The sequence below is a fragment of the Pseudomonas sp. GW821-FHT07B01 genome, assembly GCF_059419065.1.
The window spans coordinates 1-45276 of the sequence record NZ_JBWKRA010000033.1; the positions used below are offsets into that span (position 1 = coordinate 1).

The following is a 45276-nucleotide window of genomic DNA, read 5'->3' on the forward strand; positions in this document are numbered from 1 at the left end:
AGCCCGGCTCCCACAGGGGAATGCATTCCCAGGTGGGAGCCGGGCTTGCCCGCGATAGCGATCACAAGGGCAACGACTATCGAGCCTGAATGATGCTCAACCGCTCCCCCACCACCATCTCGGTAATCCAGTCCACCAGGATCGAGGTGTAGGCCTGTTGCGACACCGGGTCGCTCAAGGAATGGTCGGCGCCGTCGATGATGCGGTGGGTCAGGGAGTGGGTTTGCTGGCACGCCGCGCGGTAACTCATGATGGTGGCGTGGGGTACATGGTCGTCGGTTTCCGATTCGACAATCAGCACATCGCCGGTAAATTGCGCGCAGGCATGCAGGGCACGGTTGGTTTCGGCGTGCACGAGGGTGCCGCGGTAATCCATCAGGTCGGCTTTATCCAAGTCGCGCTTGGGCTTGAGCCATTCCTGGTCGCGGTACAGCGCCGGCACTCGCAGCGCCAGCCAACGTACCGGGCGCAATGAGGTGAGGATCGCTGCCAGGTAGCCGCCATAACTGGTGCCCACCACTGCCACCGCCGAGGTGTCGATAGCCGGGTGGGACAGCAGGCGGTCGTAGGCGGCCAGCAGGTCGCGCAGGTTGTCTTCGCGGGTGACGCGCGACAAAGGGATGCCGGTGCCAGCATGGCCACGCAGGTCGAAGGTCAGGCACACACACCCAAGGCCTGCGATACCTTTGGCCCGCTCCAGGTCGCGCTCCTGGCTACCGCCCCAGCCGTGCACGAACAACACACCGGGTACTTTGGACTTGGGACTGAGGAAGGTCCCGCTCATCTGCTCGTCGTCTATGTCGATGGTGATGCTCTCGCTTCTAGCCGTCATAAGTCTTGACCGTCACATATTTGAGTAGAAAGTCGCTGTTCTCGGCCGGGCCTCGGTATACCTCGATGGCATCCGCCGGCAGCGCTTGGTCTACATAGGTTTCTACCGAGGACACACGGATGGCCTTCAGGCCCGGGTGGTTGATAAAGCTCTGCAGCGCCGCGACCTCCGCGCTGCTGGCTCCGCCCATGCGCCACGATTGTTCGAGCACGCCACTACGGCGCTGGCCTGTGCTGTCCAGGCCTTGGGCGATGTCGTAGTTGCGGCGCGAGGCGAAGAAGCTTGGGTAGGCTTCGTCCGCAGCACGGTCGAAAACCAGCGCCTGTTCGATGGCCTCACGCACGTCTTCACGCAGATCCAGTTTGAGCAGGGCAGCATAATCACCGGGGACGACCAGCAGATCGGAACCGCCGTAGACCTCTTCCCCCTGCCCGTCTTGGGTCAGGTGCTGCTCGCCGCAGTAGCTAATGAGGTGATCGCCAATAAAACTCTGGCCCACACTGTGGGTGACCACTGCGTGCAGGTCTTGTTCCAGCACCACGCCTTCATTGAACATTCGGGCCGCTTCCGGGCGCGCCACTATGGCGTCGAACTCATCCAGGCTGTGGATAACTTCCTGCCCGCGCCCTGCACAGGCGTTCACGGGTTTCAGACGAATCGGGCCGCTGTAGAGCAAGCGGGTGGCGGCAGACCGCGCGTCCTCAAGGGCGAACACACTCACGCCGTCCAACACCACGTCACGCACGCGCTCGCAGAATGTCGGCGACCAGCCTTCGGGCGCCTTGGCCTCGGGACTCAACAGGCCATGCGTGATGGCCTTGGTGCAGATAAAAGCGTGATCGACATAGCCGCCCCACAGATCGCCAGGCCCCTTGATATTGAGCTGGCGCGCTTGGGCTGGCCCGACCAGGGTTTGCGTGGGCAGCAGATACAATTCCCGACCCGCATGCAGGGCCGGGTCGTAACTGCCACCGAACTTGAGCCCCAAGATCTGCGCCAGCCAGCGTGCGAGGGCGCGGTTGGTTTCGATTTCATGCAGGGGCGCCCCCTCTCGCATGGAGTGGGCGACCACCAACTTCTTGCGACTTATGGGGGTCATGCGGTCCCCTTTTCCATCAACCTTTGTGTAGCAATGAGGTTGCATGGATCAGGCCAACGCTATGATTGAGCGGATAGTTGTTAAATCAATCAGTTGCGCAAAAAGTGATGGCCGTTAGCCTGTTTTATTCTGCACGACCCGGGGCGAACCCTGCGGCGTTCTGCACGATTCAAACCCCGAAGCGGTTGCGGTAATCGCTGGGGGACAGGCCGGTGATTTTCTTGAAAATGGTACGAAAGGCACCGGGGTCTTGATAGCCCACGGTCCAGGCAATGTGATCGATGGTGCCGTTGGTGAACTCCAGCATCTGCCGCGCCTTGCCGACTCGCAGATGCTGACAGTACTCGGTGGGTTTCAGCCCGGTGGCGTTGCGAAAGCGGCGCAAGAACGTGCGCTCCTCCAGGTTCGCCTCCTGCGCCATCGCCGCCACGGACACATCCACCGCGCCACTGGCCTGCAGCCAATGCTGGACCTTGAGGACCGCACCATCACCATGCCTGAGAATCGGCGCAAAGTTGCTACCGCACTGGCTGGCACTGGCGCTGTGCTCGATCACCAGAAAGCGCGCAGTGTCAGCTGCAATGCTCGGCCCCATAAGCCGATCGACCAGGCGCAGGCCCAATTCCGACCAGGCCATAAGCCCAGCGGAGGTGATCAGGTCGCCGTCATCGACAATAGGTTTATCCGCTTCCAGTCGCACCGCCGGGTAACAGGCCGCAAAAGACTTCGCGGAGGACCAGTGGGTGGTGGCACTGCGGCCATCCAACAGGCCGCTGCGCGCCAGCATGATCGAGCCGATGCACACGCCGCCCAGCACGGTGCCGCCCGCATGTTGCAGGCGCAGCCATTCCAGCAGCGCAGGCGGCGCCTGGTCTTCGGTGAACTCTGCAATCGAGGGTGGCACCAACACGGCCATCATCGGTTGCTCGGGGCCTGGGTGGCTGTCGAACGTGCGCGCGGGCGTGCCGTGGGCATCTACCTGCCAGTGGCTGACCCGCAGCAGCGGTAATTGCGCAGATTCACGCTCGGCGGCGATGCGGTTAGCGACCCCGAACAGGTCGGTCAGCCCGTGGACTGCGGCGAGTTGCGCGCCCTGGTAGATCAACACACCCAGCTCGACAGTGCTGCGTTGCGCGGCCATTGTCAGTTTTCCCCCTGTTATTGTCGGTGCAGCCAATTCTCGGTGTGATCGCCAGCTAAGATACTAGGCCCATCAACCCATCACGAGGCAACACACATGGCCAAGCAGGCGCTCATCCTAATCGATATCCAGAACGACTACTTCCCCCAGGGCAAGTGGCCGCTCGACGGCGTGGAAGCCGCAGCGGACAAGGCGGCGCAGGTGCTCCAGGCGTTTCGACAAGCAGGCGATGCGGTGATTCATGTACGGCATGAGTTCGCTGGCGACGACGCACCGTTCTTCACACCGGGCTCCGAAGGCGCGCACTTGCATGCCAAGGTGCTCAACGAGGGCGAGGAACCGGTGGTGCTCAAACACTTCGTGAATGCGTTTCGCCAAACCAACCTGCGCGAACTGCTGGAACAGCGCAGCATCACCGACGTGGTGGTGGTAGGCAGCATGAGCCATATGTGCATTGACGCCGTGGTACGGGCGGCGGCGGACCTGGGCTACAAGGTTACGGTGATCCATGATGCCTGCGCGACCCGCGACCAGGAATTCAACGGGCAGGTGATTCCGGCGGCGCAGGTGCACGGGGCGTACATGGCCTCCCTGGCATTTGGCTATGCGGGTGTAGTGTCGGCAGAGGAATATCTGCAGGCCCAAGCAGCGGCTGCGTGACCGCCACCCGGGGCTGATCGCTTTAGCGTGTGGCGATGATGAACAGGCGCGGAAAGGGCAACAACACCGTGCCATCGGCCAGGGCTGGATAAGCCTGGGTAATTCGCGCCTGGTATTGCTGCAGGAAGGCGGCTTTTTCATCGTCGGTCAACGGTGCGAGAAAAGGCCGCAATGCCGAGGCCTTGAACCACTCCACCACCGCCGAGTGGTCCGCCAACGGGTGGTGATAGGTGGTGCGCCACACATCCACGGTGCTGCAATGCTTGGTCAGCAGCTCGTAGTAGTAACTGGCGGTGTGCCGCTCATTGTGTTTGACCGCCCCTATCTTCGCCGACCACGGGCCATCGGCCGCAACTTCACGGGCCAGGCGATGGGCGGGCTCGTCAAGGTTGTCCGGGGTTTGCACCGCCAGCGTACCGCCTGGGTTCAGTTGGTGGACCAAGTGCGGGTAGAGCGTGGCGTGGTCCGGCAGCCATTGCAGCGAGGCATTGGCCAGGATCACATCCAAGCGTTGCGCAGGGTGCCAGGCGCCGATATCTGCCAGCTCGAAGTTCAACCTGGGCAGGCGCTTGCGGGCCTCTACCAACATGTCATCGGAGCTGTCCATGCCCGTGATCTGTGCTTGGGGGAAACGCTCGGCCAGTACCTCGGTGGAGTTCCCCGGCCCGCACCCCAGGTCGACTGCGGTGCCCACGTCGGCGTTGGGAACTGCCGCAATCAAGTCACGGACAGGGCGAGTGCGCTGCTGTTCGAACATCGTGTACTGCTTGGCGGACCAGGTCATCACAGCCTTCCTTCTTTCTTAGAGGTGGCGACAGCCTAAATCTTGTGAACCATGAGAACAAATGCTGGGGTTGGTGTGCTGCCTGTACAAAGGCACCGTGCGCGCGACGCCTGGACGTCGACCATAAAAAAACCCCGATGCTTTCGCTATCGGGGGTTTTGTTTGTTCAGGGTCGGTCTTGGACCTTAGAACGGGATATCGTCATCAAAGCTGTCGAAATCCGGAGCCGGTTGCGGAGCAGCCTGCTGTGGTGCTGGGCGCGACTCACGCTGTGGCTGCTGGCTTGGCTGCGGACGCGACTGCTGTGGGCGCGGTGCCGAGTTGGACATGCCGCCCTGGCCCTGTTGGTCGCCCTGTGGACGGCCACCCAGCAGTTGCATGGTGCCTTGCATGTCGACCACGATTTCGGTGGTGTAGCGCTTGATGCCGTCTTTTTCCCACTCACGGGTTTGCAGTTTGCCTTCGATGTAGACCTGCGAACCTTTGCGCAGGTATTCACCGGCGATCTCTGCGACCTTGCCGAACATCGACACGCGGTGCCATTCGGTCTTCTCGACCTTCTGGCCGGTCTGCTTGTCGGTCCACTGTTCGCTGGTCGCCAGGCTCAGGTTGGTCACGGCGTTACCGTTAGGCAAGTAGCGAACTTCGGGATCCTGGCCGCAAGTACCGACCAATATGACTTTGTTAACCCCACGGGCCATAACGTTCTCCTAGGCTGGGCGCGCTGTCGGCACTGGGTTGACCAGTTGCTCGAGCGTCGCGCGATCCAATAATTCGGTGTCCAATTTGATGTAAATGGCCGCCTCTTCAGCGACCACGACTGCATCCGTTACCCCTACGACAGCCTTCAGGCGCTCTACCAGGCCGGCTTCGCGGATCGCCTCGGGCGATAGCGGCAAACGCAGACTGGTGACGTAGGGAGGTTCGCGCATGGTAACAGCAAAGACCAGCCAAAGTGCAGCCAGCCCGGCGCATCCGAGGAACACAACCGACAAACCGCCATGCTGGAACATCCAGCCGCCCATGATGCCGCCCAACGCGGAACCCAGGAACTGGCTGGTGGAATACACCCCCATGGCCGTGCCCTTGCCGCCTGCCGGTGAAACTTTACTGATCAGTGACGGCAACGACGCTTCGAGCAGGTTGAAGGCGGTGAAAAACACCACCGTACCAATCACCAATGCTCGCAGGCTGTCGCCGAACTGCCAGAAGAATAGTTCAGTGAGCATCAATGTCGCGACGGCGCCGAGTAAAACTCGTTTCATTTTGCGTTTCTTCTCGCCATAGATGATGAACGGGATCATGGCGAAGAACGAAATCAACAGCGCAGTGAGGTAGACCCACCAGTGCTGTTCCTTGGGCAGGCCGGCTTTTTCCACCAGGGCCAGGGGCAAGGCGACGAAGCTGCACATCAGCATGGCGTGTAATACGAAGATACCTAAATCCAGGCGCAGCAGGTCCGGGTGCTTGAGCGTCGGCAGCAACGCCTTGCGTGCGACGCCCGATTCACGATGCAGCAGGGTGCCGGTGGAGCGCGGCACCATAAAAGCCACGATCAGGATGCCGAACAACGCCATGCCGCCCGTGGCCAGGAACAGCCCATGCAAGCCGAACGCGCGCGTGAGCAAGGGGCCGACCACCATTGCCACGGCAAACGACAGGCCGATGGTCATGCCGATCATCGCCATGGCCTTGGTGCGGTGTTGTTCGCGGGTCAGGTCCGACAGCAGCGCCATCACGGCGGCGGAAATCGCACCGGCGCCCTGCAGGATGCGGCCGGCGATGACGCCCCAGATCGAATCGGATTGGGCCGCTAGCACACTGCCAAGGGCGAATACGATCAGCCCGAGATAGATCACCGGGCGACGGCCAATGCGGTCGGAAATAATCCCGAACGGGATCTGGAAAATCGCCTGGGTCAGGCCATAGGCACCAATCGCCAGGCCGATCAAGGCGGGGGTCGCACCTGCGAGATCCATCCCATAGGTGGCCAGCACTGGCAACACCATAAACATGCCCAGCATACGGAAGGCGAACACCAGGGCCAGCCCGCTTGCCGCTCGGGTCTCGCCGCTACTCATGCGTTCGCTGTGGGGATCGTGCATGGAAAAACCTCGTGTGAACCGGCGGCGATTCTACCAGTCCCATCGATTGAGAGGGTATATGCGGCGCTTTGCCGCGCAGCTTTCATGTAAGGCTGCAGGCGGCGTTTTGACAGTGTATATTCATCCAGTCTTTAGCCGTATACTCCGGCATCATTTACGCCCGCCGTGCGAGGCCATCTTGGACAAGATCCTGATTCGTGGGGCTAGAACCCACAACCTGAAGAACATCGACCTGACCCTGCCCCGGGACAAACTGATCGTCATCACCGGCTTGTCCGGCTCCGGCAAATCGTCCCTGGCGTTCGACACGCTGTATGCCGAAGGTCAGCGTCGCTATGTGGAATCGCTGTCGGCCTACGCCCGGCAGTTCCTGTCGATGATGGAAAAGCCCGATGTCGACACCATTGAAGGCCTGTCGCCGGCTATTTCCATCGAGCAGAAATCCACGTCCCACAACCCGCGCTCCACCGTGGGTACCATTACCGAAATCTACGACTATCTGCGCCTGCTGTATGCGCGCGTGGGCATTCCGCGCTGCCCGGACCACGATATTCCCCTGGAAGCCCAGACCGTCAGCCAGATGGTCGACCTGGTACTGGCCCAGCCAGAGGGCGCCAAGCTGATGCTGCTGGCGCCCGTCATTCGCGAGCGCAAGGGTGAACACCTGTCGGTCTTCGAAGAACTGCGTGCCCAGGGCTTCGTGCGGGCGCGCATCAACGGCAAGCTCTATGAGCTGGACGAAGCGCCGAAGCTGGACAAGCAGAAAAAGCACTCCATTGATGTGGTGGTCGACCGATTCAAGGTGCGCGCCGACTTGCAGCAGCGTTTGGCGGAATCGTTCGAAACCGCGCTGAAGCTGGCCGATGGCATTGCCCTCGTAGCGCCGATGGATGACGAGCCGGGCGAAGAGATCATCTTCTCCGCGCGCTTTGCGTGCCCCATCTGTGGCCATGCCATCAGTGAGCTGGAACCCAAGCTGTTTTCCTTCAACAACCCGGCCGGCGCCTGCCCGACTTGCGACGGCCTGGGTGTGAAGCAGTTTTTCGATATCAAGCGCCTGGTCAATGGTGACCTGACCCTGGCCGAGGGGGCGATACGCGGATGGGACAGGCGTAACGTCTACTATTTCCAGATGCTCGGATCATTGGCCTCGCACTACAAGTTCAGCCTGGAAGTGCCGTTCAACCAGCTGCCGGCAGACCAGCAGAAGGTCATTTTGCATGGCAGCGGTTCGCAGAATGTCGACTTCAAGTACCTGAACGACCGTGGCGATATCGTCAAGCGCTCGCACCCGTTCGAAGGCATCGTGCCGAACCTGGAGCGTCGCTACCGCGAGACCGAATCGGCAAGCGTGCGTGAAGAACTGGCAAAATTCCTCAGTACTCAGCCTTGCCCTGATTGCCGTGGCACCCGCCTGCGCCGTGAGGCACGTCACGTGTGGGTGGGCGAGAAGACCCTGCCAGCAGTGACCAACCTGCCGATCGGCGATGCGTGTGAATACTTTGGCGTACTCAAGCTCACCGGGCGACGCGGGGAAATTGCCGACAAGATCCTCAAGGAAATTCGCGAGCGTCTGCAGTTCCTGGTCAACGTTGGCCTGGACTACCTGTCGCTGGACCGCAGCGCCGATACCCTGTCTGGTGGTGAGGCACAACGTATTCGCCTGGCCAGCCAGATTGGCGCGGGCCTTGTGGGCGTGCTGTATATCCTCGATGAGCCGTCGATTGGCTTGCACCAACGGGATAACGACCGCCTGCTGGGCACGCTGAAACACCTGCGCGATATCGGCAATACCGTGATCGTGGTCGAGCATGATGAAGACGCTATCCGCCTGGCGGACTACGTGGTCGATATCGGCCCGGGCGCGGGTGTGCATGGTGGCCATATCGTTGCCGAGGGCACGCCTGCCGAAGTGATGGCACATCCGGACTCGTTGACCGGCAAATACTTGTCTGGCCGTGTGAAGATTGAAGTACCCGCCAAGCGAACGCCGCGTAACAAGAAGATGGCGCTGCATCTCAAGGGCGCGCGCGGGAACAACCTGCGCAATGTCGACCTGGAGATTCCGCTGGGCCTGCTGACCTGCGTGACCGGTGTTTCCGGTTCGGGCAAGTCGACGCTGATCAACAACACCTTGTTCCCACTGAGTGCCACCGCCCTGAACGGCGCGACCACTCTGGAAGCTGCGGCCCACGACAGCATCAAAGGCCTGGAGCATCTGGACAAGGTCGTCGACATCGACCAGAGCCCGATTGGACGCACACCGCGTTCCAACCCAGCCACCTACACCGGGCTGTTTACCCCTATCCGCGAGCTGTTCGCTGGCGTACCCGAGTCGCGCTCACGGGGTTATGGGCCGGGCCGGTTCTCGTTTAACGTCAAGGGTGGGCGCTGCGAAGCCTGCCAGGGCGACGGCCTGATCAAGGTTGAGATGCACTTCCTGCCCGACATCTACGTGCCGTGCGATGTGTGCAAGAGCAAGCGCTACAACCGCGAGACCCTGGAGATCAAGTACAAGGGCAAGAGCATCCATGAAACCCTGGAGATGACAATCGAGGAAGCTCGCGAGTTCTTCGACGCGGTGCCGGCGTTGGCGCGCAAGCTGCAGACGCTGATGGATGTAGGCCTGTCGTACATCAAGCTGGGGCAATCAGCGACCACGCTGTCGGGTGGTGAAGCGCAGCGGGTCAAGCTGTCTCGCGAGCTGTCCAAGCGTGATACCGGCAAAACCTTGTACATCCTCGATGAGCCGACCACTGGCCTGCACTTCGCGGATATCCAGCAGTTGCTGGACGTACTGCACCGCTTGCGGGACCACGGCAATACCGTGGTGGTGATTGAGCACAACCTTGATGTGATCAAGACGGCCGACTGGCTGGTAGACCTGGGGCCGGAAGGTGGTTCTAAGGGTGGCCAGATCATCGCAGTGGGCACTCCGGAGCAGGTTTCCGAAATGTCTCAATCGCACACCGGTTACTACTTGAAACCGTTGCTGGAACGCGACAGGGCCTGATTTTTTCATCGCCCAATAAAAAGCCCCTGCCACTTTGCGGTGACAGGGGCTTTTTTATAGCCGGGAATCAGAACTGCGATTGCAGGTAATTCTCCAGGCCGATCAGCTTGATCAGGCCCAACTGCTTTTCCAGCCAGTAGGTGTGATCTTCTTCGGTGTCATTCAACTGCACCCGCAATATTTCCCGGGTGACATAGTCGTTGTGCTGTTCGCAAAGCTCAATGCCCTTGCAGAGTGCGGCACGGACCTTGTACTCAAGGCGAAGATCGGCGGCGAGCATGTCCGGCACTGTGGTACCCACGTCCAGATCATCAGGACGCATACGCGGCGTGCCTTCGAGCATCAGAATGCGGCGCATCAGGGCGTCAGCGTGCTGTGCCTCTTCTTCCATTTCGTGGTTGATACGCTCATAGAGCTCGGTAAAGCCCCAGTCTTCGTACATACGCGAATGGATGAAATATTGGTCACGAGCTGCCAGTTCGCCCGTCAGCAACGTGTTGAGGTAATCGATTACGTCGGGGTGACCTTGCATCGCCCTACATCTCCCTGCTTGAAAGACTGTAGTTTGAACCATGCTGACTTGAAGGTCACGGGACAAACGGCAGAAAAGTGAAGATTTCCGGAGAAAAGTAGCTGAAATAACGCAAAAACCGCCCAAATGAGGGCGGTTCTGCTTATCGTTTAGAGTCAGTTAAGCGATACACCCAATGCCTTTGCAATTGCTTCTCCATAAGCCGGGTCGGCCTTATAGAAGTGCTGCAGTTGACGCTGGACCACATCGCTGGAAACGCCACCCATAGCACCGGCGATGTTATTGGTGAGCAGGGCTTTCTGCTCATCATTCATCAGACGGAACAGCGCACCGGCGTGGCTGTAGTAGTCCGTATCTTCGCGGTGATCGTAACGATCGGCGGCGCCGCTCAGGGCCAGTGCTGGCTCTGCATATTGCGGGGCTTGTTTCGGTGCGTCGGCATAGCTGTTTGGCTCGTAGTTCGGAGCCGCCCCACCATTGCTGCCAAAAGCCATGGAACCGTCACGCTGGTAGCTGTTAACCGGGCTACGTGGTGCGTTCACCGGCAGTTGCTGGTGGTTGGTGCCCACACGGTAGCGGTGCGCATCGGCGTAGGCAAAAACCCGACCTTGCAGCATACGGTCCGGCGACAGGCCAACGCCTGGGACCATGTTGCTTGGGCCAAATGCGGCCTGCTCGACTTCGGCGAAGTAGTTCTGCGGATTACGATTGAGCTCCAGCTCACCCACTTCAATCAACGGGAATTCTTTTTGCGACCAGGTCTTGGTCACGTCAAACGGGTTCTCGTAATGGGCGTTCGCCTGTGCCTCGGTCATGATCTGGATGCACACGCGCCACTTGGGGAAGTCACCGCGCTCGATTGCACCAAACAGATCACGCTGGGCGTAATCAGGATCGGTTCCCGCCAAGCGGGCGGCCTCGGCCGGCGCCAGGTTCTTGATGCCTTGCTTAGTCTTGTAGTGCCACTTCACCCAATGACGCTCACCCTTGGCATTGATCAGACTGTAAGTGTGGCTGCCGAAACCATGCATGTGGCGATAGCCGTCTGGAATCCCGCGGTCCGAAAACAGAATAGTGACCTGGTGCAACGCCTCAGGGGAGTGCGACCAGAAATCCCACATCATCTGCGCGCTTTTCAGGTTGCTCTGCGGCAGGCGTTTCTGGGTGTGGATAAAATCCGGGAACTTCAGCGGATCACGGATAAAGAACACAGGGGTGTTGTTACCGACGATGTCCCAGTTGCCTTCCTCGGTGTAGAACTTCAAGGCGAAACCACGTGGATCGCGCTCAGTGTCGGCCGAACCGCGCTCCCCACCCACCGTGGAGAAACGCAAGAACGTAGGCGTCTGCTTGCCAACGGACTCGAACAATTTGGCGCTGGTGTATTCGGTAATGTCTTTTGTCACCGTGAAGGTACCGAAGGCACCCGAACCTTTGGCGTGCACGCGACGCTCAGGGATGTTTTCACGGTTGAAGTGAGCGAGCTTCTCGATCAGGTGAAAATCGTCGAGCAGCAAGGGGCCACGAGGGCCGGCGGAACGTGAGTTCTGATTGTCCGCAACGGGCGCGCCGCTGGCGGTGGTAAGGACTTTATTCTGGCTCATGCGCATCTTCCTCAGGTCGGGCTTGAAACTGCCGGCTAATCGGCTTGGAGGGAGTATTGACCATCCACATGACACCTACAAATTCATTAAATTGTAGGCTTCAATAGAAAATAACTACCAACATGCCCGACGCTCATAGTGAAGCGTGTCGCCTGAAGATTCTTGTACGCAACGCGCTTTTGTTACGCGCACAAAAAACCGGGCACTAGGCCCGGTTCTTCGTTGCAGCTTGTCGTATTACTCGGCGCTTACAGCTTCGCCGGCAGTAGCACGATCAACCAACTCGACGTACGCCATAGGCGCGTTGTCGCCAGCGCGGAAACCGCACTTGAGGATGCGCAGGTAGCCGCCCTCACGGGTAGCGTAACGCTTGCCCAGGTCGTTGAAGAGCTTACCAACGATAGCTTTCGAACGAGTACGGTCGAAAGCCAGACGGCGGTTAGCCAGGCTGTCTGTCTTGGCCAAAGTGATCAGCGGCTCAGCAACGCGACGCAGTTCTTTAGCTTTCGGCAGTGTAGTTTTGATCAGCTCGTGCTCGAACAGCGACACCGCCATGTTTTGGAACATGGCCTTGCGGTGCGAGCTGGTACGGCTCAGGTGACGACCACTTTTACGATGACGCATGGTTCATTCCTTACCAAACTCACGTTCGGTGATTACGACGATCAGGCAGTCGCCTTGTCGTCCTTCTTAAGACTTGCAGGCGGCCAGTTGTCGAGGCGCATGCCGAGGGACAGACCGCGGGAGGCCAGAACGTCCTTGATTTCAGTCAAGGATTTCTTGCCCAGGTTCGGAGTCTTCAACAGTTCTACTTCGGTGCGCTGGATCAGGTCACCGATGTAGTAAATGTTTTCCGCCTTAAGGCAGTTAGCCGAACGTACAGTCAGTTCCAGATCGTCAACCGGGCGAAGCAGGATCGGATCGATCTCGTCTTCCTGCTCGATTACCACTGGTTCGCTGTCACCTTTGAGGTCGACGAACGCAGCCAACTGCTGTTGCAGAATGGTTGCAGCGCGGCGGATAGCCTCTTCAGGATCCAGGGTACCGTTGGTTTCCAGATCAATAACCAGCTTGTCCAGGTTAGTACGCTGCTCGACACGGGCGTTTTCCACCACGTATGCGATACGGCGAACCGGGCTGAACGAAGAGTCAAGCTGCAAGCGACCAATGCTGCGGCTTTCGTCTTCATCGCTCTGACGCGAGTCGGCCGGTTCATAACCACGACCACGAGCTACAGTGAGCTTCATGTTCAGGGCGCCGTTAGACGCCAGGTTAGCGATTACGTGATCGGGGTTAACGATCTCGACATCATGATCCAGCTGAATATCGGCAGCGGTAACCACCCCCGAACCCTTCTTCGACAAGGTCAGCGTAACTTCGTCACGGCCGTGCAGCTTGATAGCCAGACCTTTAAGGTTCAACAGGATTTCAATTACGTCTTCCTGTACACCTTCGATGGCGCTGTACTCGTGGAGCACACCGTCAATCTCGGCCTCGACTACTGCACAGCCGGGCATTGAGGACAACAGGATGCGGCGCAGCGCGTTGCCCAGGGTGTGGCCAAAACCACGCTCGAGAGGCTCGAGAGTAATTTTGGCGCGGGTTGGACTGACAACCTGCACATCAATGTGGCGGGGTGTCAGGAACTCATTTACCGAAATCTGCATGGATGCACCTATTTTCTAGCCCTTACTTGGAGTAGAGCTCGACAATCAGGCTTTCGTTGATGTCGGCGGACAGATCACTGCGAGCAGGAACGTTCTTGAAAACGCCCGACTTCTTCTCAGTGTCTACTTCTACCCATTCTACGCGGCCACGTTGGGCACACAGATCGAGAGCTTGGACAATGCGAAGTTGGTTTTTTGCTTTCTCGCGAACTGCGACCACGTCACCAGCACGAACCTGGTAGGACGGAACGTTTACGGTCTGACCGTTAACGCTGATCGACTTGTGCGATACCAGCTGACGGGATTCGGCACGAGTCGAACCAAAGCCCATACGGTATACAACGTTGTCCAGACGGCATTCGAGCAGTTGCAGCAGGTTTTCACCGGTTGCACCTTTCTTGCCAGCAGCTTCTTTGTAGTAGCCGCTGAACTGACGCTCGAGAACGCCGTAGATACGACGGACCTTCTGCTTTTCACGCAGTTGGGTGCCGTAGTCGGACTGGCGACCGCGGCGTTGGCCGTGGATACCAGGTGCTGCTTCAATGTTGCACTTCGATTCGATCGCGCGCACGCCGCTCTTCAGGAAGAGATCGGTGCCTTCGCGACGAGCGAGTTTGCATTTTGGACCAATGTAACGAGCCATTCTTTACAATCTCCTGGATTACACGCGGCGCTTCTTCGGCGGACGGCACCCGTTGTGCGGGATTGGCGTCACGTCGGTGATGCTGGCGATCTTATAGCCACAGCCGTTCAAAGCACGGACAGCAGACTCACGACCTGGACCTGGACCTTTGACGTTAACGTCGAGGTTTTTCAGGCCATATTCCAGCGCAGCTTGACCAGCACGTTCAGCAGCTACTTGAGCAGCGAACGGGGTGGACTTGCGGGAACCGCGGAAACCCGAACCACCGGAGGTAGCCCAAGAAAGCGCGTTACCTTGACGGTCGGTGATGGTCACGATGGTGTTGTTAAAAGATGCATGGATGTGGGCGATGCCATCAACCACTGTCTTTTTAACTTTTTTACGAGGACGAGCAGCAGGTTTTGCCATGATAATTTTCCTGTCGATTCGCTGGGGCGATTACTTGCGGATCGGCTTACGCGGACCTTTACGGGTACGCGCGTTAGTCTTGGTACGCTGACCGCGTACTGGAAGACCACGACGATGACGCAGACCGCGATAGCAACCGAGGTCCATCAAACGCTTGATTTTCATGTTGATTTCGCGACGCAGGTCACCTTCAGTGGTGAACTTCGCCACTTCGCCACGCAGCTGTTCAATCTGCTCGTCGCTCAGATCCTTGATCTTAGCGGCTGGGTTTACCCCAGCAACTGCGCAAATTTTCTGCGCAGTAGTGCGACCAACACCATAGATGTAGGTCAGCGAGATAACAGTGTGCTTGTTATCTGGAATGTTAACGCCTGCAATACGGGCCATTCAGTGGGACTCCAATTGACAGCTACCTACGCCCCGGAAGCCAAGAAATAGGGCGCGAGATAATATCGCTGTAATAACAAATAATCAACCCGGCAGCGCACTAGCTGCCGGGCTTCAAGCGGATCACACTCAGCCTTGGCGCTGTTTGTGACGCGGTTCCGCGCTGCAAATTACTCGAACAACACCTTCGCGGCGAATAATCTTGCAGTTACGGCACAGCTTTTTCACCGATGCACGAACTTTCATCACCAACTCCTCGAACCTTATGGGGTACTCAGCGCAACATGCCGCTGCCGTAGCCCTTCAGGTTGGCTTTCTTCATCAGGGATTCGTACTGGTGCGAAACGAGGTGCGATTGTACTTGGGACATGAAGTCCATCACAACCACGACCACGATCAGCAACGAGGTCCCGCCAAGGTAGAACGGAACGTTTGCTGCAACCACCAGGAACTGGGGCAACAAGCACACGGCCGTCATATATAGAGCACCGAACAGGGTCAAACGAGTCAGAACGCCATCAATGTAGCGTGCCGACTGCTCACCTGGACGGATGCCCGGAATAAAGGCACCGGACTTCTTCAGGTTTTCCGCTACGTCTTTCGGATTGAACATCAACGCCGTATAGAAGAAGCAGAAGAAAATAATCCCTGCACTAAACAGCAGAATATTCAACGGCTGACCAGGAGCGATCGACTGAGAGAGGTCCTGCAGCCAGCCCATATTTTCAGACTGACCAAACCAGGTACCCAACGAAGCCGGAAACAGCAAGATGCTGCTCGCGAAAATTGCCGGAATAACACCGGCCATATTCACTTTCAGCGGCAAGTGGCTGGTCTGCGCAGCGAAGACCTTACGGCCCTGCTGACGCTTGGCGTAGTGAACAGCAATACGACGCTGGCCACGCTCAATGAACACCACAAAACCGATAATCGCTACTGCCAGCAAACCGATGGCAACCAAGGCGAAGATATTGATATCACCCTGACGCGCAGACTCGAAAGACTGCCCGATTGCTCTCGGAAGACCGGCGACGATACCTGCGAAAATCAACATCGAGATACCGTTGCCAACACCACGCTCAGTAATCTGCTCACCCAGCCACATCATGAACATCGCACCAGCCACAAACGTGGATACCGCGACGAAATGGAAGCCAAAGTCACCAGTGAACGCAACGCCCTGCCCCGCCAGGCCAACGGACATGCCGATAGCTTGAACCAGGGCGAGGACGACAGTGCCGTAGCGGGTGTACTGGCTAATCTTGCGACGGCCAGCTTCACCTTCCTTCTTCAACTGCTCCAGCTGCGGGCTGACGGCTGTCATCAGCTGCATGATGATCGATGCCGAGATATACGGCATGATCCCCAGTGCAAAGATGCTCATCCGCTCCAGCGCGCCGCCGGAAAACATGTTGAACAAGCTAAGAATGGTCCCCTCATTCTGTCGAAACAGGTCTGCGAGTCGGTCCGGGTTGATACCTGGAACCGGGATGTGTGCGCCTATTCGGTAGACGATAATCGCCAGGAACAGAAAACGCAGACGAGCCCAAAGTTCAGACATACCGCCTTTGCCGAGCGCTGAGAGAGCACCTTGCTTAGCCATTTATTCCTCGAACTTGCCGCCAGCTGCTTCGATAGCCGAACGCGCACCTTTGGTGGCGCCGATTCCCTTGCCGATAGTGACAGCGCGAGTCACTTCACCGGACAGCATGATTTTCACACGCTGTACGTTGACGTTGATCACGTTGGCATCTTTCAGGGTCTGCACAGTAACGATGTCGCCTTCCACTTTAGCCAGCTCGGACAGACGCACTTCTGCGCGATCCATGGCTTTCAGGGATACGAAACCGAACTTGGGCAGGCGACGATGCAGCGGCTGTTGACCGCCTTCAAAGCCTGGAGCAATGGTGCCACCGGAGCGGGAGGTTTGACCCTTGTGGCCACGGCCACCGGTCTTACCCAAACCACTACCGATACCACGGCCCGGACGATGCTTTTCGCGACGGGAACCCGGCGCTGGACTCAGATCATTGAGTTTCATCGATTAACCCTCTACACGCAGCATGTAGTAAGCCTTGTTGATCATCCCGCGATTCTCGGGAGTATCCTGGACTTCTACAGTGTGACCGATGCGACGCAGACCCAAACCTTTAACGCACAATTTGTGGTTAGGGATGCGGCCGGTCATGCTTTTGATCAGCGTTACTTTAACGGTAGCCATGATCAGAAGATCTCCTTGACAGTCAGACCACGCTTGGCAGCGATGGACTCAGGAGATTGCATAGCCTTCAGACCCTTGAAAGTGGCGTGAACCACGTTTACCGGGTTAGTCGAGCCGTAGCACTTGGCCAGAACGTTCTGAACGCCAGCAACTTCGAGGACAGCACGCATAGCGCCGCCAGCGATGATACCGGTACCTTCAGAAGCAGGCTGCATGTACACCTTCGAAGCGCCGTGAGCAGACTTCATTGCGTACTGCAGAGTGGTGCCGTTCAGATCAACCTGGATCATGTTGCGACGAGCAGCTTCCATCGCCTTCTGGATCGCGGCAGGCACTTCACGTGACTTGCCACGGCCGAAGCCAACACGCCCTTTACCATCACCCACCACGGTCAACGCGGTGAAAGTGAAGATACGGCCGCCTTTAACGGTTTTGGCTACGCGGTTAACTTGAACCAGCTTCTCAATGTAGCCTTCGTCGCGCTTTTGGTCGTTATTTGACATAACTTAGAACTCCAGCCCAGCTTCACGAGCAGCATCAGCCAGCGCTTTCACGCGGCCATGGTACTTGAAGCCAGAGCGGTCGAAAGCCACTTGCGAGACGCCAGCGGCCTTAGCACGCGTAGCGACCAGCTGGCCAACCTTTGTGGCCGCGTCGATGTTGCCAGTGGCACCATCACGCAGTTCTTTATCCAAAGTCGAGGCGCTTGCCAGGACTTTGTTGCCGTCGGCCGAGATGACCTGGGCGTAGATGTGCTGCGACGAGCGGAACACGCAGAGACGCACGACTTCGAGTTCGTGCATTTTCAGGCGTGCTTTGCGAGCGCGACGCAGTCGAGTAACTTTTTTGTCGGTCATTTGCTATGCCCTACTTCTTCTTGGCTTCTTTACGACGGACGACTTCGTCCGCGTAGCGCACACCTTTGCCTTTGTACGGCTCTGGTGGACGGAAGTCGCGGATCTCAGCGGCCACTTGACCTACCAGCTGCTTGTCGATGCCCTTGATCAGGATATCGGTCTGGCTAGGAGTCTCAGCAGTGATGCCCGCTGGCAGTTCGTAATCCACTGGGTGCGAGAAGCCAAGGGCAAGGTTCAAAACCGTGCCTTTTGCTTGCGCTTTGTAACCAACACCGACCAGCTGGAGCTTACGCTCGAAGCCTTGGCTTACGCCTTGGACCATGTTGTTTACCAACGCACGCGTGGTACCGGCCATTGCGCGAGTTTGTTGATCGCCATTGCGAGCAGCGAAACGCAGCTCACCAGCTTCTTCAACGATCTCAACGGACGAATGGATGTTCAGTTCAAGAGTACCCTTGGCACCCTTCACCGAAAGCTGTTGGCCTGCGAATTTGACTTCGACACCGGCTGGCAGCTTAACGGGGTTCTTAGCGACGCGAGACATGCTTATCCCCCCTTAGAACACAGTGCAAAGAACTTCGCCGCCGACACCGGCAGCGCGCGCAGCACGATCCGTCATCACACCTTTGTTGGTGGAGACGATAGACACGCCCAGACCGCCACGAACTTTCGGCAGATCTTCAGCGGACTTGTACTGACGCAGGCCTGGACGGCTAACGCGCTTCACTTCCTCGATGACCGAACGGCCTTCGAAGTACTTCAGCTCGATGGACAGCAGTGGTTTGATTTCGCTGCTGATCTGATAACCCGCAATGTAGCCTTCGTCTTTCAGGACTTTGGCAACAGCTACCTTCAACTTGGAAGATGGCATGCTTACGACGGACTTTTCAGCCATCTGGGCATTACGGATACGAGTTAGCATGTCCGCTAACGGGTCCTGCATACTCATGGGCTAGACGCTCCTAATACAAAAAAATTAGCCTTGCGGCTACATATGTCGCCGAGAATCTCCGAGCACAAAAAACACGGGCTCAGGCGAGCCGCGTATTTTAGACATACTCCAGAAATGAAACAAGCCCCAAAAGGGGCTTGATCCAGATTCAAGGTCACCGGCGGTCAGTATCTTGCGATTCCGACCACCTGGACGTTGAAAGTACTTACCAGCTGGCTTTAACCAGACCTGGTACGTCACCACGCATTGCCGCTTCACGCAGTTTGTTACGGCCGAGGCCGAACTTGCGGTAAACGCCGTGTGGACGACCGGTCAGGCGGCAGCGGTTACGCATGCGCGAAGCGCTTGCGTCACGTGGCTGCTTCTGCAGAGCAACTGTAGCTTCCCAACGCGCTTCTGGACTTGCGTTCAGATCGACGATGATTGCTTTCAGTGCTGCACGCTTCTTGGCGTACTTGGCAACCGTGAGCTGACGCTTCAGCTCGCGGTTTTTCATGCTCATCTTGGCCATGGTCCTACTCCAATCAGTTGCGGAACGGGAATTTGAACGCACGCAGCAGAGCGCGGCCTTCATCATCGTTCTTGGCAGTGGTGGTCAGGGTGATGTCCAGACCGCGGAGAGCATCGATCTTGTCGTAGTCGATTTCCGGGAAGATGATCTGCTCTTTCACGCCCATGCTGTAGTTACCACGACCATCGAAGGACTTGGCATTCAGGCCGCGGAAGTCGCGGACCCGAGGCAGGGAGATCGACAGCAGACGATCCAGGAATTCGTACATACGCTCACGGCGCAGAGTCACTTTGACGCCGATCGGCCAACCTTCACGGACTTTAAAGCCAGCGATGGATTTCCGAGCGTAAGTCACAACGACTTTTTGACCGGTGATCTTTTCCAGGTCAGCAACAGCGTGCTCGATGACTTTTTTGTCGCCGATCGCTTCGCCCAGACCCATGTTCAGGGTGATTTTGGTGACGCGCGGAACTTCCATCACGTTCCCGAGCTTAAGTTCTTCCTTAAGCTTAGGGGCGATTTCCTTCCGGTAAATCTCTTGTAGTCGTGCCATGGTCTAATCTACCTAGCAGTGTTCAAGCATCAACCGCTTTTTGGGTCGACTTGAAGACACGAATTTTCTTACCGTCTTCTACTTTGAAACCAACGCGGTCAGCCTTGTTGGTTTCGCCGTTGAAGATGGCGACGTTAGAAGCATCCAGCGGAGCTTCTTTCTCGACGATACCGCCCTGCACGCCCGACATCGGGTTAGGCTTGGTATGACGCTTGACCAGGTTCAGACCACCGATAACCAGACGGTTATTAGCGAGAACCTTAAGCACCTTACCGCGCTTACCTTTGTCTTTGCCGGCGATCACGATGATCTCGTCGTCACGACGAATCTTTTGCATGTCGGATCTCCTTACAGCACTTCTGGGGCGAGCGAGACGATCTTCATGAACTTCTCAGTACGAAGTTCACGGGTCACTGGCCCAAAGATACGGGTGCCGATCGGCTCTTGCTTGTTGTTCAGAAGAACAGCAGCGTTGCCATCAAAGCGGATAATGGAGCCATCAGCACGACGTACGCCGTGACGAGTGCGGACTACAACAGCAGTCATCACTTGGCCTTTTTTCACCTTACCGCGAGGAATTGCTTCCTTCACGGTAACCTTGATGATGTCACCGATACCAGCGTAACGACGATGGGAGCCACCCAGCACCTTGATGCACATAACACGGCGAGCGCCGCTGTTATCGGCCACATCGAGCATGGATTGAGTCTGAATCATATAATTTCTCCGACCCCTAGTCCTTAGACTTCCACAGCGCGTTCGAGAACATCAACCAGTGCCCAAGACTTGGTCTTGGCCATCGGACGAGTTTCACGAATAGTGACTTTGTCGCCGATGTGGCACTGATTGGTTTCGTCGTGCGCGTGCAGCTTAGTCGAACGCTTAACATATTTACCGTAGATCGGGTGCTTAACGCGACGCTCGATCAAAACGGTGATGGTTTTGTCCATCTTGTCGCTGACAACACGGCCAGTCAGCGTACGGACAGTCTTTTCGGCTTCAGCCATGATCACTTACCTGCCTGCTGGTTGAGCACAGTCTTCACGCGAGCGATGTCACGCTTAACTTGCGAGAGCAGATGAGACTGCCCCAACTGGCCAGTTGCTTTCTGCATACGCAGATTGAACTGGTCGCGCAGCAGGCCGAGCAGTTGCTCGTTCAGCTGCTGTGCGGATTTTTCACGAAGTTCATTCGCTTTCATCACATCACCGTCCGTTTAACAAAGGAGGTGGCGAGCGGCAGCTTTGCAGCAGCCAGGGCGAAAGCCTCACGCGCCAGCTCTTCAGAAACACCCTCGATTTCATACAGGACTTTGCCTGGCTGAATCTGGGCTACCCAGTATTCCACGTTACCCTTACCTTTACCCATCCGAACCTCGAGAGGTTTTTTGGAGATCGGCTTGTCCGGGAATACACGGATCCAGATCTTGCCGCCACGTTTTACGTGACGGGTCAGAGCACGACGCGCTGACTCGATCTGACGAGCGGTGAGACGACCACGAGCTACAGACTTCAGCGCGAACTCGCCGAAGCTGACTTTGCTACCGCGCTGAGCCAGACCACGGTTGTGGCCTGTCATCTGCTTGCGGAACTTCGTACGCTTAGGTTGCAACATTTGGCGTACCCCTTACTTAGCAGCTTTTTTACGAGGCGCTGGTGCTTGTGGTTTCAGTTCTTCTTGGCGACCACCAATTACTTCGCCTTTGAAGATCCAAACCTTTACACCGATCACACCGTAAGTGGTGTGAGCTTCGTAGTTGGCATAGTCGATGTCGGCACGCAGGGTGTGCAGTGGCACACGACCTTCGCGATACCATTCAGTACGTGCGATTTCAGCACCGCCGAGACGACCGCTCACTTGGATTTTGATGCCTTTGGCACCAATGCGCATGGCGTTCTGTACGGCGCGCTTCATAGCGCGACGGAACATTACGCGACGCTCCAGCTGCTGAGCTACGCTCTGCGCAACCAGCATACCGTCGAGCTCCGGCTTGCGGATCTCTTCGATATTGATGTGCACAGGCACACCCATTTGCTTGGTCAGGTCCTGACGCAGTTTCTCAACATCTTCACCTTTCTTCCCGATAACGATACCTGGACGAGCGGTGTGGATGGTGATACGTGCAGTTTGCGCCGGACGATGGATATCGATACGGCTTACGGACGCGCTTTTTAGTTTGTCTTGGAGATACTCACGCACCTTCAGATCAGCGAACAAGTAGTCCGCATAAGTCCGACCGTCTGCGTACCAGACGGAGGTGTGCTCCTTGACGATTCCCAGGCGAATGCCAATGGGATGTACTTTCTGACCCATCTCTTCGACTCCGTTACTTGTCAGCAACCTTGACAGTGATATGGCAAGACCGCTTGACGATGCGATCAGCACGGCCTTTGGCACGTGGCATGATGCGCTTCAGCGAACGCCCTTCGTTGACGAAAACGGTGCTGACCTTCAGGTCATCAACGTCTGCGCCTTCGTTATGCTCGGCGTTGGCTACGGCCGACTCCAGCACTTTCTTCATGATCTCGGCGGCTTTCTTACTGCTGAAAGCCAACAGGTTGAGCGCTTCGCCCACCTTCTTCCCGCGGATCTGGTCGGCGACCAAGCGGGCTTTCTGGGCGGAGATTCGAGCGCCCGACAACTTAGCGGCTACTTCCATTTCCTAACCCCTTAACGCTTGGCTTTCTTGTCTGCCACGTGCCCACGATAAGTGCGGGTACCGGCAAACTCGCCCAGTTTGTGGCCGACCATGTCTTCGTTAACGAGAACTGGGACGTGTTGACGACCGTTGTGTACAGCGATGGTCAAACCGACCATTTGTGGCAGGATCATCGAACGACGCGACCAGGTCTTAACTGGTTTGCGATCGTTCTTTTCCGCCGCCACTTCGATCTTCTTCAGTAGGTGAAGATCAATAAAAGGACCTTTTTTCAGAGAACGTGGCACTGTCGTATCCCTCTATTTACTTGCGACGACGGACGATCATTTTGTCGGTACGCTTATTACCACGAGTCTTCGCGCCCTTAGTCGGGAAGCCCCATGGCGATACCGGATGACGACCACCAGAGGTACGACCTTCACCACCACCGTGTGGGTGGTCAACCGGGTTCATGGCAACACCACGAACGGTTGGGCGAACGCCACGCCAGCGTTTGGCACCAGCTTTACCCAACGAACGCAGGCTGTGCTCGGAGTTCGAGACTTCACCCAAGGTCGCACGGCATTCAGCCAGTACTTTACGCATCTCACCAGAACGCAGACGCAGGGTCACGTAGACACCTTCACGAGCGATCAGCTGAGCCGAAGCACCAGCGGAACGAGCGATCTGTGCGCCTTTACCTGGCTTCAATTCGATGCCGTGTACGGTGCTACCAACTGGAATGTTACGCAGTTGCAGAGCGTTGCCCGGCTTGATCGGTGCCAGAGCACCTGCGATCAGCTGGTCGCCAGCACTCACGCCTTTAGGGGCGATGATGTAGCGACGCTCGCCATCTGCGTACAGCAGCAGAGCGATGTGAGCAGTACGGTTTGGATCGTATTCGATACGCTCGACAGTGGCAGCGATGCCATCTTTGTCGTTGCGACGGAAATCGACCAGACGATAATGCTGCTTATGGCCACCACCGATGTGACGAGTGGTAATGCGACCATTGTTGTTACGACCACCAGACTTCGATTTTTTCTCGAGCAGCGGTGCGTGAGGAGCGCCTTTATGCAGCTCCTGGTTGACCACCTTGACCACAAAACGGCGGCCAGGGGAAGTCGGTTTGCATTTAACGATTGCCATGATGCACCCCTTCCTTACTCAGCACTGCTGCTGAAATCGAGATCTTGGCCTGGCTGAAGGGAGATAACTGCCTTCTTCCAGTCATTACGCTTGCCCAGACCGCGAGCAGTGCGCTTGCTCTTACCCAGAACATTCAGGGTAGTAACACGCTCTACTTTCACGCTGAACAGGCTTTCGACGGCCTTCTTGATTTCCAGCTTGGTTGCGTCAGTTGCAACCTTGAAAACGAACTGGCCTTTCTTGTCAGCCAGAACCGTAGCCTTTTCGGAAACGTGCGGGCCAAGCAGAACTTTAAATACGCGTTCCTGGTTCATCCCAGCAGCTCCTCGAATTTCTTCACGGCCGACACGGTGATCAACACCTTGTCGTATGCGATCAGACTAACTGGATCGGAACCTTGCACGTCACGTACATCAACGTGTGGCAGGTTACGAGCAGCCAGGTACAGGTTCTGATCAACAGCTTCGGACACGATCAAAACGTCGGTCAGGCTCATGTTGTTCAGTTTGCCCAACAGATCTTTGGTTTTTGGACTTTCAACAGCGAAGTCCTGAACCACGACCAGACGATCAGTACGCACGAGTTCAGCAAGGATGGAGCGCAGTGCTGCGCGGTACATCTTCTTGTTGAGCTTCTGAGAGTGATCCTGTGGACGAGCTGCGAAAGTGGTACCGCCGCCACGCCAGATTGGGCTACGGATAGTACCGGCACGAGCACGGCCAGTGCCTTTCTGACGCCAAGGGCGCTTACCGCCACCACGTACGTCGGAACGGGTCTTTTGCTGCTTGCTACCTTGACGGCCGCCGGCCATGTAGGCCACGACTGCTTGGTGAACGAGCGTCTCGTTGAATTCGCCGCCAAATGTCAGTTCGGAAACTTCGATCGCTTGAGCGTCATTTACATTTAATTGCATGTCAGCTTCCCCTTAACCGCGAGCCTTGGCCGCTGGACGTACAACCAGGTTGCCGCCAGTAGCGCCAGGAACAGCACCCTTGACCAACAACAGATTGCGTTCAGCGTCGACGCGCACTACTTCGAGGGACTGCACGGTCACGCGCTCAGCGCCCATATGACCGGACATTTTTTTGCCCTTGAATACACGACCAGGAGTCTGGCACTGGCCAATAGAGCCCGGGACGCGGTGGGAAACGGAGTTACCGTGAGTGTTGTCTTGACCACGGAAATTCCAACGCTTGATCGTACCCTGGAAGCCTTTACCCTTGGACTGACCGGTTACATCAACCAGTTGACCAGCGGCGAAGATTTCAGCGTTGATCAGATCGCCAGCCTGGTAGTCGCCGTCTTCAAGACGGAACTCCATGACAGTACGACCAGCTGCAACGTTTGCTTTAGCGAAGTGACCTGCTTGAGCAGCAGTCACGCGCGAAGCACGACGCTCGCCGACAGTGACTTGCACTGCACGATAGCCATCGGTTTCTTCAGTTTTGAACTGGGTGACGCGATTCGGTTCGATCTCAATGACCGTGACCGGAATGGAGACACCTTCTTCGGTGAAAATACGGGTCATACCGCATTTACGACCGACTACACCAATAGTCATGTTGTAAACCTCATGAGTGTACGGGGCTTTCACCCGCTATGGCCGCCCATTTCAGAGCGTTACACGACTAAGACCCAAGTCTTAGCCGAGGCTGATCTGTACTTCCACACCGGCCGCCAGATCGAGCTTCATAAGTGCATCAACGGTTTTATCCGTTGGCTGGACGATGTCCAGTACGCGCTTATGAGTACGGATCTCGTACTGGTCACGCGCGTCCTTGTTGACGTGCGGGGAGACCAGAACGGTGAACCGCTCTTTACGGGTAGGCAGTGGAATTGGACCACGCACTTGAGCACCAGTACGTTTCGCGGTTTCCACGATTTCCTGGGTGGATTGGTCGATCAGGCGATGGTCAAAAGCCTTCAACCTGATACGGATTTGCTGATTTTGCATTGGATTTCAGACTCCGGCTGCTATTCCCACCGGGCGCAATACGCCCGTTAAAAGGAGGCGCAATTCTATAGACGCCCTAGATAGGTGTCAACCCAATAAAAAAGCCCCCGCTAAGCGGGGGCTTTCTCAAAACATCAAAGCTCACTCAAAAGAGAGATTACTCGATGATTTTAGCTACAACGCCAGCACCAACGGTACGGCCGCCTTCACGGATTGCGAAACGCAGACCGTCTTCCATAGCGATGGTTTTGATCAGGGTGACAACCATTTTGATGTTGTCGCCTGGCATTACCATTTCTACGCCTTCCGGCAGTTCGCAGTTACCAGTCACGTCAGTAGTACGGAAGTAGAACTGTGGACGGTAGCCTTTGAAGAACGGAGTGTGACGACCGCCTTCTTCTTTGCTCAGTACGTATACTTCAGCTTCGAACTTGGTGTGCGGCTTAACCGAACCTGGCTTGACCAGAACCTGGCCACGCTCAACGTCGTCACGCTTGGTACCACGCAGCAGAACGCCGCAGTTCTCGCCAGCACGACCTTCGTCGAGCAGTTTACGGAACATTTCAACACCGGTGCAGGTGGTGACGGTAGTGTCACGCAGACCAACGATTTCCAGTGGATCCTGAACCTTGACGATACCGCGCTCGATACGGCCAGTTACAACAGTACCGCGACCGGAGATCGAGAATACGTCTTCGATTGGCATCAGGAACGGCTTGTCGATAACACGGACTGGATCTGGGATGTAGCTGTCCAGAGTCTCAACCAGTTTACGAACGGACGTGGTGCCCATTTCGTTATCGTCTTTGCCTTCCAGAGCCATACGAGCAGAACCGATGATGATCGGAGTGTCGTCACCTGGGAAGTCGTAAGTGCTCAGCAGATCGCGCACTTCCATCTCAACCAGTTCCAGCAGCTCAGCGTCGTCTACCAGGTCAGCCTTGTTCAGGTAAACCACGATGTACGGAACGCCAACCTGACGGGACAGCAGGATGTGCTCACGGGTTTGTGGCATCGGACCATCAGCGGCCGAGCAAACCAGGATTGCGCCGTCCATCTGGGCAGCACCGGTGATCATGTTCTTCACATAGTCAGCGTGACCTGGGCAGTCAACGTGAGCGTAGTGACGGATCAGCGAGTTGTATTCAACGTGCGCGGTGTTGATGGTGATACCACGAGCTTTCTCTTCTGGCGCGCTGTCGATTTTATCGAAATCAACGATTGCGGAACCGAATACTTCGGAGCAAACGCGAGTCAGAGCAGCAGTCAGAGTGGTTTTACCGTGGTCAACGTGACCGATGGTGCCAACGTTGACGTGCGGTAGGGAACGATCAAATTTTTCTTTAGCCACGACAATTAACTCCTTGCCTAAAGGACTGAATCAGCCTTGTTTTTTGGATACAGTTTCAGCGATGTGCGCCGGAGCTGTGTTGTATTTTTTGAATTCCATAGAGTAGCTTGCGCGACCCTGGGACATGGAACGAACGTCGGTCGCATAACCGAACATCTCGCCCAACGGAACCTCGGCGCGAATCACTTTGCCGGAAACCGTGTCTTCCATACCCAAGATCATGCCGCGACGACGGTTAAGGTCGCCCATGACATCACCCATATAGTCTTCAGGTGTAACAACTTCTACCGCCATGATTGGCTCAAGCAACTCACCACCGCCCTTCTGGGCCAGTTGCTTGGTTGCCATGGAAGCAGCCACCTTAAACGCCATCTCGTTGGAGTCGACGTCGTGGTAAGAACCGTCAAAAACGGTTGCTTTCAGGCCGATCAGCGGATAGCCGGCAACAACACCGTTCTTCATCTGCTCTTCGATACCCTTCTGGATAGCAGGGATGTATTCCTTAGGAACAACACCACCTACTACTTCGTTCACGAATTGCAGACCTTCCTGACCTTCGTCAGCAGGAGCAAAACGGATCCAGCAGTGACCGAACTGACCACGACCGCCGGATTGACGAACGAACTTGCCTTCGATTTCACAGTTCTTCGTGATGCGCTCACGATAGGAAACCTGAGGCTTACCGATGTTGGCTTCGACGTTGAACTCACGGCGCATCCGGTCAACCAGGATGTCCAAGTGCAGCTCGCCCATGCCGGAGATGATCGTTTGACCAGTCTCTTCATCAGTCTTGACGCGGAAAGATGGATCTTCCTGAGCAAGCTTGCCCAGAGCGATACCCATTTTTTCCTGGTCATCCTTGGTCTTAGGCTCTACGGCAACCGAAATAACCGGCTCCGGGAAGTCCATGCGAACCAGGATAATTGGTTTGGCAGCGTCGCACAAAGTCTCACCAGTGGTGACGTCCTTCATGCCGATCAGGGCCGCGATGTCACCAGCGCGTACTTCCTTGATCTCTTCACGGGCGTTTGCGTGCATTTGCACCATACGACCCACGCGCTCTTTCTTGCCTTTAACCGAGTTGATCACGCCGTCGCCGGAGGCCAACACGCCCGAGTAAACGCGGACGAAGGTCAAAGTACCCACGAATGGGTCGGTAGCGATCTTGAACGCCAGAGCCGAGAACGGCTCGTTGTCATCGGCGTGACGCTCCATTTCTTCTTCCTCGTTATCAGGGTTGGAACCCTTGATAGCAGGAATGTCGGTTGGAGCAGGCAGGTAGTCGATAACGGCGTCGAGAACCAGGGGAACACCCTTGTTCTTGAACGAGGAACCGCAAACAGCCAAGACGATCTCACCAGCGATAGTACGCTGACGCAGAGCGGCCTTGATTTCCACGTTGGTGAGTTCTTCACCTTCGAGGTATTTGTTCATCAGCTCTTCGCTGGCTTCGGCAGCAGCCTCAACCATGTTGTTGCGCCACTCGTCAGCCAGTTCCTGAAGTTCTTCAGGGATAGGCTTACGAACAGGAACCATACCTTTGTCGGAATCATTCCAGTAAACAGCCTCCATGTTGATCAGATCGATCTGACCCTGGAAGTTGTCTTCGGAACCGATAGCCAACTGGATAGGCACCGGAGTGTGACCCAGACGCTGCTTGATCTGACCGATCACGCGCAGGAAGTTGGCACCAGCACGGTCCATCTTGTTTACATAAACAAGACGTGGAACACCGTACTTGTTGGCTTGACGCCATACGGTTTCCGACTGAGGCTCAACACCCGAGGTGCCGCAGAACACAACGACAGCGCCGTCGAGTACGCGCAGGGAACGTTCAACTTCAATGGTGAAGTCTACGTGGCCCGGGGTATCGATTACGTTGAAGCGATGCTCGTCTTTGTACTGCTTCTCGGAACCTTTCCAGAAGGCGGTAATAGCAGCAGAAGTAATGGTAATACCACGCTCCTGCTCCTGAACCATCCAGTCTGTGGTCGCGGCGCCGTCATGCACCTCGCCCATTTTGTGACTTTTGCCGGTGTAAAACAGTACGCGCTCGGTGGTGGTAGTTTTACCAGCATCCACGTGAGCGACGATACCGATGTTACGGTAGCGGCTAATCGGAGTAGTACGAGCCATAAAGCCCTCGCAAAATTAGTGAAGCTAAAATTAGAAGCGGTAGTGCGAGAAAGCTTTGTTGGCTTCAGCCATACGGTGCACGTCTTCACGCTTCTTAACAGCAGCACCTTTACCTTCAGCAGCGTCCAACAGTTCGCCGGCCAAACGCAGAGCCATAGACTTCTCGCCGCGCTTACGGGCGAAGTCTACCAACCAGCGCATTGCCAGAGCGTTACGACGGGACGGGCGAACTTCAACCGGAACCTGGTAAGTAGCACCGCCTACACGGCGCGACTTCACTTCGACCAGCGGAGCGATGGCGTCGAGAGCTTTCTCGAAGATTTCCAGGGGGTCGCTGTTCTTGCGTTCTTTAACCTTTTCCAGCGCGCCATAAACGATACGCTCGGCAACGGCTTTCTTGCCGCTTTCCATCACGTGGTTCATGAACTTGGCCAGGATTTGGCTTCCGTATTTTGGATCGTCAAGCACTTCGCGCTTGGCTGCTACGCGTCTTCTTGGCATGGATAAGCCCTCAAACGGTCTTCAGGTTCGCTCGGAATCGGTGCCCTTTCGGGACGCCTCCGACCTTACTCTTATCGACTCAGAAAATAAGATGATTCAGGTTTACAAAAAGCCGCTACTACTTAGGCTTCTTGGTACCGTACTTCGAACGACCCTGGTTACGACCCTTAACGCCGGAAGTATCCAAGGAACCGCGTACGGTGTGATAACGAACACCTGGCAAGTCTTTTACACGACCGCCGCGGATCAGTACCACGCTGTGCTCTTGCAGGTTGTGGCCTTCACCGCCGATGTACGAGGAAACCTCGAAACCGTTGGTCAGACGCACACGGCATACTTTACGCAGTGCCGAGTTAGGTTTTTTCGGCGTGGTGGTATACACACGGGTGCATACGCCACGACGTTGCGGGCAGTTCTGCAGCGCAGGTACGTCGGATTTCTCGACGATACGCTTACGCGGCTGACGTACCAGCTGGTTGATAGTTGCCATCTACTAGCTCCACTGTTGTCTTGCGACGCTATTGTCTTGCAAGAAAAGCAAAATGGCAGGAACGAATTCCCGCCAAATTTAGGGGTACAAGAGTCTAAAGAGGATCTTGTCCCCAGTCAAGGCAAGGCCCCGACCTCCCCTCGCGTCGAACCGGGGCAAAAATGCCTCGATCCGACGAACGGGAGTGTCAGGGCCCAGACTCATCTATCGCAGAACTCAGTTACCGCTTGAGTTCAGCGCTTCGGTCAGTGCAGCTTCCACTTCACTGGCGCTTACGCGCAGCGGCTTGTCAGCATCACGGCGACGCTTACGCTCGCTGTGATAAGCCAAACCGGTACCCGCCGGGATCAGACGACCCACGACTACGTTTTCTTTCAGGCCGCGCAGGTAATCGCGCTTGCCGGTTACCGCTGCTTCGGTCAATACGCGAGTGGTCTCCTGGAAGGAGGCCGCCGAGATGAACGACTCAGTGGACAACGACGCCTTGGTGATACCCAGCAGCACGCGAGTGAACTTGGAGACAAATTTCTCTTCGTTCGCCAGGCGCTCGTTTTCTACCAGTACGTGAGTCAGTTCCATCTGGTCGCCCTTGATGAAACTGGAATCGCCGGATTCAGCGATTTCAACTTTACGCAGCATCTGACGCAGGATGGTCTCGATGTGCTTGTCGTTGATCTTCACGCCTTGCAGACGGTAAACGTCCTGGATCTCGTTAACGATGTACTTGGCCAGCGCACTCACACCCAGCAGACGCAGGATGTCGTGTGGATCGCTCGGACCGTCGGAGATAACTTCGCCGCGGTTTACCTGTTCGCCTTCGAACACGTTCAGGTGACGCCACTTCGGAATCAGCTCTTCATACGGATCGCTACCGTCGTTCGGGGTAATAACCAGACGGCGCTTGCCTTTGGTTTCTTTACCGAACGCGATGGTGCCGCTGACTTCAGCCAGAATCGACGCTTCTTTCGGACGACGAGCTTCGAACAAGTCGGCAACACGCGGCAGACCACCGGTGATGTCACGGGTCTTCGAAGTTTCTTGCGGGATACGCGCGATAACATCACCGATCGCGATCTTCGCACCATCCGCTACACCGACCAGGGCGTTGGCTGGCAGGAAGTACTGAGCGATTACGTCAGTGCCTGGCAGCAACAGATCCTTGCCGTTGTCATCGACCATCTTCACGGCAGGACGGATGTCCTTACCAGCAGCTGGACGATCTTTGGCGTCGAGTACTTCAATGTTGGTCATACCGGTCAATTCGTCAGTCTGACGCTTGATCGTGATGCCTTCTTCCATGCCCACGTAGGTCACGGTACCTTTCATTTCGGTAACGATTGGGTGAGTGTGCGGATCCCACTTGGCCACGATTGCGCCAGCGTCGACCTTGTCACCTTCCTTAACCGAAATCACAGCACCGTACGGCAGCTTGTAACGCTCACGCTCACGACCGTAGTCATCAGCGATGGCCAGCTCACCGGAACGGGACACAGCAACCAGATGACCATCCACTCGCTCAACGTGCTTGAGGTTATGCAGGCGGACGGTACCGCCATTCTTCACCTGAACGCTGTCGGCTGCGGAGGTCCGGCTTGCCGCACCACCGATGTGGAACGTACGCATGGTCAGCTGGGTACCCGGCTCACCGATGGACTGGGCAGCGATAACGCCGACCGCTTCACCGATGTTCACCTGGTGACCACGAGCCAAGTCACGGCCATAGCACTTGGCGCAGATGCCGTAGCGGGTTTCGCAGCTGATCGGCGAGCGAACGATCACTTCGTCGATGCTGTTGAGTTCGATGAACTCGACCCACTTCTCGTCAACCAGGGTGCCGGCAGGAACGATAACTTCCTCGGTACCTGGCTTGAATACGTCACGGGCAATAACACGACCCAATACGCGCTCACCCAGCGGCTCTACAACGTCACCGCCTTCAATGTGCGGCGTCATCAGCAGGCCGTGCTCGGTGCCGCAATCGATCTCGGTTACAACCAGATCTTGTGCAACGTCTACCAGACGACGAGTCAGGTAACCGGAGTTAGCGGTTTTCAACGCGGTATCCGCAAGACCCTTACGAGCACCGTGAGTGGAGATGAAGTACTGAAGTACGCTCAAACCTTCACGGAAGTTCGCAGTGATCGGCGTTTCGATGATGGAACCGTCCGGCTTGGCCATCAGGCCACGCATACCGGCGAGCTGACGGATCTGCGCAGCAGAACCCCGTGCGCCCGAGTCGGCCATCATGTACATCGAGTTGAAGGACTCTTGGTCAACTTCGTCGCCGTGACGGTCGATGACTTTCTCTTTCGAGAGGTTGGCCATCATCGCCTTGGACACTTCGTCGTTGGCCTTGGACCAAAGGTCGATCACCTTGTTGTACTTCTCGCCCTGGGTTACCAGGCCGGAGGCGTACTGGCTCTCGATCTCTTTCACTTCGTCAGTGGCAGCACTGATGATGCGGGCTTTTTCATCCGGGATAACGAAGTCGTTAACGCCGATGGAAACGCCGGAGATAGTCGAGTAAGCGAAACCTGTGTACATCAACTGGTCAGCGAAGATAACGGTCTCTTTCAAACCAACCACGCGGTAGCACTGGTTGATCAGCTTGGAGATCGCCTTTTTCTTCATCGGCAGGTTGACGACGTCGTACGACAGACCTTTTGGCACAACCTGGTACAACAGCGCACGGCCGACAGTGGTGTCGACGATACGGGTGTTGCTCACGCTGCCGCCGTCACGGTCGTTGACGGTTTCGTGGATCCGCACCTTGACCTTGGCGTGCAGTGCGGCTTCGCCGGCACGGAACACACGGTCAACTTCTTGCAGGTCAGCGAACACACGACCTTCGCCTTTGGCGTTGATCGCTTCACGAGTCATGTAGTACAGACCCAATACAACGTCCTGCGACGGAACGATGATTGGCTCACCGTTGGCTGGCGACAGAATGTTGTTGGTCGACATCATCAACGCACGCGCTTCCAACTGGGCTTCCAGTGTCAGCGGTACGTGCACGGCCATTTGGTCGCCGTCGAAGTCGGCGTTGTACGCGGCACAGACCAGAGGGTGCAGCTGGATAGCCTTACCTTCGATCAGCACCGGTTCAAACGCCTGGATACCCAGACGGTGAAGGGTCGGTGCACGGTTGAGGAGAACCGGGTGTTCGCGAATCACTTCAGCGAGAACGTCCCAAACCTCTGGCAGTTCGCGCTCGACCATCTTCTTGGCCGCTTTGATGGTGGTCGCGAGACCGCGCATTTCCAGCTTGCCGAAGATGAAAGGCTTGAACAGCTCGAGTGCCATCTTCTTAGGCAGACCGCACTGGTGCAGACGCAGGGTCGGGCCTACGGTAATTACCGAACGACCGGAGTAGTCAACACGCTTACCGAGCAAGTTCTGACGGAAACGACCTTGCTTACCCTTGATCATGTCAGCCAAGGATTTCAGAGGACGCTTGTTGGAACCGGTGATAGCGCGGCCACGACGACCGTTGTCGAGCAGGGCATCGACCGCTTCTTGCAACATACGCTTTTCGTTGCGCACGATGATGTCCGGAGCGGACAGATCAAGCAGGCGCTTCAAGCGGTTGTTACGGTTGATCACGCGGCGGTACAGGTCGTTGAGGTCGGACGTCGCGAAACGACCACCGTCCAACGGTACCAGCGGACGCAGGTCTGGCGGCAGAACCGGCAGAACGGTCAGCACCATCCACTCTGGCAAGTTGCCGGAACCCTGGAAGGCTTCCATCAACTTCAGACGCTTGGACAGCTTCTTGATCTTGGTTTCGGAGTTGGTTTGCGGAATCTCTTCACGCAGACGACCAATCTCGTGCTCCAGGTCGATAGCGTGCAGCAGTTCGCGGACAGCTTCGGCACCCATGCGGGCATCGAAATCGTCGCCGAACTCTTCCAGCGCTTCGAAGTACTGCTCGTCGTTCAGCAGCTGACCTTTTTCAAGGGTGGTCATGCCTGGATCGATAACGACATAGCTCTCGAAGTAGAGAACGCGTTCGATATCACGCAGGGTCATGTCCATCAGCAAGCCGATACGGGACGGCAGCGATTTCAGGAACCAGATGTGGGCAACCGGCGAAGCCAGTTCGATGTGCGCCATGCGCTCACGACGAACTTTGGCCAGTGCGACTTCAACGCCACACTTCTCGCAGATCACACCACGGTGCTTCAAGCGCTTGTACTTACCGCACAGGCACTCGTAATCCTTTACCGGGCCAAAGATCTTGGCGCAGAACAGGCCGTCACGCTCAGGTTTGAACGTACGGTAGTTGATGGTTTCCGGCTTTTTAACTTCACCGAACGACCACGAACGGATCATCTCAGGCGATGCCAACCCAATACGGATGGCGTCGAACTCTTCGACTTGACCCTGGTTTTTCAGCAAATTCAGTAGGTCTTTCAAGGCCTTTCCTCCTGGCGGAGCAGAGAGCGGGCTAAACAGCCCCGCTCTCGATTCGCGTCACGTGTTATTCGGTTTCCAGATCGATATCGATGCCGAGGGAACGAATTTCTTTGATCAACACGTTGAAGGACTCGGGCATGCCCGGCTCCATACGGTGATCGCCGTCCACGATGTTTTTGTACATCTTGGTACGACCGTTCACATCGTCCGACTTCACTGTGAGCATTTCTTGCAGAGTGTATGCAGCACCGTATGCTTCCAGTGCCCAGACCTCCATCTCCCCGAAACGCTGACCACCGAACTGAGCCTTACCACCCAGCGGCTGCTGGGTAACCAGGCTGTACGAACCGGTAGAACGAGCGTGCATCTTGTCGTCTACCAAGTGGTTCAGCTTCAGCATGTACATGTAGCCAACAGTAACCGGGCGCTCGAACTTGTTGCCGGTACGGCCGTCGAACAGCTGCATCTGGCCGCTTTCTGGCAGGTCTGCCAGTTTCAGCATGGCCTTGATTTCGCTTTCCTTGGCACCGTCGAACACCGGGGTAGCCATTGGAACGCCGCCGCGCAGGTTCTTCGCCAGATCCAGGATTTCCTGGTCGGAGAAGGTGTCCAGCTCTTCGTTGCGACCGCCGATCTCGTTGTAGATCTCGTGCAGGAACTTACGCAGGTCTGCGACTTTGCGCTGCTCTTCGATCATGCGGTTGATCTTCTCGCCCAGACCTTTGGCCGCGAGGCCCAGGTGGGTTTCAAGGATCTGACCAACGTTCATACGCGAAGGTACGCCCAACGGGTTGAGGACGACGTCGACCGGGGTGCCATTGGCATCGTGCGGCATGTCTTCAACCGGCATGATCACAGAGACCACACCCTTGTTACCGTGACGACCGGCCATCTTGTCGCCCGGTTGGATGCGGCGACGGATTGCCAGGTAAACCTTGACGATTTTCAGCACGCCTGGAGCCAGGTCATCGCCCTGCTGCAGTTTGCGCTTCTTGTCTTCGAACTTGTCGTCCAGCAGACGGCGGCGATCAACGATATAGGCCTGGGCCTTCTCGAGCTGCTCGTTCAGAGCATCTTCAGCCATGCGCAGTTTGAACCACTGGCCGTGCTCAAGACCGTCGAGGATTTCGTCGGTGATGTCCTGACCTTTCTTCAGGCCTGCGCCGCCTTCAGCCTTGTGGCCTACCAGAGCGGAACGCAGACGTTCGAAGGTCGCGCCTTCAACGATACGGAACTCTTCGTTCAGATCCTTGCGGATCTCGTCGAGCTGGGTCTTCTCGATGGACAGTGCACGAGCATCACGCTCAACGCCGTCACGGGTGAAGACCTGTACGTCGATGACAGTACCCTTGGTACCGGTAGGTACACGCAGGGAGGTGTCTTTAACGTCGCTGGCTTTTTCACCGAAGATGGCACGCAGCAGCTTCTCTTCCGGCGTCAGTTGAGTCTCACCTTTCGGAGTGACCTTACCGACCAGGATGTCGCCAGCGCCAACTTCAGCACCTACATAAACGATACCGGCTTCGTCCAGCTTGTTCAGTGCAGCTTCACCCACGTTCGGGATGTCTGCAGTGATCTCCTCAGGCCCAAGCTTGGTATCACGCGCCACACAGGTCAGTTCCTGGATGTGGATCGTGGTGAAGCGGTCTTCTTGAACCACACGCTCGGACAGGCAGATGGAGTCTTCGAAGTTGAAGCCGTTCCATGCCATGAACGCGATGCGCATGTTCTGGCCGAGAGCCAGTTCACCCATGTCGGTGGACGGGCCGTCAGCCATGATGTCGCTACGCTGAACGCGATCACCCTTGCTCACCAGCGGACGCTGGTTGATGCAGGTGTTCTGGTTCGAACGGGTGTATTTGGTCAGGTTGTAGATGTCGACACCGGCTTCGCCAGTTTCTACTTCGTCATCGGCAACACGAACCACGATACGGCTGGCATCAACGGAGTCGATCACGCCGCCACGACGAGCCACGACGCAAACGCCGGAGTCACGTGCTACGTTGCGCTCCATGCCGGTACCTACCAGCGGCTTGTCAGCACGCAGGGTCGGTACAGCTTGACGCTGCATGTTGGAACCCATCAACGCACGGTTGGCGTCATCGTGTTCCAGGAACGGGATCAGCGACGCTGCAACCGAAACTACCTGCTTCGGAGAAACGTCCATCAAGGTGACGTCTTCCGGCGCCTTGACGGTGAACTCGTTCAAGTGACGAACAGCTACCAGCTCGTCGACCAGGACTTTCTTGTCGTTCATCGTGGCCGAAGCCTGAGCGATCACGTGATCAGCTTCTTCGATGGCGGACAGGAATACGATCTCGTCGGTGACCAAGGCGTCTTTCACCACACGGTACGGGCTTTCGAGGAAGCCGTACTGGTTGGTGCGCGCATAGGCAGCCAGGGAGTTGATCAGACCGATGTTCGGACCTTCCGGCGTTTCGATCGGGCAAACACGACCGTAGTGCGTCGGGTGTACGTCACGGACTTCAAAGCCAGCGCGCTCACGGGTCAGACCGCCCGGGCCCAGTGCAGAAACACGGCGCTTGTGGGTGATCTCGGAGAGCGGGTTGTTCTGGTCCATGAACTGCGAAAGCTGGCTGGAACCGAAGAACTCTTTCACCGCCGCAGCCACTGGCTTGGCGTTGATCAGGTCTTGCGGCATCAGGCCTTCGCTTTCAGCCATCGACAGACGCTCTTTGACCGCACGCTCAACACGTACCAGGCCAACGCGGAACTGGTTCTCGGCCATTTCACCTACGCAGCGAACACGACGGTTACCCAGGTGGTCGATGTCGTCGACGATGCCTTTGCCGTTACGGATGTCGACCAGGGTCTTCAATACCGCGACGATGTCTTCCTTGCACAGCACGCCCGAACCTTCGATCTCGGTACGACCGATACGACGGTTGAACTTCATCCGGCCGACCGCAGACAGGTCATAGCGCTCAGGGCTGAAGAACAGGTTGTTGAACAGGGTTTCGGCAGCGTCTTTGGTTGGTGGCTCACCAGGACGCATCATGCGATAGATCTCGACCAGTGCTTCCAATTGGTTGCTGGTGGAGTCGATCTTCAGTGTGTCGGAGATGAACGGACCGCAGTCGATATCGTTGGTGTACAGGGTCTCGATGCGAACAACCTGGGCCTTGGCGATCTTGGCCAGGATCTCGGTGTTCAGCTCGGTGTTGCACTCAGCCAGGATTTCGCCTGTAGCCGGGTGAACGATGACCTTGGCGGTAGTGCGACCCAAGACGTAGTCCAGTGGCACTTCCAGCTCTTTGATACCGGCTTTTTCGATCTGGTTGATGTGGCGCGCAGTGATACGACGGCCAGCCTCAACGATGACCTTGCCTTTTTCGTCCTGGATGTCCAGTACAGCAATTTCACCACGCAGACGCGAAGCGATCAGCTCCAGCTTGAGGGTTTCATCCTTCAGGCTGAATACGTTGGTGGTATAGAAAGCATCCAGCACTTGCTCAGTGGTGTAGCCGAGCGCGCGCAGCAATACCGAGGCCGGCAGCTTGCGACGACGGTCGATACGCACGAACACGCAGTCTTTCGGGTCGAACTCGAAGTCCAACCACGAACCGCGGTACGGAATGATCCGCGCGGAGTACAGGAGTTTGCCGGAGCTGTGCGTCTTGCCGCGGTCGTGGTCGAAGAACACGCCCGGGGAACGGTGCAGCTGGGAAACGATTACACGCTCGGTACCGTTGATTACGAAGGTACCGTTTTCAGTCATCAGTGGGATTTCGCCCATGTAGACTTCTTGCTCTTTGATGTCCTTGATCGCTTTGTTCGACGATTCTTTGTCGAAAATGATCAGACGGACTTTTACCCGCAAAGGTACGGCGTACGTAACGCCACGCAACACGCATTCTTTGACATCAAATGCCGGTTCGCCCAGGCGATAACCGACGTACTCCAGCGCAGCATTGCCGGAGTAGCTGATGATCGGGAAAACGGATTTGAAGGCCGCATGCAGGCCCACGTCGCGGAACTGATCTTTGGTCGCTCCCGCCTGCAAGAATTCACGATACGAATCCAGCTGGATAGCCAGAAGGTACGGGACATCCATGACGTCCGGCAACTTGCTAAAGTCCTTGCGGATACGTTTTTTCTCAGTATATGAGTAAGCCATCAGCGTTCCCCAGCTTGGTCACCTGCTTGTTTGGCCCCTCCGACGGGAGCAGCCAGAAAATCTTGCAAACCCCATGGTTTGCACCACCGCTTCGGGTGGCTACAGCGCGTTAATGGCGGCGACCGAGTCGACAGCCAAGAACGGAAAAAGGCCGGTGGCAAGAGCCACCAGCCATCAGCCTTCAGCTTAACGCTTGGGCTGGAGACGCAAGGTCGATGCTTACTTCAGCTCGACTTTAGCGCCTGCTTCTTCCAGAGTAGCTTTGGCTTTGTCAGCGGCGTCTTTCGACACAGCTTCCAGAACCTGGGCAGGAGCGCCGTCAACTACAGCCTTGGCTTCTTTCAGGCCCAGACCGGTCAGTTCACGTACTGCCTTGATCACGTTTACTTTCTTCTCGCCAGCTTCCAGCAGCATGACGTTGAATTCGGTTTGCTCTTCAGCAGCGACAGCAGCAACAGCTGGGCCAGCGGAAGCAGCGGCAGCGGAAACGCCGAATTTTTCTTCGAAAGCTTTGATCAGCTCAACAACCTGCAGAACCGACATTTCAGCTACGGCGTTGAGGATATCGTCTTGGGAGATAGACATTGCTGTATTTCCTGAATTGGGGGACGGCCTACGCGGCCATCGAAATAAACAAAAATACGCGAGAGAATTTGCTCAGCCTTAGGCTGCGGCAGCTTCTTTTTGCTCGCGAACTGCAGCCAGAGTACGAGCCAGCTTGCTGGTAGCGCCTTGAATCACGCTCATCAGCTGCGAAATAGCTTCGTTACGGGTCGGCAGTGTTGCCAGTACGTCGATTTGGTTAGCTGCGAGGAACTTGCCCTCGAACGCAGCTGCCTTGATCTCGAACTTATCCTGACTCTTGGCGAATTCTTTGAACAAACGGGCAGCAGCGCCTGGATGATCTTTAGAGAACGCGATCAGAGTCGGGCCGGTGAACACGTCGTTGAGAACACTGTATTCAGTGTCAGCAACGGCGCGCTTGAGCAGGGTGTTACGTACAACACGTACGTATACGCCAGCTTCACGAGCCTCTTTACGGAGTCCGGTCATAGCGCCTACTGTCACACCACGGGCATCAGCCACGACAGCGGACAGAGCAGCTTTGGCAGCCTCGTTGACTTCAGCGACGATGGCCTTCTTGTCTTCGAGATTAATTGCCACGGGTTTAACTCCTGCTTGTTACCGTTTCATCTGGCCTAGGCCTGATGTCGTTTTGGTGTCTGATTCGGTAAGGAACCGGGAGCACCATCTGCGTAGGCTTGTTGGTTTAAGACTTGCGTCGCCTACGGTCTTGGATAGCCCCCGCCAGGCAGGGACCCCAATCTTTCAATTGGCGCAATTACTTGCGCCAATTTATGTCTTATACGTCCAGCGAGCCTTGGTCGATGACCAGGCCTGGGCCCATAGTGGTGCTCAGGGTAACGCGCTTGACGTAGATACCTTTCGAAGAAGCAGGCTTGATACGCTTCAGATCAGCGATCAGGGCTTCAACGTTTTCCTTCAGCTTGACGGCATCGAAGCCGACTTTGCCAACGGAGGTGTGAATGATGCCGTTTTTGTCGGTGCGATAACGAACCTGACCAGCCTTGGCGTTTTTAACCGCGGTAGCTACGTCTGGAGTTACGGTGCCGACTTTAGGGTTAGGCATCAGGCCACGTGGACCGAGGATCTGACCCAACTGACCTACAACGCGCATTGCATCCGGGGAAGCAATTACGACGTCATAGTTCAGGTCGCCGCCTTTCATTTCGGCAGCCAGGTCATCCATGCCAACGCGATCAGCACCGGCGGCCAGAGCAGCTTCAGCAGCTGGCCCCTGGGTGAAGACGGCAACACGTACAGTCTTGCCAGTACCGTGTGGCAGCACAGTAGCGCTACGAACGACCTGGTCGGATTTACGTGGGTCAACGCCCAGGTTCACAGCAACGTCAACAGACTCGCTGAACTTGACAGTCGACAGCTCGGTCAGCAGGGCAGCAGCGTCTACGAAGTTGTAGGACTTGCCCGCTTCGATTTTGCCGGCGATAGCCTTTTGGCGCTTGGTCAGCTTAGCCATTACACACCCTCCACGTTAAGGCCCATGCTACGAGCAGAACCGGCGATGGTACGCACGGCTGCATCCATATCAGCTGCAGTCAGATCCGCGTTTTTGGTTTTCGCGATTTCTTCCAGCTGAGCACGGGTTACGGTGCCAACCTTAACGGTGTTAGGACGAGCGGAACCGCTGGTCAGACCGGCAGCTTTCTTCAGCAAAACCGAAGCCGGGGTCGACTTGGTTTCGAAGGTGAAGCTACGGTCGCTGTATACAGTGATGATCACTGGAGTCGGCAGACCTGGCTCAAGACCCTGAGTACGGGCGTTGAAGGCCTTGCAGAATTCCATGATGTTCACGCCGTGCTGACCCAGAGCTGGACCGACGGGTGGGCTAGGGTTGGCCTGAGCGGCCTTCACTTGCAGCTTGATGTAAGCGGTAATCTTCTTGGCCATGAGGCACTCCAATTACGGGTTCAAACGCCTCGAAAGGCTCCCCGGTTACTTGCGCGTTTATCCCAGTGACGACAAAACCCCACAGCCTAGGCTGCGGGGTTGGGATGCTTGCCCAGCTAGACCTTTTCGACCTGGCTGAACTCCAACTCTACCGGGGTAGAGCGACCGAAAATGAGCACTGCCACTTGGATCCGGCTCTTTTCGTAGTTAACTTCTTCGACCGTACCGTTAAAATCAGCGAACGGACCGTCTGTAACGCGAACAACCTCACCCGGCTCGAACAATGTCTTCGGCTTGGGCTTGTCGCTACCGTCAGCAACACGACGCAGAATTGCTTCCGCCTCTTTGTCGGTGATCGGAGCAGGCTTGTCGGCAGTACCGCCAATAAAGCCCATGACGCGAGGGGTATCCTTGACCAAGTGCCAAGTACCTTCGTTCATGTCCATTTGTACCAGCACGTAGCCAGGGAAGAACTTGCGTTCGCTTTTGCGCTTCTGCCCATTCCGCATTTCAACCACTTCTTCAGTGGGAACCAGAATTTCGCCGAAGCCATCTTCCATGCCTGCCAGCTTTACGCGCTCCAGCAAAGAGCGCATAACATGCTTCTCGTAACCCGAGTAAGCATGCACAACGTACCAACGCTTAGCCACGGGACACCCTTAGCCAACAATCAAGGAAACAAGCCAGCCGAGCAGGGAATCAAGCCCCCACAACAGCAACGCCATAACCAGAACAACAGCCACGACAATCAATGTGGTCTGAGTGGTTTCTTGGCGAGTCGGCCAAACGACTTTACGGATTTCGGTGCGAGCTTCCTTAACCAATACCGCGAAGGACTTGCCTTTGGCAGTCTGCAGGCCTACAAAGGCAGCTACAGCAGCGAGGGCAAGCAAAGCGAGTACACGGTACAGGATCGGCGAAGCAGAATAGTACTGATTGCCAACAACGCCTACGACCACCAAGGCGACTACAGCGAGCCACTTTACTAGATCGAAACGAGAGCTTTGAGCTTCAGCCTTAGGAGTCATCTATGAAGATCCTGTGAAAAGAAAGCCAGACACACCACGTGAATCTGGCAGGTCAGGAGGGAATCGAACCCCCAACCTACGGTTTTGGAGACCGTCGCTCTGCCAATTGAGCTACTGACCTAAAACAAAATCAGGCCGACCATTATGCAGGCCTGAAAAAGACTTTACAACAACCAACCCCACAAGACCTGAAACATCGAACAACATTCAAGCCGAGGCAGCTGTTAAAACAAAGGCAGATATTTTCATATCTGCCTTGTCATATGGAGCTCTTGAGCGGATTTGAACCGCTGACCTCACCCTTACCAAGGGTGTGCTCTACCAACTGAGCTACAAGAGCGAAACACCTTGCACAACCTGCAAACTTGGAGCGGGTAGCGGGAATCGAACCCGCATCATCAGCTTGGAAGGCTGAGGTTCTACCACTAAACTATACCCGCGGAGCTTGCAGCTCACGCTAAAAATGGTGGAGGGGGAAGGATTCGAACCTTCGAAGTCGTAGACGTCAGATTTACAGTCTGATCCCTTTGGCCGCTCGGGAACCCCTCCTAAGCGAGCCGGCATTTTACATCACGCCGACCTTCTGTCAAGCATTTTCTCATTTAAATTATGAGGTTAGCTGCATTGACGGTAGCTTCGCACTGTAGCCCTTAAAGGTCTTCACTGCGAAGCGGGCGCCATTCTATGCAAACTATTCGAGAGTTGCAATGCCTTCGCACAGCATTATTTTATGTTTTAACTCATTGAATTCATTAGCAAGGCTTTCAAAGGGCAGATCGTCAGCCAGGCGACGGCTTTCAGGGGCCACACGCAACCAATAACCCGAGGCGCTCTGTGCATTCAGCAACTGGACCGTGACCTTTATATCCAGGCTCGTGAGCCTCTGCTCAAGAGAAGAGGCCTGGCGTCGATCCGAGAAACCACCGATGTACAAGCAGGTATTCTGCGCCTCCGCCGACCTCGCTCGATCACGCCGAGCAACCGCATCTGCCGACTCACTCAAGAGGCGAATATCTTGCTGCGCTCCTCGATGGAGATTCAAGGGCGTGACATCCTTGGCCCGCAATGGCGCCTCTTGCTGATGCCAGACGTAATAAAAAACATTGAGAACCAGTAAAAGTAAAAACAGCCAGCGCATAATCACCTCAAGACAAAGGACACGCCATCGCCAAACCAACAAACACCAGGTCCGGGACCAGCCGAGCCTGAGGCGCAGCATCCCTGACCAGGTCGGCATCGCCTCCAGTGAGGAAGACCGTGAAATCCTCCCCCCAATAGCCTCGCGCCAACTCGAGCTGAGTCAGCACGAAACCTCTAAGCATGAGCGTACAACCACGCTCGACGGCCTCTACGGTCGTGCGACCTGGAGAGAGACGCTCCAGCGCCCGCTCAGCGGCCGCGTCGTCATAGCGTATCTTGCGAGTATGGGTTCGCAGTTGATTACGCATAAGCGGCATACCCGGACAAATAAAACCACCCAGGTGCTCACCGTCCGGACCGATAAAATCTGCGGTCGCCGCCGTACCAAAATCGAGTACCAGGCATGCACCTGACGCCAACTTGAACGCGCCTAGCATGGCCAGCCATCGATCCATTCCTAGGCGCTGGAAGTCTTCGTAGCCGTTGCGCACTCCGCTCATTTCTCGAGCAGAGGTGGCACAGGAAACAGCAACGCCAAATGCCCCTACCAACGCGGCTATCAACTTATCGGTCTCCTCAAGCGCGCGAACACTCACCAACCGACAACGCGTGAGCAATAGACCAGGCAAAGCCACCAAACTGTCGATAAGCGCAATATCCGAACCTGCGATGCCTTCGGCGCGGACACTTGCATCACTCGACTCAAGAACACGCCACTTGATAAAGCTATTTCCACAGTCGAGCTCAAGAATCATCACGCAACCTCAGGCTTAGCTCACCACCGCTGTATATTTTCTCAACGCCACCGACATCCAAACGCAACGCGCCCTGACAATCCACACCGAGCACAACCCCATCAATCTGATTGACGCCCGCAATAAGCGACACACTCTTCCCTTGCCACGCGTGATGCTGCTCCCATTCTGCTTGCAGCCCGGCAAAACCCGCAGCCTTGTGTCGGTCTAGGTAGGCTTGTAGTTGCAAGCCCAGTCGCGCCACCAGGTGATTGCGATCAACAGAAGAGCCCGTCTCGAGCTGCATCGAGGTCCACTGCTGATCAACCTCTACAGCCTTCTGCATATTCACATTGATACCTATCCCTAGCACAACGTGACAGATATCTGCGGGATCTCCCACCAACTCAAGCAAGATGCCTGAGACTTTCTTGTGCCCAACCAGGACGTCGTTTGGCCACTTCAAAGCTGCGCCCTCCACGCCCGACTCACGCAGAGCCTGCAGGACTGCCAGCCCCACCACCAGACTCAGCCCTTCCAGTTGCCGCAGGCCGCCCTCAACACGCAATACAAGGCTGTAGTAAACGTTTTGCGCAAATGGACTGACCCATTTGCGGCCTCGTCGCCCCCTACCAGCCGTCTGCTGCTCCGCTAGCACAATAAAAGGAGCCGCACTGCCCGCATCGACAAGACGTAAAGCCTCAGCATTAGTGGAGTCAATGGAGTCGAAAATGTGAACGGGCCAAGCCAAGGAAGCCGCCCTCTGAGAAATTTCCTGCGCATTCAAAAACATCAATGGCGCAGCCAATCTATATCCGCGTCCCCGGACCTTATGAATGGGGAGATTCAATTCTGCCTCAAGATGCTGAAGCTGCTTCCACACGGCACTGCGACTGACGCCTAGGGCGGCACCAAGCGCTTCTCCAGAATGAAAGCGACCATCTTTCAGAAGTTTCAACAACGTCAGCATGCACATATCGCCACAGAATGAGGCACGCATGATAGCCATGCGCAGGGTCATTGCATAGAAAGGCTGGATATCAGTCATGATCGACGCCCCACCAGATTTTCGAGCGCCCAAAACAAAACCCCAACTGCTTTCGCAATTGGGGTTTCGGAATTTAATCTTGACGATGACCTAC

The 45276-nt window shown here is 56.3% G+C and carries 53 protein-coding genes and 4 tRNA genes; 2 read left to right on the forward strand and 55 right to left on the reverse strand.

Features of this window, described 5'->3' with window-relative positions:
• Window positions 1–76: 76 nt before the first annotated feature.
• The 3 genes from AC07S6_RS25185 to AC07S6_RS25195 all read right to left on the reverse strand — a co-directional run bounded on the left by AC07S6_RS25185 (window position 77) and on the right by AC07S6_RS25195 (window position 3072).
• Window positions 77–832, reverse strand: a complete 756-nt coding sequence (locus AC07S6_RS25185) for an alpha/beta hydrolase family protein (RefSeq protein ID WP_019818878.1) — start codon at window positions 830–832, stop codon at window positions 77–79.
• Window positions 822–1931, reverse strand: a complete 1110-nt coding sequence (locus tag AC07S6_RS25190; RefSeq protein ID WP_495113287.1) for a DUF3182 family protein — start codon at window positions 1929–1931, stop codon at window positions 822–824. Before AC07S6_RS25190 ends, AC07S6_RS25185 begins: the two co-directional genes overlap by 11 nt.
• Before the next feature lie 169 nt (window positions 1932–2100).
• Window positions 2101–3072 carry a GlxA family transcriptional regulator gene (locus AC07S6_RS25195; RefSeq protein WP_495113288.1) on the reverse strand — a complete coding sequence of 324 codons (972 nt, stop codon included), beginning with the start codon at window positions 3070–3072 and terminating at the stop codon, window positions 2101–2103.
• A gap of 96 nt (window positions 3073–3168) precedes the next feature.
• Here AC07S6_RS25195 and AC07S6_RS25200 point away from each other — a divergent pair, with 96 nt between their 5' ends.
• A complete protein-coding gene (locus AC07S6_RS25200) occupies window positions 3169–3732 on the forward strand; it encodes a cysteine hydrolase family protein (RefSeq protein WP_019818884.1) in 564 nt (187 codons plus the stop codon).
• A gap of 22 nt (window positions 3733–3754) precedes the next feature.
• On the opposite strand, the gene tam is transcribed toward AC07S6_RS25200, so the two are convergent.
• The 3 genes from tam to AC07S6_RS25215 all read right to left on the reverse strand — a co-directional run bounded on the left by tam (window position 3755) and on the right by AC07S6_RS25215 (window position 6621).
• A complete protein-coding gene (gene tam, locus AC07S6_RS25205; RefSeq protein WP_495113289.1) occupies window positions 3755–4516 on the reverse strand; it encodes a trans-aconitate 2-methyltransferase in 762 nt (253 codons plus the stop codon).
• 185 nt (window positions 4517–4701) lie between these two features.
• A complete protein-coding gene (locus tag AC07S6_RS25210; RefSeq protein WP_003232445.1) occupies window positions 4702–5217 on the reverse strand; it encodes a single-stranded DNA-binding protein in 516 nt (171 codons plus the stop codon).
• Window positions 5218–5226: 9 nt separating this feature from the next.
• Window positions 5227–6621 (reverse strand): MFS transporter, encoded by a 1395-nt coding sequence (locus AC07S6_RS25215; protein WP_495113290.1) that lies wholly within the window; start codon window positions 6619–6621, stop codon window positions 5227–5229.
• A gap of 178 nt (window positions 6622–6799) precedes the next feature.
• On the opposite strand from AC07S6_RS25215, the gene uvrA reads away from it, so the two are divergent.
• Window positions 6800–9634, forward strand: a complete 2835-nt coding sequence (uvrA, locus tag AC07S6_RS25220; protein WP_495113291.1) for an excinuclease ABC subunit UvrA — start codon at window positions 6800–6802, stop codon at window positions 9632–9634.
• Between the two features lie 67 nt (window positions 9635–9701).
• Here the strand turns inward: uvrA and bfr are convergent, their stop codons facing one another.
• The 49 genes from bfr to birA all read right to left on the reverse strand — a co-directional run bounded on the left by bfr (window position 9702) and on the right by birA (window position 45104).
• Complete coding sequence (gene bfr / locus AC07S6_RS25225) at window positions 9702–10166, reverse strand: bacterioferritin (RefSeq protein ID WP_003176400.1); 465 nt, start codon at window positions 10164–10166, stop codon at window positions 9702–9704.
• Between the two features lie 155 nt (window positions 10167–10321).
• Window positions 10322–11770 carry a catalase gene (locus AC07S6_RS25230; protein ID WP_495113292.1) on the reverse strand — a complete coding sequence of 483 codons (1449 nt, stop codon included), beginning with the start codon at window positions 11768–11770 and terminating at the stop codon, window positions 10322–10324.
• 237 nt (window positions 11771–12007) lie between these two features.
• The gene (gene rplQ, locus AC07S6_RS25235) at window positions 12008–12394 is read right to left on the reverse strand and encodes a 50S ribosomal protein L17 (RefSeq protein ID WP_003176402.1); all 387 of its coding nucleotides are present in this window, start codon (window positions 12392–12394) and stop codon (window positions 12008–12010) included.
• 41 nt (window positions 12395–12435) lie between these two features.
• A complete protein-coding gene (locus AC07S6_RS25240; protein WP_003176403.1) occupies window positions 12436–13437 on the reverse strand; it encodes a DNA-directed RNA polymerase subunit alpha in 1002 nt (333 codons plus the stop codon).
• Between the two features lie 22 nt (window positions 13438–13459).
• Window positions 13460–14080: a 30S ribosomal protein S4 gene (rpsD, locus tag AC07S6_RS25245; RefSeq protein WP_003176404.1), complete on the reverse strand. Its 621-nt coding sequence runs from the start codon at window positions 14078–14080 to the stop codon at window positions 13460–13462.
• A gap of 18 nt (window positions 14081–14098) precedes the next feature.
• Entirely contained in the window at window positions 14099–14488 is a 390-nt protein-coding gene (gene rpsK / locus AC07S6_RS25250) for a 30S ribosomal protein S11 (RefSeq protein ID WP_002555466.1), read from the reverse strand.
• Between the two features lie 30 nt (window positions 14489–14518).
• Window positions 14519–14875, reverse strand: a complete 357-nt coding sequence (gene rpsM, locus AC07S6_RS25255) for a 30S ribosomal protein S13 (protein WP_003194635.1) — start codon at window positions 14873–14875, stop codon at window positions 14519–14521.
• Window positions 14876–15004: 129 nt separating this feature from the next.
• Window positions 15005–15121, reverse strand: a complete 117-nt coding sequence (gene rpmJ, locus AC07S6_RS25260) for a 50S ribosomal protein L36 (RefSeq protein ID WP_002555468.1) — start codon at window positions 15119–15121, stop codon at window positions 15005–15007.
• 28 nt (window positions 15122–15149) lie between these two features.
• Window positions 15150–16478: a preprotein translocase subunit SecY gene (gene secY / locus AC07S6_RS25265; protein WP_003194637.1), complete on the reverse strand. Its 1329-nt coding sequence runs from the start codon at window positions 16476–16478 to the stop codon at window positions 15150–15152.
• Window positions 16479–16916 (reverse strand): 50S ribosomal protein L15, encoded by a 438-nt coding sequence (rplO, locus tag AC07S6_RS25270; RefSeq protein WP_003176407.1) that lies wholly within the window; start codon window positions 16914–16916, stop codon window positions 16479–16481. It lies immediately after the preceding gene.
• A 3-nt stretch (window positions 16917–16919) separates the two neighbouring features.
• Window positions 16920–17096 carry a 50S ribosomal protein L30 gene (gene rpmD, locus AC07S6_RS25275; protein WP_003176408.1) on the reverse strand — a complete coding sequence of 59 codons (177 nt, stop codon included), beginning with the start codon at window positions 17094–17096 and terminating at the stop codon, window positions 16920–16922.
• Between the two features lie 2 nt (window positions 17097–17098).
• Window positions 17099–17599, reverse strand: coding sequence for a 30S ribosomal protein S5 (rpsE, locus tag AC07S6_RS25280; RefSeq protein ID WP_003176409.1), 501 nt, complete (start codon window positions 17597–17599; stop codon window positions 17099–17101).
• Between the two features lie 3 nt (window positions 17600–17602).
• A complete protein-coding gene (rplR, locus tag AC07S6_RS25285; protein ID WP_003186037.1) occupies window positions 17603–17953 on the reverse strand; it encodes a 50S ribosomal protein L18 in 351 nt (116 codons plus the stop codon).
• Between the two features lie 10 nt (window positions 17954–17963).
• Entirely contained in the window at window positions 17964–18497 is a 534-nt protein-coding gene (gene rplF, locus AC07S6_RS25290) for a 50S ribosomal protein L6 (RefSeq protein ID WP_003194640.1), read from the reverse strand.
• A gap of 12 nt (window positions 18498–18509) precedes the next feature.
• Window positions 18510–18902: a 30S ribosomal protein S8 gene (rpsH, locus tag AC07S6_RS25295; RefSeq protein WP_003176413.1), complete on the reverse strand. Its 393-nt coding sequence runs from the start codon at window positions 18900–18902 to the stop codon at window positions 18510–18512.
• Window positions 18903–19110: 208 nt separating this feature from the next.
• Entirely contained in the window at window positions 19111–19416 is a 306-nt protein-coding gene (rpsN, locus tag AC07S6_RS25300) for a 30S ribosomal protein S14 (protein WP_003176414.1), read from the reverse strand.
• A gap of 13 nt (window positions 19417–19429) precedes the next feature.
• The gene (gene rplE / locus AC07S6_RS25305) at window positions 19430–19969 is read right to left on the reverse strand and encodes a 50S ribosomal protein L5 (RefSeq protein WP_003194642.1); all 540 of its coding nucleotides are present in this window, start codon (window positions 19967–19969) and stop codon (window positions 19430–19432) included.
• Window positions 19970–19991: 22 nt separating this feature from the next.
• Window positions 19992–20306, reverse strand: a complete 315-nt coding sequence (gene rplX / locus AC07S6_RS25310; RefSeq protein WP_003176416.1) for a 50S ribosomal protein L24 — start codon at window positions 20304–20306, stop codon at window positions 19992–19994.
• Window positions 20307–20317: 11 nt separating this feature from the next.
• Window positions 20318–20686 carry a 50S ribosomal protein L14 gene (gene rplN, locus AC07S6_RS25315; RefSeq protein ID WP_002555479.1) on the reverse strand — a complete coding sequence of 123 codons (369 nt, stop codon included), beginning with the start codon at window positions 20684–20686 and terminating at the stop codon, window positions 20318–20320.
• Window positions 20687–20709: 23 nt separating this feature from the next.
• The gene (gene rpsQ / locus AC07S6_RS25320) at window positions 20710–20976 is read right to left on the reverse strand and encodes a 30S ribosomal protein S17 (protein WP_003194644.1); all 267 of its coding nucleotides are present in this window, start codon (window positions 20974–20976) and stop codon (window positions 20710–20712) included.
• A 2-nt stretch (window positions 20977–20978) separates the two neighbouring features.
• Window positions 20979–21170 (reverse strand): 50S ribosomal protein L29, encoded by a 192-nt coding sequence (gene rpmC, locus AC07S6_RS25325; protein ID WP_002555481.1) that lies wholly within the window; start codon window positions 21168–21170, stop codon window positions 20979–20981.
• Window positions 21170–21583, reverse strand: coding sequence for a 50S ribosomal protein L16 (rplP, locus tag AC07S6_RS25330; RefSeq protein ID WP_003176421.1), 414 nt, complete (start codon window positions 21581–21583; stop codon window positions 21170–21172). Before rplP ends, rpmC begins: the two co-directional genes overlap by 1 nt.
• A 12-nt stretch (window positions 21584–21595) precedes the next feature.
• Window positions 21596–22282, reverse strand: a complete 687-nt coding sequence (rpsC, locus tag AC07S6_RS25335; RefSeq protein WP_003176422.1) for a 30S ribosomal protein S3 — start codon at window positions 22280–22282, stop codon at window positions 21596–21598.
• A gap of 13 nt (window positions 22283–22295) precedes the next feature.
• Window positions 22296–22628, reverse strand: coding sequence for a 50S ribosomal protein L22 (gene rplV / locus AC07S6_RS25340; protein ID WP_003103908.1), 333 nt, complete (start codon window positions 22626–22628; stop codon window positions 22296–22298).
• A gap of 11 nt (window positions 22629–22639) precedes the next feature.
• A complete protein-coding gene (gene rpsS, locus AC07S6_RS25345; protein ID WP_002555486.1) occupies window positions 22640–22915 on the reverse strand; it encodes a 30S ribosomal protein S19 in 276 nt (91 codons plus the stop codon).
• Window positions 22916–22931: 16 nt separating this feature from the next.
• Complete coding sequence (gene rplB / locus AC07S6_RS25350) at window positions 22932–23756, reverse strand: 50S ribosomal protein L2 (protein ID WP_003186055.1); 825 nt, start codon at window positions 23754–23756, stop codon at window positions 22932–22934.
• A 14-nt stretch (window positions 23757–23770) separates the two neighbouring features.
• Window positions 23771–24070 carry a 50S ribosomal protein L23 gene (gene rplW / locus AC07S6_RS25355; protein WP_002555488.1) on the reverse strand — a complete coding sequence of 100 codons (300 nt, stop codon included), beginning with the start codon at window positions 24068–24070 and terminating at the stop codon, window positions 23771–23773.
• Window positions 24067–24669: a 50S ribosomal protein L4 gene (gene rplD / locus AC07S6_RS25360; RefSeq protein ID WP_003176424.1), complete on the reverse strand. Its 603-nt coding sequence runs from the start codon at window positions 24667–24669 to the stop codon at window positions 24067–24069. Before rplD ends, rplW begins: the two co-directional genes overlap by 4 nt.
• Before the next feature lie 12 nt (window positions 24670–24681).
• On the reverse strand, window positions 24682–25317 hold the full coding sequence (gene rplC / locus AC07S6_RS25365) for a 50S ribosomal protein L3 (RefSeq protein WP_003194649.1): 636 nt from the start codon (window positions 25315–25317) through the stop codon (window positions 24682–24684).
• Between the two features lie 81 nt (window positions 25318–25398).
• Window positions 25399–25710, reverse strand: a complete 312-nt coding sequence (rpsJ, locus tag AC07S6_RS25370) for a 30S ribosomal protein S10 (protein WP_003186070.1) — start codon at window positions 25708–25710, stop codon at window positions 25399–25401.
• Between the two features lie 157 nt (window positions 25711–25867).
• On the reverse strand, window positions 25868–27061 hold the full coding sequence (gene tuf / locus AC07S6_RS25375) for an elongation factor Tu (RefSeq protein WP_003176426.1): 1194 nt from the start codon (window positions 27059–27061) through the stop codon (window positions 25868–25870).
• A gap of 30 nt (window positions 27062–27091) precedes the next feature.
• Window positions 27092–29197, reverse strand: coding sequence for an elongation factor G (fusA, locus tag AC07S6_RS25380; protein ID WP_003194651.1), 2106 nt, complete (start codon window positions 29195–29197; stop codon window positions 27092–27094).
• 30 nt (window positions 29198–29227) lie between these two features.
• Entirely contained in the window at window positions 29228–29698 is a 471-nt protein-coding gene (gene rpsG, locus AC07S6_RS25385; RefSeq protein WP_002555493.1) for a 30S ribosomal protein S7, read from the reverse strand.
• A 118-nt stretch (window positions 29699–29816) separates the two neighbouring features.
• A complete protein-coding gene (rpsL, locus tag AC07S6_RS25390) occupies window positions 29817–30188 on the reverse strand; it encodes a 30S ribosomal protein S12 (protein WP_002555494.1) in 372 nt (123 codons plus the stop codon).
• Between the two features lie 216 nt (window positions 30189–30404).
• Window positions 30405–34604 carry a DNA-directed RNA polymerase subunit beta' gene (gene rpoC, locus AC07S6_RS25395; RefSeq protein WP_003194653.1) on the reverse strand — a complete coding sequence of 1400 codons (4200 nt, stop codon included), beginning with the start codon at window positions 34602–34604 and terminating at the stop codon, window positions 30405–30407.
• Between the two features lie 64 nt (window positions 34605–34668).
• Window positions 34669–38742 carry a DNA-directed RNA polymerase subunit beta gene (gene rpoB / locus AC07S6_RS25400; RefSeq protein ID WP_010206926.1) on the reverse strand — a complete coding sequence of 1358 codons (4074 nt, stop codon included), beginning with the start codon at window positions 38740–38742 and terminating at the stop codon, window positions 34669–34671.
• Window positions 38743–38961: 219 nt separating this feature from the next.
• Complete coding sequence (gene rplL / locus AC07S6_RS25405) at window positions 38962–39327, reverse strand: 50S ribosomal protein L7/L12 (protein ID WP_003176432.1); 366 nt, start codon at window positions 39325–39327, stop codon at window positions 38962–38964.
• 78 nt (window positions 39328–39405) lie between these two features.
• A complete protein-coding gene (gene rplJ / locus AC07S6_RS25410; RefSeq protein WP_003176433.1) occupies window positions 39406–39906 on the reverse strand; it encodes a 50S ribosomal protein L10 in 501 nt (166 codons plus the stop codon).
• Window positions 39907–40105: 199 nt separating this feature from the next.
• The gene (rplA, locus tag AC07S6_RS25415) at window positions 40106–40801 is read right to left on the reverse strand and encodes a 50S ribosomal protein L1 (RefSeq protein ID WP_003176434.1); all 696 of its coding nucleotides are present in this window, start codon (window positions 40799–40801) and stop codon (window positions 40106–40108) included.
• The gene (rplK, locus tag AC07S6_RS25420; protein ID WP_003176435.1) at window positions 40801–41232 is read right to left on the reverse strand and encodes a 50S ribosomal protein L11; all 432 of its coding nucleotides are present in this window, start codon (window positions 41230–41232) and stop codon (window positions 40801–40803) included. The genes rplA and rplK overlap by 1 nt, the downstream gene beginning before the upstream one ends.
• 116 nt (window positions 41233–41348) lie before the next feature.
• Window positions 41349–41882, reverse strand: a complete 534-nt coding sequence (gene nusG, locus AC07S6_RS25425) for a transcription termination/antitermination protein NusG (RefSeq protein WP_003176436.1) — start codon at window positions 41880–41882, stop codon at window positions 41349–41351.
• A 9-nt stretch (window positions 41883–41891) separates the two neighbouring features.
• The gene (gene secE / locus AC07S6_RS25430) at window positions 41892–42260 is read right to left on the reverse strand and encodes a preprotein translocase subunit SecE (RefSeq protein ID WP_003194658.1); all 369 of its coding nucleotides are present in this window, start codon (window positions 42258–42260) and stop codon (window positions 41892–41894) included.
• Between the two features lie 45 nt (window positions 42261–42305).
• Window positions 42306–42381, reverse strand: a tRNA-Trp gene (locus AC07S6_RS25435).
• 143 nt (window positions 42382–42524) lie between these two features.
• Window positions 42525–42600, reverse strand: a tRNA-Thr gene (locus AC07S6_RS25440).
• A gap of 26 nt (window positions 42601–42626) precedes the next feature.
• Window positions 42627–42700: transfer RNA gene (locus AC07S6_RS25445), tRNA-Gly, on the reverse strand.
• Between the two features lie 24 nt (window positions 42701–42724).
• A tRNA-Tyr gene (locus AC07S6_RS25450) sits at window positions 42725–42809 on the reverse strand.
• A 142-nt stretch (window positions 42810–42951) separates the two neighbouring features.
• On the reverse strand, window positions 42952–43398 hold the full coding sequence (locus AC07S6_RS25455; RefSeq protein ID WP_054896953.1) for a hypothetical protein: 447 nt from the start codon (window positions 43396–43398) through the stop codon (window positions 42952–42954).
• Window positions 43399–43405: 7 nt separating this feature from the next.
• Window positions 43406–44155, reverse strand: coding sequence for a pantothenate kinase (locus AC07S6_RS25460; RefSeq protein WP_054896954.1), 750 nt, complete (start codon window positions 44153–44155; stop codon window positions 43406–43408).
• A complete protein-coding gene (gene birA / locus AC07S6_RS25465) occupies window positions 44145–45104 on the reverse strand; it encodes a bifunctional biotin--[acetyl-CoA-carboxylase] ligase/biotin operon repressor BirA (RefSeq protein ID WP_495113293.1) in 960 nt (319 codons plus the stop codon). The genes AC07S6_RS25460 and birA overlap by 11 nt, the downstream gene beginning before the upstream one ends.
• Window positions 45105–45276 lie beyond the last annotated feature (172 nt).

Coding starts and splice junctions, on each gene's coding strand:
- rplF (WP_003194640.1), bottom strand. CDS start 18,497: ATGTCTCGCGTCGCTAAGAACCCCGTTAAGCTGCCAGCCGGTGTCGAA.
- rplE (WP_003194642.1), bottom strand. CDS start 19,969: ATGGCACGACTACAAGAGATTTACCGGAAGGAAATCGCCCCTAAGCTT.
- AC07S6_RS25195 (WP_495113288.1), bottom strand. CDS start 3,072: ATGGCCGCGCAACGCAGCACTGTCGAGCTGGGTGTGTTGATCTACCAG.
- rplO (WP_003176407.1), bottom strand. CDS start 16,916: ATGAAACTCAATGATCTGAGTCCAGCGCCGGGTTCCCGTCGCGAAAAG.
- rplX (WP_003176416.1), bottom strand. CDS start 20,306: ATGCAAAAGATTCGTCGTGACGACGAGATCATCGTGATCGCCGGCAAA.
- fusA (WP_003194651.1), bottom strand. CDS start 29,197: ATGGCTCGTACTACTCCGATTAGCCGCTACCGTAACATCGGTATCGTC.
- secY (WP_003194637.1), bottom strand. CDS start 16,478: ATGGCTAAGCAAGGTGCTCTCTCAGCGCTCGGCAAAGGCGGTATGTCT.
- rpsC (WP_003176422.1), bottom strand. CDS start 22,282: ATGGGTCAGAAAGTACATCCCATTGGCATTCGCCTGGGAATCGTCAAG.
- AC07S6_RS25200 (WP_019818884.1), top strand. CDS start 3,169: ATGGCCAAGCAGGCGCTCATCCTAATCGATATCCAGAACGACTACTTC.
- birA (WP_495113293.1), bottom strand. CDS start 45,104: ATGCTGACGTTGTTGAAACTTCTGAAAGATGGTCGCTTTCATTCTGGA.
- AC07S6_RS25460 (WP_054896954.1), bottom strand. CDS start 44,155: ATGATTCTTGAGCTCGACTGTGGAAATAGCTTTATCAAGTGGCGTGTT.
- rplR (WP_003186037.1), bottom strand. CDS start 17,953: ATGACCGACAAAAAAGTTACTCGACTGCGTCGCGCTCGCAAAGCACGC.
- rpmD (WP_003176408.1), bottom strand. CDS start 17,096: ATGGCTACCGTTAAAGTAACGCTGATCAAAAGCATGACCGGCCGCATC.
- rplN (WP_002555479.1), bottom strand. CDS start 20,686: ATGATTCAGACTCAATCCATGCTCGATGTGGCCGATAACAGCGGCGCT.
- tam (WP_495113289.1), bottom strand. CDS start 4,516: ATGACCTGGTCCGCCAAGCAGTACACGATGTTCGAACAGCAGCGCACT.
- rplC (WP_003194649.1), bottom strand. CDS start 25,317: ATGACTATTGGTGTAGTCGGTCGTAAATGCGGTATGACCCGTATTTTC.
- rplB (WP_003186055.1), bottom strand. CDS start 23,756: ATGGCAATCGTTAAATGCAAACCGACTTCCCCTGGCCGCCGTTTTGTG.
- AC07S6_RS25190 (WP_495113287.1), bottom strand. CDS start 1,931: ATGACCCCCATAAGTCGCAAGAAGTTGGTGGTCGCCCACTCCATGCGA.
- AC07S6_RS25210 (WP_003232445.1), bottom strand. CDS start 5,217: ATGGCCCGTGGGGTTAACAAAGTCATATTGGTCGGTACTTGCGGCCAG.
- rplQ (WP_003176402.1), bottom strand. CDS start 12,394: ATGCGTCATCGTAAAAGTGGTCGTCACCTGAGCCGTACCAGCTCGCAC.
- rpsQ (WP_003194644.1), bottom strand. CDS start 20,976: ATGGCTGAAGCCGAAAAGACTGTCCGTACGCTGACTGGCCGTGTTGTC.
- rplL (WP_003176432.1), bottom strand. CDS start 39,327: ATGTCTATCTCCCAAGACGATATCCTCAACGCCGTAGCTGAAATGTCG.
- rplD (WP_003176424.1), bottom strand. CDS start 24,669: ATGCAATTAAATGTAAATGACGCTCAAGCGATCGAAGTTTCCGAACTG.
- AC07S6_RS25185 (WP_019818878.1), bottom strand. CDS start 832: ATGACGGCTAGAAGCGAGAGCATCACCATCGACATAGACGACGAGCAG.
- AC07S6_RS25240 (WP_003176403.1), bottom strand. CDS start 13,437: ATGCAGATTTCGGTAAATGAGTTCCTGACACCCCGCCACATTGATGTG.
- rpsL (WP_002555494.1), bottom strand. CDS start 30,188: ATGGCAACTATCAACCAGCTGGTACGTCAGCCGCGTAAGCGTATCGTC.
- rpmC (WP_002555481.1), bottom strand. CDS start 21,170: ATGAAAGCGAATGAACTTCGTGAAAAATCCGCACAGCAGCTGAACGAG.
- rpoB (WP_010206926.1), bottom strand. CDS start 38,742: ATGGCTTACTCATATACTGAGAAAAAACGTATCCGCAAGGACTTTAGC.
- AC07S6_RS25215 (WP_495113290.1), bottom strand. CDS start 6,621: ATGCACGATCCCCACAGCGAACGCATGAGTAGCGGCGAGACCCGAGCG.
- rpsJ (WP_003186070.1), bottom strand. CDS start 25,710: ATGCAAAATCAGCAAATCCGTATCAGGTTGAAGGCTTTTGACCATCGC.
- rplW (WP_002555488.1), bottom strand. CDS start 24,070: ATGAACCAGGAACGCGTATTTAAAGTTCTGCTTGGCCCGCACGTTTCC.
- rpsH (WP_003176413.1), bottom strand. CDS start 18,902: ATGAGTATGCAGGACCCGTTAGCGGACATGCTAACTCGTATCCGTAAT.
- rpsN (WP_003176414.1), bottom strand. CDS start 19,416: ATGGCCAAGATGAGCATGAAAAACCGCGAGCTGAAGCGTCAGCTCACG.
- rplK (WP_003176435.1), bottom strand. CDS start 41,232: ATGGCCAAGAAGATTACCGCTTACATCAAGCTGCAAGTGAAGGCCGCT.
- AC07S6_RS25455 (WP_054896953.1), bottom strand. CDS start 43,398: ATGCGCTGGCTGTTTTTACTTTTACTGGTTCTCAATGTTTTTTATTAC.
- rpsK (WP_002555466.1), bottom strand. CDS start 14,488: ATGGCAAAACCTGCTGCTCGTCCTCGTAAAAAAGTTAAAAAGACAGTG.
- AC07S6_RS25230 (WP_495113292.1), bottom strand. CDS start 11,770: ATGAGCCAGAATAAAGTCCTTACCACCGCCAGCGGCGCGCCCGTTGCG.
- rpsD (WP_003176404.1), bottom strand. CDS start 14,080: ATGGCTCGTTACATTGGTCCAAAATGCAAACTCGCTCGTCGCGAAGGC.
- rpsG (WP_002555493.1), bottom strand. CDS start 29,698: ATGCCAAGAAGACGCGTAGCAGCCAAGCGCGAAGTGCTTGACGATCCA.
- rpsE (WP_003176409.1), bottom strand. CDS start 17,599: ATGTCAAATAACGACCAAAAGCGCGACGAAGGCTACATTGAGAAGCTG.
- rplA (WP_003176434.1), bottom strand. CDS start 40,801: ATGGCTAAGCTGACCAAGCGCCAAAAGGCTATCGCCGGCAAAATCGAA.
- rplP (WP_003176421.1), bottom strand. CDS start 21,583: ATGTTGCAACCTAAGCGTACGAAGTTCCGCAAGCAGATGACAGGCCAC.
- rpsM (WP_003194635.1), bottom strand. CDS start 14,875: ATGGCCCGTATTGCAGGCGTTAACATTCCAGATAACAAGCACACTGTT.
- secE (WP_003194658.1), bottom strand. CDS start 42,260: ATGACTCCTAAGGCTGAAGCTCAAAGCTCTCGTTTCGATCTAGTAAAG.
- rpmJ (WP_002555468.1), bottom strand. CDS start 15,121: ATGAAAGTTCGTGCATCGGTGAAAAAGCTGTGCCGTAACTGCAAGATT.
- rplV (WP_003103908.1), bottom strand. CDS start 22,628: ATGGAAGTAGCCGCTAAGTTGTCGGGCGCTCGAATCTCCGCCCAGAAA.
- bfr (WP_003176400.1), bottom strand. CDS start 10,166: ATGCAAGGTCACCCCGACGTAATCGATTACCTCAACACGTTGCTGACG.